Source organism: Acidaminococcus nyctereutis (genome assembly GCF_052216985.1).
GTDB lineage: Bacteria > Bacillota > Negativicutes > Acidaminococcales > Acidaminococcaceae > Acidaminococcus > Acidaminococcus fermentans_A.
On record NZ_JBQOUY010000003.1, the window covers coordinates 1 to 57,354 of the forward strand.

Consider the following 57,354-nt stretch of genomic DNA (forward strand, 5'->3'; position numbering starts at 1 on the left):
GTTTTACGGAAGGAATGAACAATAAGATTAAGGTGTTAAAGAGAGTAGCATTTGGTTTTCGCAACTTTGAACGATTCCGTTCTCGGATTTTACTGCTTTCGATGGTGAAATTAAAATAAAAACAGACGTGAGCAAAAATCGCTCACGTCCGTGTGTGGTAGATGAATTGGAGCTTACCCCAACATTTGACAAAGAACCTAAATTAATTAGTACGGTGTATAATTTGTGAAGTAAAGTTAGAAAAGACTAATTTATCACACCTTTTCCATCTCCGCAGGAGGAAACACGGCAACTCCTGCTGGTTGGGAAGGAAAGGGGAAAACCACAAGGAGGCTTTACCTATGGATAAAAAAATGATGCTGGCCCTGGCTATGGCCTTGGGTGTCAGCGGGACGGCCCTGGCAGCCAACCCCTTCTCCGACTTGCCCGCCGGCCACTGGGCCTATGGCGCTGTGGCCAAGCTGGCGGCTGCCGGCGTGGTTGACGGGTATCCGGACGGCACCTTCAAAGGGGACAAGACCATGACCCGTTATGAAATGGCCCAGATCGTGGCCAAGGCCCTGGCCAAAGGCGCCATCGGCGCTGATGACAAACTGGTCAGCGAATTTGCTGATGAACTGGATAAACTTGGCGTTAGAGTAACCAAACTTGAAAAGAACGCGGACAATGTCCAGATCACTGGGGAAGTCCAGATGAGCTACCGGAACGATTCCGGCTCCGCCACCGGCAAGGGCAGCGAATCCGATCTGCGGACCCGCCTGTGGTTCACCGGGGAAGTGAACGACAATTGGCATTATTTGGCCATGCTGGAAAATCACCAGTATTTCGGCGGCCGGAATGAATCCGGGGACAGCGACACGGATTTCCAGAGAGCGTTCCTGGACGGCCGGATCGGCAGCGTGGAACTGAAGGCCGGCCGGTATGACGAATTCCTGGCGGATGGGAACATCTATGACAGCCAGGTGGACGGGGTGAAGGCCAAGGTGAACCTGGGCCATGCTTCCTACCTCCAGGCAGCCTACGGGAAAATGGCCGATGTATCCGGATTCGGCTATATGAGCGATGAGGAAAAAATCTCCGTGGCCGACAAATTCTGGACTGCAGAACTGGGCGGGGATACGGGCAATTTGCATCTGGCGGCCACCTACACCCGGGCGGACAATATGACCTTCCTGGATGGAGCGGACAATGAAATCTGGACTGCCGGAGCCGGATACCAGGCCGGGAAGCTGGGCCTTAACGCCATGTACCTGCGGGGCAGCAATGATTACGAAAAAGACCGCAGCTGGGACAAGGACGGCTGGGTGGCCGGCCTGACCTATGGCGGGGCTGAAAGTGACAAGCCGGGCAGCTGGGGTCTTCTGGCCACTTATTACGACCAGAGTGCTTCCACGGTGATCGCCCACACCATGGACGGCAACTGGGACACCTTCGTTCCCGGTGAAAGCGGGGTCACCAACGGGTTCAAAGGCTGGAAAGTGGGCGGCAACCTGACCCTGGCCAAAAACATGGTGGCCGAAGTGGACTACTACGACCTGAAAGGCAAGGAAGGGGACCAGAACGGCAAACACGCTCGGACCCTCTGGAGCCAGCTGGTGGTGACGTTTTAAAACTAGGCTGTTGTATGACAACAGCCTGTCATACGTCATAGGTCATAGGTCATATGTCATACGCCGATTGAAGCCAGCTTTGCTGGCGAAGAACACAAGAAAATCGATTGAATTCTATATTAGGTTTTGGAATTTTAAAGTCAATTTGGCAAAATTGATTTCCAAAAGCGTATGACGTATGACGTCTGACCTATGACGAAGGGGTTGTTGCACTTACACGTGCAACAACCCCTTTTAATTTTACTGAAGCGCTTTATCTCCATGTATTGCATTGGGTCATCTGGTCCACCAGGGAGGTTCCGCTGCCGGCCATGAGATCCACCTTGCTGACCACCACCTGCATGATCCGGTTCTTCACCACCCCGTCAGAGGTCTCCATGCCGTAGGAGGCCAGGGAATGGATCATGTAGGGGGTCCCGTTGGAGTTCCCCAGGACCATCATCACATGGTAGGGGGTGAACAGCAGGGAACCCGGGGCGGCCGTCTTGATATAGGCCAGTTTCTGGTCGTGGGTCATGCCCCGGAAACTTTTCCCCGGGAAGGACTGGGCCTGTTCGTCCCCGTTCCGGGGCAGCTGGATGCCCATGGTCTTATATACGTCCTGGACGAAGGAAGAGCAGTCCACGCTGTTGTGCATGCCGCCCCATCCATAGGGGGCTCCCAGGTGTTTGAAGGCCATCTGGATGGTGTTGTTGGCGGTGTAGGGCAGGTATCCCTGGTGCAGGTCTGCCCCATAGGCGGCTTTCACCGGGACAATCTGGAGATAACCCTGATGGTCCCTGGTGGGCAGCAGCAGATTCCCGTTCCGGGTGGGGATGGCGGTGCCCATCTGGTACAGCTGAGGCTGGCTGCCGGCCTGGAGGGTCAGCACACGGCCGGTGACCACGGCGGGAGAAGCCGGATTGGCGTAGGTCTGCCAGGTCTTGGCATCGGTGATGGCTACCTTGTTCCGGGGGACCCAGCCCCGGTAATGGGGGGTCCGGACGAAGATGAAGTTCCCCTGGGGATTGGTGTGGTATACCCGCACCGGGGTGGACGGATCCACCGCCGTTTCCTGCCAGTTGTCGAACTGGGTGTCGGACGCAGAATCGAAGGCCCGCTGGAGGGTGGGGAAGGACCGGAGATCTACCCGATCCACCACCACTCCATATTTCACTGTGTTGGTGGGGCGGATGTTGGCCTTGGCATCCTGGACCAACTGGGACGCGAAGGAATGGCTCAGGGGAGCCCCCTGGACGTACTGATCCTCATCCATGGCGAAGGCGTCCACATAGCTAGTGAGCTGGGTGCCGGAAATGGAATTCCCCAGGTCCTGGATGGAATCCCCGAAGATGGCTTTGTCCATCTGGGCGTTCATGGCACGGATCCGTTCCGGGGTGGCCAGGACGGTGCTGCCCGCCGGAGCAGTCCAGGCGGAAGGCTTGGTGAGCGCAGCTGGTGTACCGGGCATGGCCGCGGCGGCCAGAGCCATGGAAGCGGATAGGCACAGGGCACTGGTCAAAAGGGATATACGATGAAAAGCATGCAGCAAAACGATGACCTCCTTTACATAGCGTCCCTATTATAGCATAGGGGGAGAGTGTGTGAAAATTTTTCCTTCGCCCGCTGCTTACTGAACGTTGACAGCCCTTATTATGGTATAATGAGCCTTATGGATCCCAACAGAAAGGACGCAAACTGCAATGGGAAAATATGTGATCGCCCGGCCTGTGGTCAGTGAGCTGGTGGTGGAAAAGTCCCGCTTCCTGTGTACGCTGGCCCGGGTGGAAACAGAAGGAGAGGCCCAGGAATTTGTCCGGGCCATGAAGAAAAAATATTGGGACGCCACCCACAACTGCTCGGCCTACATCGTGGGGCCGGATAACCGGGTAGAACGGTCCAACGATGATGGGGAACCCAGCGGCACGGCAGGGTCTCCCATGCTGGAAGTGCTCCGCCGGAAGGAACTGTATAATACGGCAGCAGTAGTAACCCGGTATTTTGGGGGCATAAAGCTGGGCGCCGGAGGACTGACCCGGACCTACGGGAAATGTGTGGCTCAGGCAGTGGACGAAGCGGGTCTGGCAGAAAGAGTGCCCATGGGGGATTATTCTTTCGTCTGGTCCTTGGAGGATGTGGGACGGGTGCTGAACCAGCTGTACCAGCAGTCCCTGTTCGCTGTGGGAGATGTGGAATACGCCAACCGGGCCAAAATCCACCTGGTGATGCCCCAGAGCCGGAAAGAGGAAGCAGGAGCCTGGCTCACGGAAACTCTCAGCCGGCCGGTGACTTTGGAAGAAGAGAAAACTTTCTTTGAAGAATGTCCTGCAGAGCCTGTTCAACCTTGATTTTCCCCTCTCGATACAGTACACTAATACTATTGTACATCATGAGATGATGGGGAAAGACTATCTTAGAAAGCAGGCATGATCGATGCTGAAAAAAACTTGTGCTGTCCTGATGAGCTGTCTGGTCCTGGGGGCCGCCACAGTTCCTGTCTGGGCGGCGGATGCCAGCGTATCCATAAAAACGATTACCCGTACGGAAAACAAGGTGACGGTGGAATGTCCTCAGGTCAGCGGAGGCAGCCGGTCGGCGGATGATAGGATCAACCGGGCTCTGAGCAGCCAGGTGGCTTCCTTTGTCAGTGAAGCGTCCACCCTGGGCGGAGGCAAAGTCCATTACGATGTCCACAAATCTGATGCTGAACTGATCAGCTTCACTTTGGTGATGACTCCCAATATGGGGGTAGAGGAAAGCCTCGGCATGACCTTCGACCGGAAAACCGGGGAACTGCGCCCGCTCAGCTACTACTATACCCAAGACCAGCTGGCGGGACTGGCCCAGAACGGGCTCCAGTATCTGTATGACGTTGATCCGGCCAAGCTCCAGACCCTTCCAGATACCTATTATGTAGATAAAGACGGCAGCCTGATCGGGGTGTACCACGCAGGGGCCGTACTGGATAAAAGCGAAGGAGAAATCGAAATCAACCTGTCCGCTGCGGGTATGGATGCAGACGGCAATGTGACCGAAGCTCCTATCGACCACAGCAGTGCTGCACCGGAGGAAAACGCTTCCGGCCAGGAAACGGCTGTCAGCGAAACGGTCAAATCGGCAGGATCTGCTGCCGGAGCTGGAGAAAGCACCGGTCAGGGCCTGGCCCGGATCCGGGCCCGTCTGGCGGCTAAAGAAAAGGCCCAGGCGGAAGCTAAAGCCCAGGCTGATGCCAAGGCCAAAGCTAAGGCAGAAAAAGCTGCAAAAGCCAAAGCGGAGGAACAGGCCCGGATGGAAGCCCAGGCCAAAGCCGATGCCCAGGCCAGAGCGGAAGCCAGAGCTAAGGCCCGGGAAGAAGCCAGAGCCAAAGCTGAGGAAGCAGCCCGGAAAGAAGCTGCCAAAGCGGCCAAAGTCGAGGCCGCTGAGAAAAATAGAACAGCGGAAGCCGCGGCAAGCAGCCTGACGGCGGCCAAAGGAATCACCAAACCGGCAGAACAGACTCCTGCCCGTCCTCTGACCGTAAAGGAAAAAGTGGCGGCCATCCAGGCCCAGGAAGCCAAAGAAGAGGCGGCCCGGGAAGAAGCCCGGATGAAGGAACTAGTGGCCATCAAAGAAGCCGCTGAAAAACGGGCGGCCGAGGAAAAGGCCCGCCGGGAAGCGGAAGAACGGGCAGCAGAAGAAGCCCGCCGGGAAGCGGAAGCAGCGGCGGAAGCCGAACGGCAGGCCGAAGCACAGCGGCAGGCGGAAGCGGCCAGAGCCGCAGCGGCAGCCCTGGATACGGATGTCAGCGGAGCTGGGGTGATCACCGGCAGCGAAGTACGGATGCGGTCCAGTGCCGGTCTGGAGGGAAGTGTCATCGGAGCCTTTGAAAGGGGAGAATCGGTGGAAGTCCTGGGCAGCACCCGGGCGGACGGCATGACATGGTATAAGGTGACCCGCAGTGACGGATCTACCGGATATGTGGCTGCCGATTACTGCAGCCTGGGCAGCGGTGACTCTCCCAGCAGCACTGTGGGCACCATTACCGGCACTGATGTACGGATGCGGGCTAGTTACAGTACGGACAGTGATGTGCTGGGATATTTCGACAACGGGGAAACGGTGACCATCCTGGACGATGTGACCAGCGGAGGCCAGCGGTGGCTGAAGGTCCAGCGGAGCGACGGTTCCGTAGGCTGGGTTTCTGCGGATTTCTGTGCCCAAAGCTGACCCCAGTGAAATCATCTTTTTGACTGGAAGGTCAGAGATGTTCGTGATACAATGACTACATCAAAGGAGAAGGAGGCAGACCGTGATGAAAAAGATGGGACGGATCATTGCCGCACTCTGCTGTCTGCTGGGTCTGACATTCCCCATGGAACGAAAAGCGGATGCTGCTGCAGCTGGGACCATCATCGGTACCGAAGTGCGGATGCGGAAGGGCGCTGGGACGGATACGGAGATCTTAGGGTATTTTGAAGATGGAGAAAAGGTAGAAGTCCTGAAAAGCAACGTCAATGAAGGCCGGAAATGGTATGAAGTGAGCCGGAAAGATGGATCCCTGGGATGGGTGGCCGGAGAATACTGCCGGGTGCCGGAAGGATCCCTGATCCCTTCCGAGACACGTCTCCAGGACCGGAAGGGCAAGATCACCGGGACGGAAGTCCGGATGCGCAGCGACCCCAGTCAGAATGGAGATGTGCTGGATTACTTCGCCAAGGGTGAAATCGTGACCATCCTGGATGCGGCCGATGGAGGAGGCCTCCATTGGACCAAGGTAGAACGGGAAAACGGGGATATCGGCTGGGTTGCTTCTGATTACTGCCAGGAACTTTAATTTTCTGGCCAAAGCTTCCCCAGATGTGATAAAATAATAGAAATGACTACTAGGAGGTTTGTAGCGATATGAAAAAAATCTGGCAAACGCTTTCTGCCGCTGCTTTCAGTGCAGCTCTCATGCTGCCTGTTTTCCATCAGGCGGAAGCAGGGACCTTTACTTTTACGCCATCCAAGCCCGCAGAGACCACTACGCAACAGCAAACTCCTGCTGCAATGCCTCAGGTGAAATCCCTGAAATTGGCCGTGGTGCCTCTGATGATCGGGGAAAAAGTGGAAGACAACGAAGGGATGAAACCCATCGTGTTCAGCAATGAAATCGCCAAGGCATTCCAATATCCGGAATATGATATGGTGGATTCCGATGTGGTCCGGAAAGTAGCCCTGCAGGAACAGGACAATCTGTTCACCAAGGCCGGACTGGAAAAAGTAGCCCAGGCCAGCGGGGCCGATGTGGTCATCGTCATGGCGGTGGACAAATTCGATGTGACGGAAGACAACTTCCGCCGGGAACCCATGACCATCCTGGATTACCGGGGCCGTTTTGCCACGGTGAACATGCTGAACCATAAGTTTAAAGTGGATCACTGGAGTTACGGCCGTGAAATGGAATCGGGTGCCATCAATCCCCGGTCCGACTGGCCCCACCACGAATTCGGCCTGTTCTGCCGGAGAGAATTGAAGAAGGTCATTAAGAATAACAAATAAAGGCGGCTGCTGCATGGGCAGCAGCCCGTCATACGTCATAGGTCATATGTCATACGACGATGGAAGCCAGCTTTGCTGGCTTTGAATGGACGAAAGCAGTTGAATGCTGTAAAAGGTTTTGAAATTTCAAGATCAATTTAGAAAATTGATTTCCAAAAGCGTATGACGTATGACGTCTGACCTATGACAAAAGGGCTGTTGCTCATGCAACAGCCCTTATTTTCATAAGGAAGGAATCACAGCAATGGATTGGGCGGAAATCAAGAAGGCAGGCCTTGCCTGCTACAATATCAGGCATCTGAAGGAACGGAAGCGCTATTGGATCTATCTCCTCCGCTGCCGGACCCATCGGAAGCAGATGGAACGGCTCCAGAAGTTCTTCCATGAGGATCCTTTGCGCCGAGAGGTGCTCCAAGGCATGCCCTGCCTGTTGGAACAAGCGACTCGGGCGTTCTTTTACAAAGGAGCGGGCTGGGAAGAACGGACAAAGCTGATCCAGGATCATATCGCTATCCTCCAGCAGAAGCTGACACCGGAGTTCCTCCGGGAAATCTATGTCCGGCATGGACGGGTGAACTTGTGGACCGATTCTTTCCAGGAAAAACCCCTGACCCTGGATCTGCTCTTCCATCCCGGTCAACGGAAGGAAGGCTGCCTGTCCCTGGTCCTCCACTGGGGAGAATTGGATTTTTACCAGATCATGTTCTGGCTGGGGCCGGATCCGGGAACGGGAGGACCCTGCTTCTGGGTGGGGGCCCTCCAGGGGACCCGCCTGGGGAATGAGGCGGTGAAGGCCATGACCAAGCAGTTCTTCGGCTACCGGACCAAGAATCTGATCTTCTACGGGCTGCGGACGCTGGCAGACCTGATGGGCTGTGAAGCCATCTATGCAGTGACCAATGCAGGCTATTATGCCATGAACCATGTGCGGATGGACCGGAAGCTGAAGACCAATTTCGGAGATTTCTGGGGGGAATGCGGGGGCGAGCCTTGTACCGATCCCCGGTTCTATCGGATTCCTCTGGAAGAAAAACGGCGGGATCTGTCAGAATTCAAGCCTTCCAAGCGGGCCAATCACCGGCGCCGGTATGAACTGATGGATAAGATGCGGGCGGAAATGGCAGGAAAGCTGGGGCCTTTCGTCGTACCCTGATTTATGATACAATAAAACCGATAGTTTCTGAAAATTACCCTGACGGAGGTGTCTGGATTGAAGAAGAAAATCATCAGCCTGTTTTTGACAGCCTTGCTTTGCCTCACCTGCCTGATACCCGCTTTTGCTGAGGAGATGGCAGCCACCAATACGGTAGCTGGCAAATTGGAAATCGCAGAAAATTTCCTGTATGGTGCTGTGCAGACCGGATCCCTGGTATCCCGGGTGGACAAAATGGAAATGGATATGGAGGGGCGGAAAAGTTCTGGTTCTGTCATGAGCCGGGTGGACAAACTGTACAACCAGCTGGAAGGAGCTCCGGCTGGCGGGAAGCTTTCCATGGCTACCCTGATGAACGTCATTGAATGGCAGTTCTCCGACCGGATGTCCACTGATGCGGCCAAGAGCCGGCTGGGCCATCTGGAAACCCAGATCTTCGGTACGGAATACGCCAAGGATTCCTTCAGCAGCCGTCTGGACCGTCTCACCAAGGCGGCTTTCCCCAATGGCAGCCTGACTTCCAGTACGGTGGTGCTGCCTAAGGATTCCCTGCTCAAAGTGAAGTTCATGGAAGATATCAGCAGCAAGACCAACCAGCAGGGAGACACCATCGATTTCGTAGTGGATGACAATGTGTATGTAGGAGATGTGCTGGTCCTGCCCAAGGGAGCCAAGGGCTATGGTCAGATCAAGAAAATCGTGCAGCCCCGGATCTTCGGACGGGATGCCCGGATCGACCTGGACTTCTCCCATGTGGTGGCTGTCAACGGGGGCGCCGTCCCTGTGATGGTGGGCGATTTGGCCAAACAGCAGGCTAAGACCGCTGCCGGTGCCGCCGGTGCGTCCATCGGGGGCATGATCCTCTTTGGGCCGGTAGGCGTTGTAGGAGGCGCTTTCGTGAAAGGTTCATCGGTGACCATCCCGGCTGGGACCAATACTTATGTGCAGGTAGCGGAAGACACCAGTGTGGACGGGGTGATCCTGGCCGGCAGTTCGGCCATCGGGCAGCAGCTGGATGGCAGCAGCGCTCAGGGAGGTCCTTCTGCCACGCAGCCTGCTTCAGCTGTGACCAAGGAGCCTGCGGCTGAACCAGCTGCAGAAACGGTGCCTGCCCAGGAAGCCCCCAAAGAAACGCCCAGTACGGTGCAGCCCCCGAAATCCACCGGGGTAGCCCTGGATGAAACGGGAGAACAGCCGGCGGAAGAGAAGGCACCCGCCCAGGAACCCGCTGCAAAAGACAATGGGGATGAGAAAGCGGACGCCGAGACCGAAGCGGCGCTGGCTGAAGACCAGAAACGGGATGAAGAAGCCAAGAAACTGGTACGCAGGAACAGCAGCCAGCCTATGCTGGATGAAGATGACGGCAGTGCCTATAACGCGTCGACCCTTTGAATCGGCTGGAAGCACCGGCCCCTCTCTTTCACACAAAGTTGCGGAAGAGAGGGGCCTTTTGTGTTATAATATTGAAGAGTGTACCTGCTTTCCGGGCAGAAAGTTGCCCGCGCTGCAGATGATTTGGTGTTGCAGAAACTATCCATTGGAGGACAGAATCCTATGAACAAGAAGGCATTGGCCTTGGGAATTACATTGGCCCTGTCGCTGCCCGGGATGGCCAGCGCGGCCGTGGACTTTGACGGGGGAAAACTGAGCAGCAAGGACGGTCCGGCCTATCAGCCCCAGATCCAGAGCTTGGATGAAGTGGAATCCTATGCCCATCAGCATGAAGGAAGGCGGCGGCTCCAGGATCAACCGGATGCCCAAACGGAAGCCATTACCCGGGCCAGCCGGGAAACATCTAAGGAACAGAAAAAACGCCAGGAAAAGGGGGAGATACTTCCCAGCGAATCCACCCTGCCCATTACTATTTATGGGGATCAGGTACAGTACAATTCGGAAACCGGGGATTTTGAAGCCAAGGGGAATGTACGGCTGTATCAAGGCAGCCAGAAACTCTATACGGCCCAGGCTCAGGGCAATTCCAAGACCGGGGATGTCTATCTCCTGACCGGGGGCCGGATCGTGGATGAGACCAGCACGGGCACCAGCGTGACCGACGGCCAATGGGGCCATTACAATTTCCTGGATAAGACCGGCACGGTGAAGAATATCTCCGGACACAACGGCAAGGACCTGTACAAGGCGGATATCGGGGAAATCTACCCGGACCGGGTGGAACTGACCAGCGGCGGCACCACCACCCGGTGTCCTGCGGTGAAGCATCCTCCCTGTGTGGAAATCAAGGCGGATAAAGTGGTGATCTATCCCAAGGACAAGATCATCGCCTACAACGTGAAAGTGTTCGTCAAAGGCAAACACATCTATTCCCGGGACCGGTGGATCAACCGGATGGACGATAATGGCAGCCGACAGAGCCTGTTGCCCCATATCGGCTATGATACGGACCACGGCGTGAAGCTGCGCTATAACCTGGATATCCCCCTGAGCAGCAAGAATACCCTGGATGCGGAACTGAAGTATTATTCCAAGATCGGCTGGCGGCCTCTCTTTACAGACCGGCAGGATGAAAAGAACTTCTATGTGCAGATCCAGGACGGCCATACGGAAGACTCTGACAACAACTGGATCCGGAAGGAACGGGATGTGAAGTTCGTTTACAAAGCCCACAAGTTCGACGACCGGATCCCGGTGAACTATTCCGCCTACATCAGCCACGGTCTGTGGAAGGACAACTGGAAGCGGAGCTGGCATACGGAATATGGAGTGTATCTGAACCATGATCCCATCCGGCTGACCCAGGAAAAACGGCCTCTGTACCTGAACCTGGGTATGGGCCATAAGTGGGTGAAGGAAAGCATCACCGACGAAACCAAGAAGACCATGCTCTATTCTGCTACCTTGCGGAAAAGCTTTGACGGGGGCTGGAACACCTGGCTGGGCTATTACTATGAAAAAGAACACAGTTCGGTGTTCTCCTATGCGGACCCGGATATGTCCAAGGAAGTCCAATGGGGGCTGGGCAAGAAGCTGGGACCCAATGATTGGGTGAATTTCGTCATGCGGTACGACCAGGGCAAGAGCAGTGTCTATGAATACATCTACCGGTGGTACCACGATTTCTGCTGCTTCCGTCTGGGCTTGGAATATCGGGATAAGAAATACAACAATGATCATGAATGGAGTGTGACATATGACCTCTATCGGTGGTAAGGCACAGGAAATCATCGGTGCCCGGCTCTTGGAACATGAGAAACTGGTCCACCGGGTCATGGGCAGTAAACGGCTGCTGAAAGCTGTGGAGGAGGCTGCAGGCCTTATTTCCCTGACACTGGCTTCCGGGGGCAAGGTGATGTTCTGCGGCAATGGGGGTTCGGCGGCCGACGCCCAGCACTGGGCAGCGGAAATCGTAGGCCGCTTCCAGAAAGAACGGCCGGGGATGGCCGCTCTGGCTCTCACTACGGATACTTCCATCCTGACGGCCATCGGCAACGATTACGGCTACGACCGGATCTTTGCCCGGCAGGTGGAAGGCCTGGGGCAGGAAGGGGATGTACTGGTGGGGATCTCTACCTCTGGGAACAGCGGCAATGTGCTGGCAGCCATTGAAACGGCTCGGGCCAAAGGCATCCGGGTCATCGGTTTTACGGCCAAAGGCGGCGGCAAGATGGCGGATCTCTGTGACGTACTGCTGGACGTGCCGTCGGTGAATACGGCCCGGGCCCAGGAAATCCATGAAATCATGGGACATATCATTTGTGAGCTGGTGGAAGACTATGCGTAATACCCAAAGTATCCAATTCCTGACGGAAGACATCCAGAAACTGCGGATCGCAGTGATCGGGGATGTGATGCTGGACCGGTATGTGTACGGGGAAGTGAAACGGATTTCTCCGGAAGCACCGGTGCCCGTGAACCGGGTGCGCCGGATGGAAAGCGTCCTGGGAGGCGCCGGCAACGTGGCAGCTAACTTGGCAGGATTGGGCGTAAAAGTGTATGTGGCCGGGGTCACTGGGCTGGATGCGCACCGGGATGCTCTGGAAAAGAAAATGGCGGCAGCAGGCATCGATTCCAGCGGGCTTTTGCCCATGCCGGGCCGCAGCACCATTACTAAGATGCGGATCATCGGTGCCCGGCAGCAGATGCTCCGGCTGGATTTCGAAGAGCCGGGGGATCTGGAACCGGAAGAAGAACGGCAGCTGCTGGACTGGCTGCAGAAACGGCTCCAGGGAGGCCTGGATGGCATTGCCCTCAGTGACTATGCCAAGGGGGTCTGCTCGGACCATTTCTGCCAGACGGTGATCGACCTGGCCCATAGTGCCCAGGTGCCGGTACTGGTGGATCCTAAAGGGGCGGACTGGCGGAAGTATGCCGGCTGCGATTTCATCACCCCCAATGTGAAGGAAATGTGCGAAGCCGGGGGCAAAGTGGTCCCTAATGAAACGGAACCGCTGGTGGAACTGGCGGCCAAGGCCCGTGATACCTTCCAGATCAAGAACGTGGTGGTGACCCGTTCGGAAAAAGGGGTGTCCCTGATCAATCGGAAAGAAGTGATCACCGAAGCGGCTACGGCCCGGGATGTGTTCGATGTATCCGGAGCTGGGGATACGGTAGCGGCTGTGCTGCTGGCAGCCGTAGCGGGAGGCCTTTCTCTGGGAGAAGCCTTGAAGCTGTCCAACAAGGCAGCGGGGATCGTGGTTTCCAAAGTGGGGACCTACCCGGTGCACCGGGAGGAACTGCTCCGGGAGGTGTTGGCCAGTGAGGAACGGGAAGGCCGGGATTACCGGCCCCTGAACTGGGACGAAGTGACCAGCCTGGCCCGGACCTGGCAGGCTGCAGGAGAAAAGATCGTCTTTACCAACGGCTGCTTCGACATCCTCCATACGGGCCATGTCACCTATCTGGAACAGGCGTCCCGGCTGGGACAGCACCTGATCGTGGGCGTCAACACCGATGCTTCGGTAAAACGGCTGAAAGGGGAGACCCGTCCCCTGAACCAGGAAAATGACCGGGCACGGCTCCTGGCGGCTTTAGCCTGTGTGGATGCCGTGGTCCTCTTCGGGGAGGATACGCCCACGGAGTTGATCCGGCGGATCCGCCCGGATATCCTGGTAAAAGGCGGGGACTATAAACCGGAAGAAGTGGCCGGACGGGAGTATGCCGGACGGGTGGAGATCCTGCCGTTCAAGGAAGGGTATTCCACTACCGGAGTGATCCAGAAAATCGCTGAACTGGTCAAGGAGGGCAAATTATGATCATTGTAACCGGAGGTGCCGGTTTTATTGGCAGCAATATCGTCAAGGGTCTGAATGAACAGGGCCGGGATGACATCCTGGTGGTGGACAATCTGACTAATATGGTGAAGTTCAAGAACATCCAGGGTCTGAAGGTCATGGATTATCTGGATAAGGTGGACTTCATCCAGCGGGTCCGGGACGGGAAGTTCGACCACGAACCCATTGAAGTGATCTTCCATGAAGGGGCCTGCTCCGATACCATGGAATACAATGGCAAATACATGATGGAAAATAACTTCGAATATACCAAGACCCTCATGCACTTTGCCCTGGACCGGCGGATCCAGTTCCTGTATGCTTCCTCTGCTTCCACTTACGGCAGCGGGAAGAACGGCTTCCGGGAAGAGCCGGCCTGTGAAGAAGCCCTGAACGTATACGCCTTCTCCAAGCTGTTCTTCGACAATTATGCCCGCCGATATTTTGACAAGGCGGAGAGCCAGATCGCCGGGTTCCGGTATTTCAATGTGTTCGGCCCCCAGGAGAACCACAAGGGGAAAATGGCTTCCATGGTGCGCCAGATGTTCCTCCAGTGGCAGGCAGAACACAAGGTGAAGCTGTTCGGAACGTACGACGGTTATGGGCCGGGAGAACAGACCCGGGACTTCATCTATGTGAAAGATGTGGTGAAGGTCCTGTTCGATTTCTGGCAGCATCCGGAACGGAAAGGGGTCTTTAATCTGGGGACCGGCCATGCCCATACTTTCAACGACATGGCCAAAGCCGTACTGGAATTCTTTGGCAGCGGCGAATTGGTCTATGTGCCTTTCCCGGAAGTGCTGAAAGGAAAATACCAGAGCTATACCCAAGCGGATACGACGAAGCTGCTGGCGGCCGGGTATACGGGCGGTTTCACGGATTTCAGCCAGGCGGTGAAGGAATACTGCCAGGTACTCCAGGATTCTGACGGCTATTACAAGGCATGAAGACAGGGGAAAAAGCGGTGTTCCTGGACCGGGACGGGGTCCTGGACATCGATAAAGGCTATATTTACCGTCCGGACCAGGTGGAATGGGTGGCCGGGGCCAGAGAGGCCGTGGCCGCCCTGGTCCGCCGGGGCTACCAGGTGTATGTGGTGACCAATCAGAGCGGCATCGCCCGGGGCTACTACACCCAAAAGGACATGGAGCATCTCCATGCCTATATGGCGGAAGAAATCAGGAAAGCCGGCGGCCAGATCGACGGCTTCTATTTCTGTCCCCATCATCCCACCAAAGGGGTGATCCCGGAACTGACCGTGGCCTGCTGCTGCCGGAAGCCCAAACCGGGGATGATCCTGCAGGCTATGGAAGAGCATGGGCTGGACCGGGAAGGATCCTTCCTGATTGGGGACAAGGAAAGTGACGTGGAGGCGGCCCTGGCGGCGGGGATACCGGGCTACCGGTTCAACGGGACGGATCTGCTGGCATTTGTCCGGCAGGTGTTGGCCAGGCAGGAGGGGAGAAAGTGATCTACCAGAACATCCTGATCATCAAAATGAGTTCCCTGGGGGATGTGATCCATGCCCTGCCCTTTGCGGCGGCTCTCCGGGAAACCTTCCCAGACAGCCGGATCAGCTGGCTGGTCCATCCCCAGTTCAGCGCCTTCGTGCCGGAACCGCCCATCATCGACGAAGTGCTGTATTTCGACAAGAAGGCCTTCGGGAAAATGGGCTGGGGCGAAAAATGGCGGACGCTCCGGGAAACTCGAGCCATGCTACGGTCTAAGAAGTTCGACCTGGTGATCGATCTCCAGGGCCTGTTCAAAAGTGCGGTGATGGCCTGGCTTACTGGCTGTCCCAACCGGATCGGCTACTGTGAGATGCGGGAAGGGAGCCGGCTTGTTTCCCGGCCTATCGTGGGGACCCATGCCCATGACCATGTGATCGAACGGTATCTGGATGTGGCCCGGTATCTGGGAGCAAAGGCAGAGAAGATCACCTATCCCATGCCAGCTCTCACCGAAGAGAGAAAGAGCATCCGCCAGCGGCTCCAGGAAGCCGGGATGACGGAGGGAGGGATCCTGCCCTATGCAGTGCTGGTGCCCGGGGCCAGGTGGGAAACCAAGCGGTGGCCTTTGGAACACTATGCAGCCTTGGCCCGGAAGTTCCTCCAGGACGGGACATGGGTGGTGCTGGCCGGGGGACCGGAAGATGCGCCCCTGGGAGAAAAAATACGGGAAATGGTGGGGCAGGAACCCCGTCTGCTGGACTGGATCGGTCGGACCAGTCTCCGGGAACTGGGCGCCCTGATCAAAGGAGCCCGGTGCTATGTCAGCGGGGATACAGGGCCTCTCCACATTGCTACGGCGCTCCAGAAGCCCCTGGTGACCATCTACGGACCTACCCGGCCGGACCGGACGGGCCCCTATGGCAATCCCCGGGCCACGGTGCTGGTGAGCCCAGTACCGTGTGCCGGCTGCCTGAAAAAGCACTGCGGCCACTGGAACTGTATGGGAGCAGTGACTCCGGATCAGGTCTATCAGCTGTGCAAAGAGAAGGAGGGGAGAGACTGTGACTGAACTGGCAGGGAAAAAGATCATCGTGACATTCCTGATGCACCTGGGGGATCTGGTGCTCACCACACCCTTCCTCCATGCGCTGCGGAAGGCGGCTCCTGGAGCGGAGATCACCTATCTGGTGGATGAGAAACTGAAGGAAATCGTGGAATACAACCCCAATATCGACCATGTGTGGACCATCGATAAAAAAGGGAAGGACAACAACCTCCGGGCCCTGTGGGCCATGAGCCGGAGGATCACTGACGCCCATTTCGATGTGCTGATCAATCTGCATCCCAATGAACGGTGTTCCTTCATCGATGCCATGGCGGTGGTGCCGGTCAAAGTGGGGGCGTCCCATTTTCTCTTCCGGGGATTCTTCCATCCCTGGCTGAAGCTGAACCGGAAAATCCATGCAGCGGATATGTACCTGGATGTGCTGAAGCGGATCGGTGTGGAACACCCCCAGCACAACGGATTGGAAGTGTTTCCGGGGCCGGAGCACAAGGCGAAGGCAGAAGCCTTTTGGACAGCCCAGAATCTCCAGCCGGGAGAGAAAGTAGTGGGATTCAATATCGGCAGTGCCGTGGTGACCAAACGGTGGGCCCCGGAACGGTTTGCCCAGGTGGCGGATACCCTGGCGAAAGAAGGCTGCCGGACGGTATTCTTCGGGGGCCCCATGGATGAGGAGATGGTCCAGGAAGCGGTTTCCTTCATGAAGAGTAAACCCATGGTGGCTACGGGAAAGTTTTCTCTGGGAGAATTGGCAGCAGCCATGAGCCGGTGCAGCCTGATCATCACCAATGACAGTGGCCCCATGCACGTGGCTATCAGCCAGAAGGTGCCCATTGTAGCCATGTATGGACCCAGCCATCCGGAGCTGTATGGACCCTATACCAGACTGGCCTCCATCGTTCGGGCGGATCCTCCCTGCGACGGCTGCCGCAAGGGCATGAAGCACCATTGCGACGACATGCGCTGTATGCGGGACCTGACTGTGGAGCAGGTGCTGAAGGCAGCCCATCGCTGGCTCAGCAGAAAAAAGTAGATATTTTTTCAAAAAAGGGGTTGCCAAATTCGGAAGAATCTTGTATACTAACATAGTCGACGGTTGATGAAGCCAAAGACATGATGGTCCGCTAGCTCAGCTGGTAGAGCACCTGACTCTTAATCAGGGTGTCCAGAGTTCGATCCTCTGGCGGATCACCATTTTTTTTGGCCGGATGGTCAAGCGGTTAAGACACCGCCCTTTCACGGCGGTATCGGGGGTTCGATTCCCCCTCCGGTCACCAACTTATGGGCGCTTAGCTCAGCTGGGAGAGCGTCTGCCTTACAAGCAGAATGTCAGCAGTTCGATCCTGTTAGCGCCCACCACAAAAGAAGACGATACACGCGTAACGCTGTATCGTCTTTTTATTGTGTCTGAATGGGAGCGGGGGAGGAGCCTGGACCTCCAGGAGACTGGGACGGGCTGACCAGGCGGGATTGCACCGCAACCCTGGGTCAGCCCCTACGGTGCGGGTGACGATGGACGGGGGGAACCCATAGGACCGTGGGATGGGCTGACCAGGCGGGATTGTTCCGCAACCCTGGGTCAGCCCCTACGGTGCGGGTGACGATGGCCGGGGGAACCCATAGGACTGTGGGATGGGCTGACCAGGCGGGATTGCTCCGCAGCCCTGGGTCAGCCCCTACGGTGCGGGTGACGATGGACGGGAGGAACCCATAGGACCGTGAGATGGGCTGACCAGGCGGGATTGCACCGCAACCCTGGGTCAGCCCCTACGGTGCGGGTGACGATGGACGGGAGGAACCCATAGGACCGTGAGATGGGCTGACCAGGCGGGATCGTTTCACGACCCTTGGTGCGCACCCTACAAAGATCGACGAACCATCGGTATAAATCCGTAGGGGCGGCTCAAAACTTTTGCGAAGCAAAATGTTGCCAGAGCCGCCCGCTTCCTGGAGAGACGAGAAAATTATCCGACTATTGCAATAATTATTCCCTGTGATATAATGAACAAAACGACAATGTACGAACAAATATTCACATCAGGAGGGACTCATGATTCTCAACAACCTCAATTACCCTCAACGAAAAAATATCCGGCTGCAATCGGCCGTCTACGAACAAAATGGCATAGTCTTCGTAACTTTATGCTCTGCCCGGAAGGCACTGATTTTTGGCTTCATTGAAAATGGCTTTCTGCATCCCACACCTGTTGGAAATTCCGTGCTGGAGGCCATCGAAAACATGAAGGACAGCAGACCGGGAATTACCATCACGGACGCGGTCCTGATGCCCAATCATCTGCATATGCTGATTCAACGGGAACGGACTGCCAGGGGGAAAATCATCACCCTGGGCAGGTTTGTTGGATTGTTGAAGGAAACGGTCAGCAGGCAATGGGGAAAAGGGATCTGGCAGAGGGGATACTACGATCATCTCATCCGCACTCCCAGGGATTTGGCTGAGGTGCGGGAATACATGGCCAACAATCCCAGAAAATGGACATTGGACAGGGAATACAGGGCAAAGGAGTAAGACCCTCCAGGAGGTGGGAACGGAGGAGCCTGGACCTCCAGGAGACTGGGACGGGCTGACCAGGCGGGATTGCACCGCAACCCTGGGTCAGCCCCTACGGTGCGGGTGACGATGGACGGGAGGAACCCATAGGACCGTGAGATGGGCTGACCAGGCGGGATTGCTCTGCAACCCTGGGTCAGCCCCTACGGTGCGGGTGACGATGGACGGGAGGAACCCATAGGACCGTGGGATGGGCTGACCAGGCGGGATTGCTCTGCAACCCTGGGTCAGCCCCTACGGTGCGGGTGACGATGGACGGGGGGAACCCATAGGACCGTGGGATGGGCTGACCAGGCGGGATTGCTCTGCAACCCTGGGTCAGCCCCTACGGTGCGGGTGACGATGGACGGGGGGAACCCATAGGACCGTGGGACGGGTGCACCGGGCGGGATCGTTTCACGACCCTTGGTGCGCACCCTACAAAGATCGACGAACCATCGGTATAAATCCGTAGGGGCGGCTCAAAACTTTTGCGAAGCAAAATGTTGCCAGAGCCGCCCGCTTCCCGATTTTGGGGTGAAAGCAGGGATTTTCCTTTCCGCCTCGAATATACTCATCAATCCCTGTTCATCTTTGGGAAAGGAGGGTTCTTATGGCAATGCAACTGTTTTTTGTAGGGGTTGTGCTGCTGATCATTGAGGGATTCATCCCCGGTTTCGGGATCTTTGGCATCAGCGGCATCCTGTGTCTTCTGGGTTCCCTGTATTTCTTCCTGGGAGCTACGGCTCAGGCAGCGGCCCTGGTGGGCGGTCTGCTGTTGGTACTGGTGCTGCTGGGATGGTGGCTGATCCGTCAGGGATCGGGAAGCTGGCTGGGACGCCAAGTGACCCTCCATCTCCGTTCCACGGCAGCCCGAGGCTATACGGGCAATGCGGAACGGAAAGACCTATTGGGGAAAACCGGCGTGGCCCAGACGGTACTCCGCCCTTCCGGCCGGGCCCTGATCGATGGAAAACTGGTGGATGTGATCACCGAAGGCGAATTCTATGAACCGGGGACAGCTGTCCGGGTGGTAGCTGTGACTGGCGGTCGGACCGTAGTCCGAAAGGAGGAAAAAATATGATTGCGATTTTAGGCAGCACGGTATTCCTGGTGGCCATCCTGGTCATCATCATCCTGTTCCTCCATTTCGTCCCCCTGGGCCTGTGGATCTCTGCCATGGCTGCTGGGGTCAATGTCCATATCTTTACCCTGGTGGGGATGCGGCTGCGCCGGGTCGTCCCTTCCAAGATCATCCTGCCCCTGGTGAAAGCCAATAAGGCCGGACTGGATGTGAACGTGGATCAGCTGGAAGCCCATTATCTGGCCGGCGGCGACGTGGACCGGGTGGTGGACGCCTTGATCGCGGCGGAACGGGCGACCATCCCCCTGACCTTTGAACGGGCGGCGGCCATCGATCTGGCAGGTCGTGATGTGTTGGAAGCAGTCCAGATGAGCGTCAACCCCAAAGTCATCGAGACCCCGCTGATTTCGGCCGTGGCCAAGAACGGCATCGAACTGAAGGTACGGGCTCGGGTCACGGTGCGGGCCAATATCGACCGGCTGGTGGGGGGCGCCGGGGAGAGCACCATCATCGCCCGGGTAGGGGAAGGTATCGTCACCACCGTAGGCTCTTCGGAAGAACACACGGATGTATTGGAAAACCCAGATCACATTTCCCGGACCGTCCTGAGCAAGGGCCTGGATGCGGGCTCCGCTTTCGAGATCCTGTCCATCGACATCGCTGATGTGGATGTAGGGCGGAACATCGGGGCCCAGCTGATGACGGATCAGGCGGAAGCGGACAAGAACATCGCCCAGGCCAAAGCGGAAGAACGGCGGGCTATGGCTGTGGCCAAGGAACAGGAGATGCGGGCTTATACCCAGGAAATGCAGGCTAAGGTGGTAGAAGCCCAGGCCCAGGTGCCGGAAGCCCTGGCCCAGGCCCTGCGGGAAGGCCATCTGGGGGCCATGGATTATTACCAGCTGAAGAACCTGATGGCCGATACGAAAATGCGGGAAAGCTTGGTGACGCCCCAGCAGGATGAGCTGCCGGCTACCCGGAAACCGGAAAAATAACGGGAGGCCATCATGAGAAGTGATCTGCTGCTGTTCCTGGTATGGATTTTGTTCCTATTGGGGACCCAGATGCTGAAAAAGAAAAAGCGACCGCAGAAAAGGGTCCCTCCTCCGGCTTCTCGAAAGGATCCTGGTCCCTTTGTCTGTGAGGAGGCCCAGGCTCCGGCTGTAAAAGAACTGCCCCTCCAGCCGTCTGTGAAGCCAGTGCGCAGTGATCTGGTGGAAGAAATCCGGGATTTGAAGCCCACCGTAGCACCTCAAGTGGCGGAAATCCAGAAAAGACGACCGGACCCGGTCCGGTATCCGGCCCTGTCCGGGGGCCTGCGCCAGGGGATGCTCTGGTCCCTGGTGCTGGGAGAACCCCGGAGCCGCCGGAGCTGGGCCCAGGAACAAAGAAATCGCAGGAACTGTGGAATCTGAAATGAACGGCTGCGGGATGTAGTTGTTCCTGCGGAACAGAATTAGTATAATAGATACAGTATTTTGTGAGGGGGAGCTGATACAATGATAGAAACAACAACGCGGGCGGAACAGGCTGTAGCCCTGAAACATGCTGCCGGAGTGCATAATAACTGTGCCCAGGCGGTGATCCTGGCTTATCAAGACAGATTGGGAAAATCCACGGAAGAACTCCGGGCCCTGGGAGCCGCTTTCGGTTCCGGCATGGGCGGTATGGAAGCCACCTGTGGAGCGTTGACCGGGGCGGCAGTGGTGCTGGGCTTCCTGGACAAAAGCGGTCGGGAGCCCAAACTGGTGATGAACGATATTCTCCAGGAGTTTCGGGAAAAAGCTGGAGCCACTCTGTGCAAAGAATTGAAGGGCGTGGAAACCGGCAAGATGCTCTGTTCCTGTGATGACTGCGTGAGGTTGGCCGTCCTGGGCCTGGAAAAACACCTGGGCTGAGAAGGTTTAGGGGATAGATGTTGATAAAGAGGGGAGTTATCCACGTTTTCGTGGATAACTCCCCTCTTTATCAACGGATTGGGTCCCCATCTTTCTTTTTGTTCCAAGATACGATATAATTTAAGTTTGTGAGTCTGCACGGAACTGTTTTTTCCGGCTGCGGATCTTTCCAGAACTGTACTTTTTGGAGGAATGAACGATGAGAACTGAAGAAGAACTGCGCGGCGTGACCGAACTGGGCAGTGGCCATACGGTGTACCAGAACACCTATGCCCCGGAAGTGCTGGAATCCTTCCCCAACAAACATGAGGAAGCCCCCTACATGGTGAAGCTGAACTGCCCGGAATTCACCAGCCTCTGCCCCAAAACCGGCCAGCCGGATTTCGGCCGGATCGTGATCAGCTACATCCCGGACCACAAGCTGGTGGAAAGCAAATCCCTGAAACTCTACCTGTTTTCTTTCCGAAACAACGGGGATTTCCACGAAGACTGCGTGAACATCATCAAAAATGACCTGGTGAAGCTGCTCCAGCCCAAATACCTGGAAGTGGCCGGCTATTTCAATCCTCGGGGCGGCATCAGCATCCTTCCCTTCGCGGTATATTACCAGCCGGACTACAAAGACATGGCCCAGCGGAGAATGGAGGCCTTTGTCCATGAATAAGAAAGCCCTGGTCCTGTCCAGCGGCGGGGTGGATTCCACCACCTGCGTCTCTGTGGCAGTGGAAGGATTCGGCAAGGAAAACGTTTCCACCGTTTCCATTTTTTACGGCCAGAAACACCGGAAGGAACTGGAATGTGCCCGGAAGGTGGCGGAGTATTACGGACTGGCCCATTACGAACTGGACTTGTCCAAGATTTTCCAGTATTCCAACTGCTCCCTGCTGGACCATTCCACGGAAGAAATCGTCCACGAAAGCTATGAACAGCAGATTGCGGAAAATGGGGAAGGGAAGGTATCCACTTACGTGCCCTTCCGGAACGGCCTGATGCTGTCCGCGGTGGCCAGCTTGGCCATGAGCATCTATGAAAAGGACGATGTGTCTATTTTCATCGGCGCCCATGCGGACGATGCGGCGGGAAACGCCTATGCGGACTGCAGTGAAGCCTTCATCGAGGCCATGGGAAAGGCCATTTCCCTGGGCACCTACAACCAGTGCCATATTGTGGCGCCCTTTGCCAGCTGCAGCAAGGCCGGCGTGGTGAAACGGGGGCTGGAGCTCCATACTCCCTATGAACTGACCTGGAGCTGTTATGAAGGCGGGGACAAACCCTGCGGCACCTGTGGTACCTGCATCGACCGGGCCCGGGCCTTTGCCGCCAACGGGGTGAAAGACCCGGCACTGGAGGACTGAATATGTATACGGTAACCAAACGGATCGAAGTCAGCGGGGCCCACTGCCTCCAGCTGCCTTATGAAAGCAAATGCACCCGTCTCCACGGCCACAACTGGATCATCGATGTGACCTGCCGGCGGGAAGAACTGGATGAAAGCGGGATGGTGGTGGATTTCACCCACATCAAGGATGTGGTGATGAAACTGGACCATGCCTTTATCAACGATATTGTGAAAACCAATCCCACGGCGGAAAACATTGCCAAATGGATCCATGACCAGATCCCCTTCTGCACCCGGGTTTCCGTCCAAGAATCGGAAGGGAACGTGGCCATTTATGAAGACTGAAACATTTCCTGTGGTGGAACTGTTCGATTCCATCGAAGGAGAAGGAAAGCGGACCGGAGCCATGGCGGTGTTCGTCCGTTTTGCCGGTTGCAACCTGCGGTGCAGCTATTGTGACACCGGCTATGCCCTGGAAACGTCCGATGCCCGGGAACACCTGACGGAGGAAGTGCTGCTGGTACGGATCCGCCGCTATCCCTGGAAAAAGGTGACCCTTACTGGGGGAGAACCGTTACTCCAGCCCCTGGACAGCCTGTGCAGGACCCTTTCCCGGGAAGGATACGAAGTGAACATCGAGACCAACGGAGCGGTGCCCCTGCTGGAAGAACGGCCCAAAGGCCTTTTCTACACCATGGATGTGAAATCCCCTTCTTCTGGGATGCGGGGACGGATGCGGCTGGAAAATCTCACCCGGCTCACCGGGGAGGATGTGGTGAAATTCGTGGTGGGCAGCCGGGAGGACCTGGAGGATATGGACCGGGTACTCCGGGAATACACCCTCCGGAGCCAGGTGTACGTATCCCCGGTGTACGGAGCCCTCGAACCCAGGGAACTGGTGGAATTCGTCCGGGAACACAAACTGGCCCAGGTCCGCGTCCAGGTCCAGCTCCACAAGATCATCTGGGATCCGGAGATGAGAGGGGTGTAAAAAAGGGGTGTTGCACGTTGTGTGCAACACCCCTGTCACTGGTCAATTGTCACTTGTCACTGGACGAAGGAAGGCAGCCGGGCTACGGCTGCCTTCCATTGTATGATGCTGGCTCGGACGCACCCTTGGCTTTGTCCTTGCTTCTCCAGAAAAACGCTAGACAAGCAACAGATTAAAAGAAAAGCATAGTCCTATTTTTATTCGAAAGAACCCGTTAGCCACGGGTTCTTTCCATAGGCAAGTGACAAGTGACGGGGGTGTGAATTTTTTCACACCCCCTTTTTTCATACCCTGAACCGGGTGGTGCTTCCCTGATTGGTGGGGATGATTTCCAGCTGGGCGGAGATCCTTTCTTTCAGTTCGGCCACGTGGGAGATGATCCCCACCAGCCGTCCTCCTTTCTGGAGTTCCAGCAGGGCGCTGATGGCGCTGTCCAGGGTTTCCGGGTCAAGGGAACCGAACCCTTCGTCCACCAGGATGGTATCCAGGTGCAGGCCTCCGGCGTAGGATTCCAGCACATCGGACAGCCCCAGGGCCAGGGAGAGGGAGGTGAAGAAGATCTCCCCGCCGGACAGGGTGGTCACCGCCCGGGCCTGGCCGGTGAAGGCGTCCATGATTTCCAGGCCCAGCCCCTGTTCCTTCCGGGCATCCACGATGTCCTGGCTCCGGTACAGGCTGTAGCGGCCCTGGCTGATCTTGCCCAGCCGCAGGTTGGCGGTCTGGAGCACATCGTCCAGGACGGCCTGGAGCACAAAGGAGGAGAAGGTCAGTTTCCGGCTGTTGTCCCCTTTGGCGGTGGAGGCCAGGAGACCGATGGGTCCGTAGGCTTCCTGGAGCCGGTCCAGTTCCTTTTCCAGTTTTTCCAGCTGCTTCAGGGCCGCTTCTTCCCGGCGGAGGGCTTCCTGGAGGGCACCGGTCCGGGTGGCCAGGGTGTGGGCGGTGCTGCCGGTCTGCCGGACGGCTTCCTGGAGGGGAGCCAGGTCCGGCGGGGTCTTGTCCTTCAGCTGGTCGGCTAGGATCTTCAGTTCCCCCTGGAGACTGTCCGCCTGCTGCCGGTACCGGTCCACCTGTTCCTGCCACAGAGGCTTGCTGGCCAGGGCCTTGTGGGCCGCCACGAAGGTGTGCTGGTCCGGGAAGGGAGACTGGTCCAGGGCGGTCTTGTAGGCCTCCCGGTCTGCTTCAAAGGCCTGCTGGGCGCCAGCCAGGTTCTCTTCGGCGGTTTTGCAGGAGCCGGCGGCCTGGTCCGCTTCCTTCTGGGCTTTTTCCAGGGCCTTCTGCTTCCGGTTCAGCCGGGCGATTTCCTCTTCCATGGCCCGGGTCTTCCGGGCCAGTTCCTCCTGGGCCTTCCGGGTCTGGGTGGCAGGCTGGGGATGGTCCGGGGAACCGCACACCGGGCAGGGCTCACCGGGAACCAGGGTCTGGGCCAGCCGCACCGTTTCCCCGGAAACGGCGGTCATCCGGGCCAGCTGTTCCCGGACCCGGGCCATTTGTTCCTGGAGGGCGTGGGTGTTGGTTTCCGTGGCGGAGGCCAGTTGCTGCCGGAGCCGCTCCTGGGCGGACTGGAGGTCTTCCCGGGCTTTCTGGAGCAGGGCCTGGGCGGTATCCAGCTGGGCCTTGGCTTTCCGGGTCCGGTCGTAAATGGGATGGAGCTTCAGGGCTTCGTCCAGCCACCGGATCTTCTGCTGCAGGTCCCGGATGGTGTCCGCCTGGGCGGCCAGGGCCTCTTTCCGTTTCTGGCCTTCCTGCCAGCGCTGGACGGTGTAAGCCAGCTGCTGTCCCTGCTGGAAGGCTTCCAGGGCGGCAGAAGCGGCTTTCTGGGCCTGGGCGGCCTGGGCTTCCAGGTCTTTGGCCTGCTGCTGTTCTTCCTGGATCCGCTGTTTCAGGGCGGCAGGGCTGTCGGTGCCGGCACTTTCCAGGAGCAACTGGTATTTCTGCCGGCATTCCTCGTGCTGCTTTTTCAGGACTTTGGCCCGGGCATCCAGGGCGTCTTCCAGGGCACTGTACTGGCCGGTCTTGAACAGGGTTTCCAGGATGGTCTTCCGCTCTTTGGAATCGGCCACCAGGAATCGGCGGAATTCTCCCTGGGGCAGCACCATCAGCTGCCGGAACTGCCGGGCTTGGAAGCCCAGGAGCTGTTCCACTGCCCGGGTCACGGCGCTGTTGGAGGTGCCCAGGACTTTCCGTTCGCCCTCCGGCAGGAGCTCCACCAGGGAGGCCCCCGCCGGCACCGTCCGGGTCCCTTCGCCCCGCTGTTTGTTCAACACCTGTTCCGGGGTCCGGGTCACTTCATAGGTCCGGTCCTGGTTCCGGAAGGTGAACCGGACTTCCGTCTTCCGATCCGGGGTGGCGTAGTCGCTGCGCAGGGAACGGTTGTCCCGGAGATCCCCACTGGCGGTGCCGTACAGGGCAAAGGTAATGGCATCCAGGATGGTGGTCTTGCCGCTGCCGGTGGGGCCGGTGATCAGGAAGAACCGGTTCTCCCCCAGCCGGGTGAAATCAATGGTTTCCTCTCCGGCGTAGGGGCCGAAGGCGTTCATCACAAGTTCCAGGGGACGCATCAGGCATTCCTCCCTTCCTGGCTCACTTCGTCGGCGATCTGGTGGAACAGGGCTTTTTCCCCTTCCGTCAGGTCCCGGCCCTGGACTTCTCGGAAAAAGGCCTGGAATAGGTCGTCGGTGGAAAGACCCTTTCGCTGGGCGGTGGCGGTTTCTTCCTTTTCCAGGGGCTGGAGCCGTTCATAGCCCAGCTGGAGGATCTGGGGGTACACCTGTTCCAGCCGGTGCTTGGCATCCAGGATGGGCACGCTGTCCGTCAGCTGGATCTGGAGATAGTCCTGGAGATGGTCGGTACGGGGGTGTTCTAGAAGGTCCCGGAATTCCCCCTTCAGCACCGCCAGTTCGTGAGGGGCGGTCAGGGGGACGGTTTCCACGGAAACATCCCCTTTGGCGTCCAGGTCCACAATGTGGACGGCCTTTTTCTGGCTGGCTTCCGCAAAGGAATATTTCAGCAGGGAGCCGCAGTACCGGATCCGGGGACTGTTGTTCTGGCAGACATGGAGATGGCCCAGGGCGGTGTAGTGGAAGTCTTTGAAGCAGTCCATACTCACGGTAGTGGCCCCACCGGCAGCCAGGGGCCGTTCGCTGTCCGGAGTGGTCCGGGCGCCGGTGAGGAATACATGGGCCAGGGCCACTTTCCGGGCCCGGGAGGGGATCTGCCGGAGGATGGTCTCCACCTGCCACTGGAGAGCCGCTTCGTGGGTGGGCTTCTTTTCTCTGCTGAGCTCTGTGGCGGTCAGGGGTTCGCAGTAGGGCAGGGGGGCAAAGTATACCGGGCCGTCGGCATCTTCCAGCACCACCGGATGGGTGGCCGGGTCCACCGGTCCCGTAATGTACAGCTGCCGGGCGGCAAACAGGGCCTGGCCGAAGTTCAGCCGGTCCGGGTTGTCGTGGTTCCCGGCAATGAGCAGGGCGGGGATCTTCAGATCCAGCACCAGACGGCGGAGGGTCTCATCCAGCAGGTTCACCGCTTCCGTGGGGGGGACGGCCCGGTCATAGATATCTCCAGCCACCAGCAGAGCATCCACCCGGTATTCCCGGGCCAGGTCCAGGATCTGGTCCAGGGCCGCTCGCTGGTCCTCCAGCAGATGGAGACCATGGAAGATCCGGCCCAGATGCCAGTCAGAAGTATGTAAGAATCGCACAGCAATGCCTCGCTTTCGTTAAAGTCGTTGTTATCATCATAACACGAAGGGGAGTGCAGAGTGAAGAGTGAAGAACACGGGATCGTAGGGTGCGCACCAAGGGTCGTGAAACGATCCCGCCCGGTGCGCCCGCATCCGGCATCATACAATGAAAGGCCGCAGGCCCGGCGGCCCTCCTTCGACCAGTGACCGGGCTGTGAAAAAATGATTCTTTATTTTTTCACAGCCCCTTCTCTCTTCCATCATGTATAATAACAAGATATGGATGCAGGAGGAATTGCTATGCGGAAATTATTAGGAATCCTGATTTTCTGCCTGCTGATGGTGCTGCCGGTGCCTCAGAGCCAGGCGGCCATGATCAGCCAGAAACAGGAAGTGGAAATGGGGCAGCAGGTGGCCCGGCAACTGGAGAACCAGTACGGCCTGGTCCAGGATGACGAGATCCAGGAGCGGGTGGATCGGATCGGGAAGAAACTGCTCCAGAACGGTACCCGGCCGGACCTGGCCTACACCTTCAAGGTGCTGAACACCCCGGATGTGAATGCCCTGGCCTGCCCCGGCGGCTTCATCTATGTGTACAAGGGGCTCCTGGACTACATGACCAGTGACGATGAGCTGGCGGCGGTACTGGGCCACGAAATCGGCCATATCGAAAAACGCCACACGGTCCACCAGATGGAACAGCAGATGGCCCTGTCCCTCCTGACCCTTCTGGCGGGAGTGGCCTCCGGGGACCCGGGGGCCGGGATGGTGCTGGCTTCCACTGCCAGCCAGGCCCTGATGGCCGGCTACAGCCGGAAGGATGAACGGGAGGCGGATCAGGAGGGCTTCCGGCTCTCTACCTTGGCTGGGTACAATCCCTATGGATCCTATGTGACCATGGCCAAGCTGGAAGATATGAGCAAAGACATGGGGAACCCGGGGTATGGGCTCTTCGCCTCCCATCCGGAACCGGAAGTACGGATGGCCAAGACCCTGAAATGGACGGAACCCCTGGCCATCCCGGAAAAAGTCACGGTGAAGCAGGACGGCACCGCCGTTGTGAGCCTGGGCAGCTGGTCGTTCCCCGTTACGGAGACCGCCGGCTACGACAAACCGGAATACCGGGCCCGGCTCATGGCCGGGGCCCTGTATCTGGCCTGGAAACGGGGGAATCTGGATGAATCCCATTTCATGACCATTGACGGGGACCGGTGGAGCGATATTTATTACGAAGATATCCGGGTGCTCCGGGTCTATCCCCAGGACAATCAGGTTACCGGGAATACCGGGGAACTCGCGTTGCAGATTGCCGGCCGGCTCCAGGAATGGGCGAAGATCGCCCGGCAGCAGCCGGTGCCCAAAGGGATCCAGGCAGCCATACCGGCGACTGGAAAGAAAGGAACCAACCATGACAACCATTGAAACGCTGGAACGGGAACCCTATCTGTGGGATTATCTCCGGACTGTACAAAAGCCCATCGTCCTCTATGGCATGGGTAACGGAGCAGACGCCATCCTGGACCGCTGCGCCGCAGGGGGGATCCTGGTAGCTGGAGTCTTTGCCAGCGATGAATTCGTCCGGGGACAGCAGTTCCGGGGATACAAAGTGAAGACCTACAAGGAAATGAAAGCGGAATTGGGATCCTTTGTGATCCTCATCGCCTTTGCCAGCGAACGGCCGGAAATCCTCCGGCGGTTCTTCCATCTGGCCCGGGAACAGGAAACCTATGCCCCCCATCTGCCCCTGTTCGGGGATACCCAGGTGGTGACTCCCGGCTGGATCCGGGAAAATCGGGGCGTGCTGGAACGGGTGTATGAGAAGCTGGCGGACGATGCCAGCCGGCAGGTGATGGAGGACATCCTCCGGTACAAGCTCACCGGGAAGCTGGAATACTTGGCCCGGACCACGGATCGACGGCAGGATCTGGAAACCCTGTTCTCCTTTGGAGAAGAGGAAAGCTACGGGGATCTGGGGGCTTACAATGGGGATACCCTCCGGGAATTCCTGGAGCTGACCGGGGGCCATTATGACCACCTGTACGGGGTGGAACCGGACCCGAAGAACTTCGCCAAGCTCCAGAAATTCGTGGAAGAAGAACAGCTGGGCCGCTGCACCCTGGTTCCTGAAGGCATCTGGGCCCAGTCAGCGACGCTGCCTTTTGCGGCCCGGGGCGGCCGGATGTCCTCCTTGGAACGGGGGAGCAAAAAAGAGGTGAAGGTCACCTGCCTGGACGACCTGGTGGGGGACCGGCCCCTGACCTGCGTGAAAATGGACGTGGAAGGGGTGGAAAAGGAAGCCCTGGCTGGAGGGGCCCGGGTGATCCGCCGCTGCCGGCCCAAAATGCTGTTGGCGGGCTACCACCACGATGACGATCTGTGGGAAATCCCCCTGGAGGTGTGGAACCTGGTGCCGGAATACAAAATCTATCTCCGCCGCCATCCCTATGTTCCCTGCTGGGAGATTAATTTTTTCGTGACTTTGTAAAAAATCCTTTCCATGTTACAAAACAAAATGAACGGCAGAAAAAAACGGGGCAAAATGCCCCGTTTCGTTGCTCCTGGGGCCGGGATATGTTAGAATGAAACAATAGACCAACCCGTGATCTCAGAAACGTTCACAGGAATCAGGAAGGAAAGAAGGAAAGCAGAGATGAAAATGTGGAAGAAAGGGGTTCTCCTGATGGCGGCACTGGCTGTAGGACTGACAGCAGGCTGTGGGAGCACCCAGAAGACCGGGGGAAAGAAGAACGTAAAAGTAGGTGTGGTCCAGCTGGTGGAACACCAGGCCCTGGATGCGGCCAACAAGGGGTTCGTGGACGGACTGGCCGCTGGCGGGTTCAAGGAAGGGGAGAATCTGGCCCTGGACCGGCAGAATGCCCAGGCGGATCAGTCCAATCTCCAGACCATTGCTCAACGGTTCGCCAACAATAAGGAAGATCTGATCTGTGCCATCGCCACGCCGGCGGCCCAGACCGTGGCCAATGTGACGCGAGACATCCCCATTGTGGGGACGGCCATCACGGATTACAAGGAAGCCAAGCTGGTGAAGGATCCGGAGAAACCGGGGACCAATGTGACGGGGACTACAGATATGAATCCCATCGACAAACAGCTGGATCTGCTGCTAAAGATCGTGCCCAAGGCCAAGACCATCGGTATCCTGTACAATTCCAGCGAAATCAACTCCCAGATCCAGGTTAAGAAGATGAAAGAGCTGGCGGAAGCCAAGGGGCTCACCGTACGGGAAGCGACGGTTTCCAGTGTGAATGATATCCAGCAGTCCGCCCAGAGCCTAGTAGGCCAGGTAGATGCCATCTATGTACCTACGGACAATGTGATCGCTTCCGCTATGCCGGTGCTGGCCAAGATCACTAATCCGGCCAAGGTCCCGGTAATCTGCGGAGAAGAAGGAGTGGTCAAGAGCGGAGCCCTAGCCACTATCGGCATCGATTACTACAAACTGGGATACCAGACTGGCCTGATGGCAGCCAAGATCCTGAAAGGGGAAGCCAAACCCCAGACTATGGCTATCGAAAAACAGAAGGATATGAAAGTGACCGTGAACGAAACTACGGCCAAGACCTTGGGGATCACGCTTCCGGAAGATGTCCTGAAGGGTGCTGCCATTGTGAAATAAGAGCAGGAGGGGAAGAATCATGAAGAAAAGTGTAAAAGTGGTGGCCGCTCTGGCCATGATCGCCATGCTGCTGGGCGCTGCCGGCTGTGGCGGGGATAGCAAGAAACAGGCTTCGAAAAACAAGACATATAATGTAGGGATCCTGCAGCTGGTGGAACATCCGGCTCTGGATGCGGCCAACAAGGGGTTTGTGGACGGCCTGAAATCCAAGGGCTTCGAAGAAGGGAAGAACCTGAAGTTCGACAAACAGAACGCCCAGGGCGATCAGTCCAATCTCCAGACCATCGCCCAGCGGTTCGTCAGCAACAAGGTGGACCTGGTGTGTACCATCGCTACGCCAGCGGCCCAGACCATGGCCAATGCCACTAAGGAGATCCCAATCGTAGGCACGGCCATCACGGATTATAAAGTAGCCAAGCTGGTGAAGGACAACAGCCAGCCGGGGACCAACGTGACCGGGACCACGGATATGAATCCAGTGGAAGCCCAGATCGAGCTCCTGGTGAAGATCATGCCCAAGGCTAAGACAGTGGGCTTCATCTACAATTCCAGTGAAGTGAACTCCCAGCTCCAGATCGATCTGGCCAAGAAGGCTGCGGCCGCCCGGGGCCTGAAGACGGTAGAAGCGACGGTTTCCAGTGTGAACGATATCCAGCAGGCAGCCCAGAGCCTGGTGGGCAAAGTGGATGCAGTCTACGTACCTACGGACAATGTGCTGGCTTCTGCTATGCCCAACCTGATCAAGATCACCGATGAAGCCAAGATCCCTGTATTCTGCGGGGAAGCCGGGATGACCAAGGCCGGCGGCGTGGCCACCCTGGGCATCGATTACTACAAACTGGGCTTCCAGACCGGGGAAATGGCTGCAGATATCCTGTCCGGTAAAGCCAAGCCCCAGAATATGGCTATCCAGGCCCAGAAGACCTTCACTGTTACGCTGAATGAGGCACAAATCAAGAAATTGGGCCTGACGATCCCGGATGATATCCTGAAAGAAGCCAAAGGAGCCAAATAATCCATGTTCGATCTTTTATTGCCGACTATTTCCCAGGGCCTTTTATGGTCTCTCCTGGCTCTGGGCGTCTATATCACGTTTCGGGTGCTGGATATTGCAGATCTGACCGTAGAAGGCTCTTTCCCTTTGGGAGCTTCCGTCGCTGTGACCTTGCTGGTAAAGGATGTGAACCCGGTGGCTGCTATTTTGGCGGCTGCTCTGGCAGGCGGTGTGGCCGGTGTGGTTACGGGCCTGCTCCACACGAAACTGCGGATCCCCGCCCTCCTGGCAGGGATCCTGACCATGATCGCCCTGTATTCTGTGAACCTGCGGATCATGGGGAAGGCCAATATTTCCCTCTTGGGAAAAGAAACGGCCTTTACCATGGTGGAAAGCACCCTGGGGGTGGCTTATTCCCAGGCCGTGCTGCTGGTGGGCCTGATTTCCTGTATCCTGTTCTCTGTTTTGATGTACTGGTTCTTCGGTACGGAAATCGGGGCCGCTATCCGGGCTACCGGCTATAATCCCCAGATGATCCGAGCCCAGGGAGTGGATACCAATGTCATGCTGCTCATCGGCCTGTTCTTCAGTAATGCCCTGGTGGCTGTAGCCGGGTCCCTGGTGGCCCAGAGCAACGGCTTTGCCGATGTGGGCATGGGGGTGGGGACCATCGTCATCGGTCTGGCTTCTGTGATCATCGGGGAAGTGCTTTTCGGCACCCGGAGCTTCAAGAATTCTTTGATTTCCGTGATCCTGGGGTCCATCGTCTACCGCCTGGTGATTGCCATCGTCCTGCAGATGGGGATGCCGCCCAATGACCTGAAATTGTTTACGGCGGTGCTGGTAGCCATTGCCCTGAGCCTGCCCATGGTCAAAGGGAAGTTCCAAAGCAGAAAGGCGGGAATTTGATGCTGGATATCAAACATTTATCCAAAACGTTCTTCCCGGGGACGGTCAACGAAAAGAAAGCCCTGACCGATGTGAACCTGCATATGGAACCAGGAGATTTCATCACCATCATCGGGGGCAACGGGGCTGGGAAATCTACCCTGCTGAACTCCATTGCCGGGGTATTCCCCATCGATGGAGGGCAGATCCTCATCGACGGAGTGGATGTGAGCAAGATGCCGGAACACAAACGGGCCCGGTACATCGGCAGGGTGTTCCAGGATCCCATGATGGGCACGGCGGCCGGGATGATGATCGAGGAGAACCTGGCCATTGCCTCTCGCCGGGGCAAGACGCCGGGGCTTTCCTGGGCTTTGAAAGACAGCGACCGGGCAAAATTCCGGGAAATGCTGAAGGAACTGGACCTGGGACTGGAAGATCGGCTCACCAGCCGGGTGGGACTCCTGTCCGGAGGACAGAGGCAGGCCCTGACCCTTTTGATGGCGGCCATGAACAAGCCTCGGATCCTGCTCCTGGACGAACATACTGCAGCGCTGGATCCCAAGACGGCGGAAAAGGTACTGAACATGACAAAAAAAGTCATCGAACGGGACCATTTGACATCTCTCATGATAACGCATAATATGAGAGACGCGCTGCGGTTCGGCAACCGGCTGATCATGATGAACGCCGGCCGGATCGTGGTGGATGTGGATGCAGAAGAAAAGGCCAAGCTGACCATACCGGATCTGCTGGCCCTGTTTGAAAAAGCGTCCGGCTCTGCACTGGACAATGACCGTATGATGCTCAGCTGAGACTTGAGCCAAATCGAGGGGGAATAACTGATTATGAAAAAAGTTCCATTCGTCACCAAAGAACAGATTGAAAAACTGGCTGAAACCTATCCGACACCTTTTTACGTCTATGATGAAAAGGGCATCCGGGATACGGTGCGCAGCATCAACAAAGCCTTTGCCTGGAACAAGGGCTTCCGGGAATATTTTGCCGTGAAGGCCACACCCCTGCCGGGCATCCTGAAGATCATGAAGGAAGAAGGCTGCGGCACTGACTGCTCTTCCTATCCGGAACTGCTGCTGTCCGATGTGTGTGGCTTCAAGGGCCATGACATCATGTTCTCTTCCAACGATACTCCTGTGAAAGACATGCAGGAAGCGTACAAGCTGGGGGCTATCATCAACCTGGACGATTTCACCATGATCGATTTCTTGGAACAGGTGGCGGCCATTCCGGAAACCATCTGCTGCCGGTTCAATCCCGGGGGACTGTTTGCCCTGGGCAACGACATCATGGACAACCCGGGGGATTCCAAGTATGGTATGACCCGGGACCAGCTCCGGGATGCCTTCAAGATCCTGAAAGCCAAGGGTGTGAAGCATTTTGGTATCCATGCCTTCCTGGCCAGCAACACCGTGACCAACGAATACTATCCGGAACTGGCCCGTCAGCTGTTCCAGCTGGCTGTGGACATGAAGAAGGAAACCGGTGTGGCGGTGGACTTCATCAACTTGTCCGGCGGGGTGGGGATCCCCTACCGTCCGGAACAGACCCCCAACGACATTGCTGTTATCGGGGAAGGGGTCCGGAAGGTCTATGAAGAAGTCCTGGTACCGGGCGGCATGGGGAATGTGGCCCTGTTTACGGAAATGGGTCGTTTCGTCACTGGTCCTTATGGGGCCCTGGTCACCAAGGTCCTCCATTTCAAACACATCTACAAGGAATATGTGGGAGTGGATGCCTGCGCTGCCAACCTGATGCGTCCGGCCATGTATGGAGCCTATCATCACATTACGGTGCTGGGGAAGGAAAACGAACCCTGCGACCATACCTATGATGTAACCGGCGGGCTCTGCGAAAACAACGACAAATTCGCCATTGACCGGAAGCTGCCGAAAATCGACAAAGGGGATTACCTCTTCATCCATGATGCCGGGGCTCACGGTTCCTCCATGGGCTACAATTACAATGCAAAGCTATGGTGTGCCGAACTGCTGCTGAAGGAAGACGGCAGCGTGGAACTGCTGCGCCGGGCAGAGACCGAAAAGGATTACTTCGCCACGCTAGACTTCACCGGCCTGTTCAAGGACCTGTAAGATGGAGGGGCAGGAAAGGGAGAAGACCCTCCAGGGGATGCTCCATGTTCCCAACCTGAAACTGAAGCTGGCTTTTGAAGGGATCCTGGTGGGAATCGCTACTGGCTTGTGCATTACGGTACTGCGGCTTTGTCTGGGCTTTGTGGCCCGGAACCGGGCAAAGATGGTGGATTTCCTCCAGAATGTGCCTCCCGCCTATACCCTGCTGTGGGTGGGTGCCCTGCTTCTGGTGGCCATGGTGATCGCGGCCCTGGTCCGCTGGGCTCCTATTGCTGGGGGCAGCGGCATCCCCCAGGTCCGGGGCATTGTGCTGGGGCTGGAGAAAAGCACCCACTGGGCCCGGGTCATCCTGGTAAAACTGCTGGATACTTCCCTGGGCATCGGTGCCGGCCTTTCCATGGGCCGGGAAGGACCTTCGGTCCAGATCGGGGCCATGACCGGACAGGGAGTGGGGGACGCCCTGAACAACACCAATCTGGAAAAACGGGCCCTGATCAGCAGCGGCGCCGGAGCCGGGCTGGCGGCGGCTTTCAACGCGCCCATGGCCGGGGTGATGTTTACCATGGAAGCCATCCACAAGAACCTGTCCGCCATTGTCATGGCGCCCACCCTGATGGCCTGCATGACCACCACGGTGCTAGTCCACTGGGTCTTCGGGGTGGAAACGGTGCTGACCATTCCCAAGATGCCCATCCTGCCGGTGGACCTGCTGCCCCAGGTGATCGTCCTGGGACTGGTGTCCGGGCTCATCGGAGTGGCCTTCAATAAGGGCTCTCTGAATATCGGACGGTTCTACAGCCTGCCGGTGTTCCGGAAACCCTGGATGAAGATTGCCTTTCCCCTGTTGCTGACCATTCCCCTCACCTACCTGCTGCCCCAGATCCTGGGGGCCGGGGACAACATCATCGAAGCCATGGTGGATTTGGAAGGGACCCTGGGGATGGTGCTGGTGATCCTTCTGGGGAAATTCTTCTTCACCATCTTCAGTACAGGGTCCGGAGCCCCCGGGGGCAGTCTGCAGCCCATGCTGGTGTTGGGATCCCTGGTGGGGAGCCTGTACGGGAACTTGCTGGTGCAGCTGGGGCTGCTGCCAGAAGCCTATCGGCTGAACATGGTGGTGTTCGGCATGGCTGGACTGTTTGCCGGTTCCGTCCGGGCACCGGTGACTGCCATCCTGCTGCTGTTGGAGATGACCGGACGGTTCTACCATCTGGTGCCGCTGGGCATCGTGACATTGTTCGCCTATGCGGCCGGTGAAATCGTCCATGATACGCCGATTTTTGACGCTATGCTGGAACGATCCCTGAAGGACAACCCCAAGGTGAAGAACATCCTGGAAGCACCGGAAGAACAGATGCTGGTGGAAATCGCCGTGGAAGGGGGTTCCCGGGTAGAAGGGAAGACCCTCCAGGAAATCCGCCTGCCGGGGCGGGCCTTGGTGGTCTGCGTCCGCAGGGGGGATCAGGATATGATCCCCCAGGCAGATACGGTGCTGCTGGGAGGAGACTATGTGTATCTCATTCCCAATCACGCCCGTCTCCATCAGCTGAATGAGCTGTTCAAGACGAAGAGTACGGAATAAGAGGGGTTGCTGCCTGTGTGCAGCAACCCCTTTGTCATAGGTCAGACGTCATACGCTTTTGGAAATCAATTTTTCCAAATTGATTTTGAAATTTCAAGATCTCTTGCAGGATCCAACTGATTTTTATTTGCGTTCAGTGCCAGCAAAGCTGGCTTCCTTCGGCGTATGACGTATGACCTATGACGTATGACGGGGTGTTGCTGTGCAACACCCCCCTTTTTCATGGTATAATAAAATTTAGAGTATACAGGAGGTGGTACCCATGGAAGAAGACGGTCTGTTTGCAGCCCAGGTGGAAGAACCGCTGGCGGCCCGGCTGCGGCCGCGGACACTGGACGAATTTGTGGGTCAGGAACAGCTCCTGGGGCCCGGGAAGATCTTACGGAATTTGATCGAAGAGGACCGGATTTCTTCTATGATCTTTTGGGGTCCTCCTGGGGTGGGGAAAACCACCCTGGCGCAGATCATCGCCCATACGACCCGGGCCAATTTCATTACCTTCTCTGCCGTGACCAGCAGCATCAAAGATATCCGGACGGTGATGCAGCGGGCAGATGACAATCGGCGTTTCGGTGCTCGCACCATTGTTTTCGTAGACGAAATCCACCGGTTCAACCGAGCCCAGCAGGATGCCTTCCTGCCTTTTGTGGAAAAAGGAGCCATCATCCTGATCGGGGCCACTACGGAGAATCCTTCTTTTGAAGTGAATGGGGCTCTGCTCAGCCGCTGCAAGGTCTTTGTGCTGAAGGCATTGACCCAGGAAGACATCGAGGGCATCCTCCGGAGAGCCCTTACGGATCCTCGGGGATTCGGGAAAGATAAGGTCCTGCTGGAAGAGGGCAGCCTGGCCTTCCTGGCCAGACTGTCCAATGGAGATGCCCGATCCGCCCTGGCTACCTTGGAAATGGTGGTACTCAATGGGGAGAAGCAGGCTGACGGGATCCATGTAAGCCGAGAACTGATCGAACAGTGTACCGGGAAAAAGTCTTTGCTGTATGATAAAACAGGAGAAGAGCATTACAATTTGATTTCTGCCCTTCACAAATCCATGCGGAATTCCGATCCGGATGCAGCCGTCTATTGGCTGGCCCGGATGCTGGAAGCAGGGGAAGATCCTCTCTACATTGCCCGCCGGGTGGTCCGGTTTGCCAGTGAGGATGTAGGAATCGCTGATTCCCGAGGCTTAGAGATCGCAGTGGCAGCCTATCAGGCCTGCCACTTCATCGGGATGCCGGAATGTTCTGTGAACCTGACCCATGCGGTGATCTATCTTTCCATGGCTCCCAAATCCAATGCCATGGAACTGGCTTATAACGAAGCAAAAGCCGATGCTCTCCAGCACTTGAATGAACCGGTACCTTTGCAGATCCGGAATGCGCCCACCCGTCTCATGGGAGAATTGGGCTATGGGAAGGGGTATCAGTATGCCCATGACACCCAAGAAAAAATGGCAGCCATGCAGTGCCTGCCTGATGGGCTGAAAGACCGCTCCTATTACCATCCTACGGAACAGGGCCTGGAGGCTCGGTACAAAGAACGGCTGCGTCAGATCAAAGAGTGGAAAAAGGCCCATGGGCAATAAATGCAATAGAAAGAGCACAGATTTGTCAAGATTTTGTTACATAGGTCCCATATGATAGAAATGGAATGAAAGAAGGAATAGGAATGATTCTCGGAATCGGTGTGGATATCCTGGAAGTAGGGCGGATGGAACGGGCTCTGAAACAGGAAGGGTTCAAGGAAAAGGCCTTCACCCAGGATGAAATCGCTTACTGTGAAAGCAAGGGCGCTCACAGCAGTGAATCCTATGCGGCTCGGTTTGCGGCCAAAGAAGCCCTGGGCAAGGCCTTGGGGACAGGGCTTCGGCCGGGACAGCTCCAGCAGGTGGAAGTGCTGGCGGACGAAAAGACAGGGGCTCCTTATCTCCATGTGATGGGTCAGCTGCGGGTGGCTGCGTTGAACCGTCAGGTGGAGCGGCTCCATGTGAGTCTGAGCCATACGGCAGAAAATGCCATAGCCCAAGTGATACTGGAGGGATAAGATGAAACTGATTGCAAGTGCAGCTATGAAAAAAGTAGACGCCAAGGCGATTGGCGAAATGGGGATCCCAGAAGCTGTCCTGATCGAGAACGCAGGCCGTGCAGTGGCCGATGCAGCAGGAGAACTGCTGGGAGATCTCCAGGAGAAACGGATCGTCTTCCTTATCGGCAAGGGGAACAATGGGGGAGATGGCCTGGCCGCCGCCCGCTTCCTGCTGAAACGGGGGGCTCTGGTCACATTGGTCCTAGCGGAGGCTCCAGAAGCCTTCGGCTCGGGTGCTGCTCTCCAATACAAAATCTGCCAAAGTTTCCCATTTACCATCCTGCGTTGGGAAAAAGACCAGAATGATGTGCTCCAGGCTTGTGCCCAGGCCGATCTTTTCGTGGATGCGCTCCTGGGTACGAGTTTCCATGGGAAAGTGCGGGAACCGATCCGGTCCCTGCTGGAAACCCTCCAGATGGTCCCGGTTCCCGTCCTGGCAGTGGATATCCCCAGCGGGGTGGAGGCTGATCATGGCGGTACGGATCTGGCACTCCATGCCCGGGCCACGGTGACCATGATCGCTCCCAAGCCGGGACTGTACCTGTATCCTGGAGCCGGATATACGGGAAAGATCATCCTGGCGGATTTGAATACTCCGCCTTCTTTGGTACTGGAGGCAGAAAGCGATGTGGAACTCCTGACAGAAGACCTCATCCGCCATGAACTGCCTCAACGGCCGGCGAATGCCCACAAGGGGATGAACGGAAGGGTCGGGATCCTGGCCGGTAGCCTGGGCTATGCCGGTGCTGCTGAGCTCTGCTCTAAAGCGGCGGTCCGGGCTGGGGCTGGTTTGGTGACACTGTATACCCAGAGAGATGTCCTCCAGCCATTGATCATCAAATCCACCGAAGTGATGGTACGGCCTGTGACGGAGGCCAGTTTGCAAGCCTTTCGAGACTTTGATGTAGTGGCGGCAGGTCCGGGGATGGGAAAAGCGCCGGAAACGGTCCAGTATCTCCGGAAACTGCTGCCCCAGCTGCAGCAACCCATCGTATTGGATGCTGACGGACTCAATGATCTGGCAGGCGAAGATGACCTGCTGGCTTCCTTGAAACAGAAAATCTTGACTCCCCATCCTGGGGAAATGGCACGGCTCCTAGGTGTGGATATCAGCCAGATCCTTCGAGAACCAGTCCGCAGCGCCCGGGAAGGGGCAAAACGGTGGCAGGCAGTGGTGGTCCTGAAATGTACCCCTACAGTGATCGCTTTGCCGGATGGCCAGGCATTCCTCAATACTACGGGCAATGAAGGGATGGCTACCGGAGGTTGTGGCGATGTACTGACCGGGACTATCGCAGCCCTCCTGGGACAGGGACTGCAGTTGGGACAGGCGGCCTGCTGCGGGGTCTATCTCCATGGGATGGCAGGAGATATGGCGTCCGAAGCTGGAAAAATCGGTCTGGCAGCGGGAGATTTGGTAGACAGGCTCCCAGCTGCCCTGAAAAAAGTCAAGAAGGGATGAAGACCATGGACCGGACCATAGCGGCCGGCATAATTTGCATGAACCTGGTGAAAGTGTTACAATGGCCGGGTAGTCTGGGAAACAGGAGAGAACCTGCTGCTTCCCTAGAGGAGGTTCCAACGTGATCAAAAAACTGCTGTTACTTTTTTTCTGTCTGACGGCATGCCTGGGAATGGGCAGTGCGCAGGCAGCAGCCAAAATCCAGGATGTGGTATACGGTGTCAATCCCAATGGCCGGCTGCGGATCGTCCTGGACACCAACCAGGCAACGAGATATAAGACGGAAATGATGGATCGAGAACTGCGGGTCACCGTCTATGGGAACCTGAAGTCTTCCATCCCACTTGTGACGACCCCGAAAAAGGCCACGTACGTTTCCAAGGTCTATCTGGAACGGAAAATCAATGCTACAGTGGTCCATGTGATGATGAAGAAGCCGCTCCAAAAGGGGATGTTCAATGTATTCAGCCTGAAGGCGGACAGGGTAGCCAAACGGCCTACCCGGGTGGTAGTGGATGTGATCGCGGCACCGCCTCAGAAGACCTTTACTCCCAAGCGGCCCAGTCGGCCCGCCAGTTCCCCCTGGCAGTCCACCCGGCCGAAACCCAGCTTCGGAAATACGTATTCGGTGGTGGGAGGCCTCAAAGGCAAACGGATCACCCTGGATCCTGGCCATGGGGGCACGGACCCGGGGACCCATGGGCTGGTCACGGGCACTTATGAGAAGGATATCACGCTGCCCATTTCCAAAAAGGTGAAAGCCCTGCTGGAAAAGAAAGGGGCCATCGTCTATATGACCCGGACCACCGACGTGGATGTGTACGGACCGGATGCCACTGATGCAGAAGAGCTCCAGGCCCGGGTGGATGTGGCGGAGAACAGCCATTCGGACATGTTCATCAGCATCCATATCAACGCCAGCGAAAACACCAGCGTAGGCGGTTTCTCGACGTATTACCATCCCAAGACAAAATATGATATCCAGGTGGCCCAGTGCATCCAGGATCAGCTGATGAAAACAGCCGATGTGGATGACTTGGGAGTCCGGTATGCCAATTTCTATGTGAACAAACGGAGTACCATGCCCGGGGCTTTGGTGGAATGTCTGTTCCTGACCAACAAACGGGAGGAAAAACTCCTGATTTCCGACTGGTTCCAGAATAAGGTGGCTAAGGCCATTGCAGACGGGATCGAGGACTTCTACAATCAGCATCAAGGAGGTTGAGCCCATGGACAAAAGACTGACCCGCTGGATAGCGGTGATGCTGCTGGGAGGCATGACCTTTTTGGGAGGCTGTGGGACCCAGAACACGACAGTAAATCCCGAATCCCCTAAAGCTTCTGTAGGAGCGGATACTAAAACGGGCAAGAAAGAGGCCCAGGCTTCTGATCGGACTCTGTACCGGGTGGGGAAAAATGGAAAGCTCCAAGCCCAGACGGTGAAGCTTTCCGGCAGCCAGGACAAACTGCCCCTGCTGGTGCTGAAGGAGCTGGTGGAAAAGCGGCCCCAGGGCGACACCACCTTTCCGAAAGGGACGAAGGTGAACAAGGTCACTGTCAAGGACAAAGTAGCCACAGTGGACTTCAGCCGGGAGTTCCAGGCCCGGCGGGGGGACCATGATACCTTGCTGATGCTGTACGCAGTGGTGGACACTCTCACCGAGTTCCCAGAGATCCAGAAAGTGAAATTTACCGTGAAAGGCAAGCCGGTAACGGTGCTGGGCGGCCAGGATCTAGGGGACCCGTTGAAACGGGACGGGAAGTATATACAATAAAGAAAGCGGGGCTGTTGCATATGCAACAGCCCCGTCATACGTCATACGCCGATGGAAGCCAGCTTTGCTGGCTCTGAATGTAAGAAAATCAGTTGATTGATGGAAGTGGTTTTGAAGCTTCAAAATCAATTTGTGAAAATTGATTTCCATAAACGTATGACGTATGACCTATGACGAAGGGGGTGTTGCACGTTTTGTGCAACATCCCCCTTGTTACTCTTCTTTCAACTTGGCAACTGCCTCATCATACCGGGCCACTACTTCCGGCTCTGGTTCGCTGTCCATCAGGCTAACGATGACGATGGCCAGGCAGGAAAAGATGAAGCCAGGGATGATTTCATAGATACCGGTGAAGGAGAAGAAGTTCTTCCAGATCAGGACGGTGGACCCTCCCACCACGATGCCCGCAAAGGCTCCGTCCGTGGTCATCCGGCGCCAGAACAGGGAGAACAGGACAAGCGGCCCGAAGGCGGCCCCGAAGCCGGCCCAGGCGTAGGACACGATGTTCAGGATCATGCTGTCGGGGTTCATGGCCAGCACCAGGGAAAGGGCGGACACCACGATGATCATCATCCGGCTCATGCGCACCAGTTCCCCTGCTGTGGCTTTCGGATTGATCAAAATCTTGTAGAAGTCCGTGGTAAAGGAAGAAGCGGCTACCAGCAGCTGGCTGTCCGAAGTGCTCATGATGGCTCCCAGGATCCCGGAAGTGATGATCCCGGCAAAGAAAGGATGGTAGAATTTTCCGCTCATCTGGATGAATACGGTTTCTGCCGCCCCGCCTTTCAATACGTCTCCCAAGTAGACCCGGCCCGTCAGTCCTACTAGCACGGCCATGGCCAGAGAGATGATGACCCAGGTCACAGCGATATGGGTGGCCTGCCGGATGCTCTTAGGATCCCGGATGGCCATGAAACGGACCAGGATATGAGGCTGGCCGAAATAGCCCAGGCCCCAGGCCAAGAGAGAGATGATGGCCGTAAGGCTCAGGACGCTGCCGTCAGCGCCTCTTACCATATCGAAATAATAGGGGCTGATGGAATTCAGCCGTGCGATCGTAGCATCTACGCCTCCGATATAGTACATGGCTGTGACGGGAACGATCAGGATGGAAAAGAACATCAGGAATCCCTGGAACAGATCCGTCCAGCATACGGCAGCGAAGCCTCCCATGAGCGTGTAGAAAACAACGATGCCTGCGGTGAGGAATAAGGAGTAGCGGTAATCCAGGCCGAAAGCCGTGTTGAACAGTTTGCCTCCGGCTACGAAACTGGAGGAAGTGTAGATCAGGAAGAATATGAAAATAAAGAAGGCAGAGGCAATCCGCAGCTTCCGGTGCTTGTCATAGAACCGGTTGTCGAAGTATTCCGGCAGGGTGATGGCATTTCCCATGACGGAAGTGAAAATCCGCAGCCGTTTGGCTACCAGGACCCAGTTGACCCAGGTCCCGATGATCAGCCCCAGGGCGATCCAGAAGGCGCTGATGCCAGCCATGTAGGCATAGCCAGGAAGCCCCATGAGCATCCATCCGCTCATATCAGAAGCCTCTGCACTCATGGAAGTGACCCAGGGGCCCAGCGCCCGTCCCCCCAGGGCGTAGCCTTCCATGTCCTCGTCTTTTTTATAGGTGATCAGTCCGATTCCGATCAGCACTGCGAAATACAGTACCAGAGCCACTACGGTGCTCAATGCGATGTGCATAGACAACATCCTTTCCTGTTATGAATAACCTTCATTATATAATAGAAAGTTCTATGGCGCAATAAAATCTAGGATCTGTGTTTTTTCTTCCATATCACCCTTGCCTTTTAGCTGTCTTTAATATAAAATAAACAAGAATAGGCAAGACAATACAATTTTTTGCTGACAGATACTACATAACGAATCCGAAAGAGGGCTTGCTCCTTCGCCGCGCTGATGGTGCTGGCTTGCACAGGGGCAACCCTCTCTTATTGTGGAGAGAGTCCATGACACCTGTAAAGATTACCATCCATAGTGAAACCGTAGGGGCCGGTGATGCTGCGCCTGCTACGCTGGTGGCTTTCGGGCAACTGACGGAAAAGGACGGAACCGTCTATGTCCGGTACGATGAATCCGAAGTGACCGGCATGGAAGGGACCCGCACCACCCTGAAATGGACGGAGGACACCCTGACGGTAATCCGGCATGGCCGTTATGAACATCGGCAGCAGTATGAACGGGGCCGGAACAGTTCGTTTCAGTACAGGACCCCGTATTTTACTGTTCCCATGACGGTCTTTACCCGGGAATTGGCCATTAGCCGCCGGGACAGGGGTTGGCAGGTCCGGGTGTTTTATGACCTGGAAATGGACAGCCAGCCCAATGGAAGCATTCGTTTGCAAATCGAGATCGAGGAGGAAGAAAAGCGTGGACATGAAGAAAGTACTGGCGGAGGCTGTTGCCGACGCCGTCCGGAAGGCCATTGAGGCAGGGAAACTGTCCCAGGGGGAAATGGCTCCGGTGGTCCTGACCGTACCGCCCCAGAAAGCCTTTGGCGATTATGCCACCAATTTTGCTCTGCAGGCGGCTCGGAATTTCCGCTGTGCCCCCCGGGTGATCGCCGGTGCGGTGCAGGAATACCTGGACTGCCCCAGCGTGGACAAAGTGGAAATCGCAGGTCCCGGATTTTTGAACTTCTACTTGAAGGAAGACTGGCTGGGTGAATCTCTCCGGGCCATCCTGGACAAAGGGGAAAACTACGGGAACTTGCCGGCCAAAAACGGAGAAAAGATCCAGATCGAATACGTAAGCGCCAATCCTACCGGTCCTCTCCATGTGGGCCATGGGCGGGGAGCGGCTGTGGGCAGTGCCCTGGCCAATCTGATGAAGGCTGCTGGGTATGATGTGACCCGGGAATACTACATCAACGACGCCGGGAACCAGATGCACAACCTGGCTCTTTCTGTAAACGCCCGGTATCTGGAACTTTTCGATATCCCCTGCGAATTCCCGGAAAATGGATACCATGGGGAAGACATCAAAGTGACTGCCCGGCGGATCAAAGACAAGTACGGGGACAAGTTCATCCACATGGCGGAAGCAGAGCGGCTGGAACAGTTCCAGACCCTGGCCAAGGAAGAAAAACTGGCGGCCCTGAAGGAAGACCTGGAAGCCTTCAACTGTGAGTTCGATGTGTGGTTCAGCGAACAGAGCCTCCATGATGCAGACAAGATCCACAAAGTGGTGGACGAGCTCCAGGAAAAAGGCTATGTGTATGAGAAAGACGGAGCCAAGTGGTTCAAATCTACGGTTTTCGGAGACGATAAAGACCGGGTGGTGATCCGGGACAATGGGGTATCCACCTATTTTGCTGCGGACATCGCTTACCACCAGAACAAGTTCCAGCGGGGATTCGACCGGGTGATCAACCTGTGGGGGGCTGACCATCACGGGTACATTCCCCGGGTGAAGGCAGCTATGGAGGCTCTGGGCTATGATCCCAGCCGGTTGGAAGTGCTGATCCTCCAGATGGTGGCCCTGTACCGGAACGGGGAACTGGTGAAGATGAGCAAACGGACCGGCAAGAGCGTGACCTTGAATGAGCTGATCGAAGAAGTCGGGACCGATGCAGCCCGGTTCTTCTTCATCATGCGGAGCATGGACAGCCAGCTGGACTTCGATCTGACCCTGGCCACGGAACATTCCAATGACAATCCGGTGTACTATGTCCAGTATGCCCATGCCCGGATCTGCAGCATCCTGCGGCAGATGGAAGAAGAAAAGATCGTCCTCCGGAAGGACTGTGATCTCTCCGTTTTGAAAGAACCCATCGAGACGGACCTGATCAAGAAACTGAATGATTATGAAGAACTGATCGATACGGCAGCTGCGGAACGGGCACCCCACAAGATCGCTCACTATGTGTACGATTTGGCCGGGTTGTTCCATTCGTTCTATAACCAGTGCCGGGTACTGGGCGTAGATCCTGCGGTGCAGCAGGCCCGTCTGGCGTTGATTACAGCTGTGGGCAATACCCTGCGCCACGGTTTGAAGATCCTGGGTGTCAGTGCACCGGACCATATGTAAAGTCGGCGAAAGCCAAAAAGGGAGGAAGAAAATGACCAAGTATATTTTTGTAACGGGCGGCGTGGTATCGTCTTTAGGCAAAGGGATTACGGCAGCTTCTCTGGGGCGTCTGCTCAAGAGCCGGGGCTACAAAGTCACTATCCAGAAATTCGATCCCTATATCAATATCGATCCCGGTACCATGAGCCCGTACCAGCACGGGGAAGTCTTCGTCACCGATGACGGTGCTGAAACGGACCTGGATCTGGGCCATTACGAACGGTTCATTGATATCAATCTGACCCGGAACTCCAATGTGACGGCTGGCCGGATCTACCAGTCCGTGATCAACAAGGAACGGCGGGGCGACTATCTGGGCCGTACGGTACAGGTCATTCCTCATATCACCAATGAGATCAAGGAACGGGTCTATCGGGTAGGCCGGGAAGAAAATGCAGATTTCGTCATCACGGAAATCGGCGGTACCGTTGGGGATATCGAATCTGAACCCTTTATGGAAGCCATCCGGCAGGTGAAGAAGGATGTGGGCCGGAACGATGTGCTCTACATCCACGTGACCCTGGTGCCCTACATCGCTGCGGCCGGGGAACTGAAGACCAAACCTACCCAGCACAGCGTGAAGGAACTGCGCAGCATCGGCATCACCCCGGATATCCTGGTGTGTCGGAGCGAAAAAGAAATCAGCAAAGAAATGCGGGAAAAGATCTCCATGTTCTGTGATGTGGATGCAGATGCTGTGTTCCAGTCCATCACGGCTCCCAGCATCTACGAAGTCCCCATGCTGCTGGAAGACCAGGGGATGGATAAAGTCGTCCTGCGGAAACTCGACATGGAAGACCGGCCCAAGGATATGGCTGCCTGGCATGCCATGGTAAAGAAGATCCTGGCACCCCATGCCAAGAAATCCACCATTGCTGTGGTAGGCAAATACGTGGAACTGCCGGATGCTTATATCAGTATCGTAGAGGCTCTGAAGCATGCCAGCTACTTCCATGATGCCGATGTGGATATCGAATATATCAATGCGGTGGAGCTGGAAGACCCGAAGGCAGATTTTGCCCAGATCTTCCAGGGCGTGGATGGCATCCTGGTGCCCGGCGGTTTCGGCGACCGGGGCATCGAAGGGATGATCCGGGCTGCCCAGTATGCCCGGGAAAACAAGATCCCCTTCTTCGGTATCTGCCTGGGGATGCAGTGCCTGGTCATCGAATATGCCCGGGATGTGTGTGGCATGGCCAAGGCCAACTCTACGGAATTCGATGAAAACACGCCGTATCCCGTGATCTACCTGATGCCGGAACAGATGAGCGTGGAAATCAAGGGCGGCACCATGCGGCTGGGGGCATATCCCTGCAAACTGTATCCGGGCACCCTGGCAGAAAAGGCCTATGGCACGGAGATGATCAGCGAACGGCACCGTCATCGGTATGAAGTGAACAATGAACTGCGGGATGACCTGTTCAGCCACGGCCTGGTCTTGGGAGGCACCTTGCCTAACGGGAAACTGGTGGAAATGGTAGAACTGCCTACGGATGTCCATCCCTGGTACCTGGGTGTCCAGTTCCATCCGGAATTGAAATCCCGTCCCACCAATCCCCATCCTTTGTTCAAGGCTTTCATCGCAGCTGCGTTGAACTACCATAACCATTGATTTCTGCTGCAATAGCAGGTACAATGATAGGGCAATGAAAATTGCCGAACGAATTGGGAGGCGTATGGAATGAATAGAGAATTATCCATGGAATTTGTCCGAGTAACGGAAGCTGCAGCGATTGCCAGTGCCCGCGGCGTAGGCCGGGGAGATAAGAATGGCATTGATCAGCTGGCTGTGGATGCCATGCGGAAAATGTTTGATACCGTCCATATCAATGGCACGGTAGTCATCGGCGAAGGGGAAATGGATGAAGCCCCGATGCTGTATATCGGGGAAGAAGTAGGTGCCGGCGGTCCTGATGTGGATATCGCCGTGGATCCGGTGGAAGGGACCAACCTGGTGGCCAAAGGGCAGAACGGCGCCATTGCCGTCATCGCCATTGCCCCGAAGGGATGCCTGCTCCATGCTCCGGATATGTATATGGATAAGATTGCCGTAGGTCCTCGGGCCAAAGGCTGCATCAACATCGATGATCCTGTGAGTGTGAACCTGGAACGGGTGGCCAAGGCACTGCACCGGAATGTGAACGATCTGACGGTGGTGGCCCTGGATCGGCCCCGGCACCGGAAAATCATTGAAGAAGTCCGTTCCGTGGGGGCGCGGATCCGCCTGATCAGTGACGGAGATGTGGATCCCATCATCGATGCCGGTATCGAAGGCACCGGTGTCCACATGTACATCGGCCGGGGCGGTGCTCCGGAAGGGGTCCTGGCTGCCTGCGGGCTGAAATGCTTGGGCGGTGATATGCAGGCCCGTCTGGTCCCGGAAAATGAAGACCAGGTGGAACGCTGCCGGAAGATGGGCATCGAAGACACCAAGAAGATCCTGACCATCGATGACCTGGTGAAGGGCGATGACTGCATGTTCACCGCAACGGCCATCACCAACTGCGATATGCTGCGGGGCGTCAATTATTTCGGCAATGGGGCCCGTACCCATACCATTTCCATGCGGTATGCTACGGGAACGGTCCGCTTCATCGATGCGGTCCATACGTTCGACCGGAACGATATCAATATCAAACTGTAATTGACAGGGGGCTGTTGCACAGGCAACAGCCCCGTCACTGGTCACTGGTCACTGGACGAAGGAAGGCAGCCGGGCTGCGGCTGCCTTTCATTGTATGATGCTGGCTCGGACGCGCCTTTGGCTTGTCCTTGCTTCTCTGGAAAAAACCTGGATAAGCAACGGATTAAAGAAAAGCATAGTCCTATTTTTATTCGAAAGAACCCGTCAGCCACGGGTTCTTTCCAGCGGCCAGAGACCAGTGACAAGAGACCAGTGACCGGGGGTGTGAATTTTTTCACACCCCCTTTCCCTGTTCCTGTAAAGAGAGAATTTTATGACAACTACACTGACGAAACTGCTTATAGAGGAAAAGAATGTACGGGAAGCCGCAGAGCTCTGGAAGAGGGAAAGCGGACCTGTACAGCTGACCGGTCTCACAGGTTCTGTGAAAGCCGGCTTTTTGTGTGCTCTCCAAGAAACGGTCCAGGCGGCCCAACCTCTGGTGATCCTGACGGTGAACCGGGAAAGCATCCGGCCCCAGCGCCGGGAACTGGCCTACTTCTATCCGGATCTGGCCATGCGGGAATTGTACCCGGCCAGTCTGATCCATGGACAAGTGGATACTCGGAATGAACAGGTGGTGGCGGAACGGGCCGCTGCCTTGGAGATGATCTGCCGTAAAGAAAAGGGGATCATCTTCGTGACAGCAGAAGCAGCTATCCAGAAACTGCCGGCACCGGAAACCCTGGTCCGGGAAAATATCAAGCTGGCCGCCGGGCAGGAATTGGAGCAGGCCTTGGTGGTGGAAAAATTGGTAAAGGCTGGTTATGAACGGACAGATCAGGTGGATACCATCGGGCAGCTGGCTGTGCGGGGGGATATCCTGGATGTATTCCCCATCAACGCCAAGGAACCGGTACGGATCGAATGGTTCGACAATACCATCGATGTCATCAAACGCTTCGATCTGGATACCCAGCGGAGCATTGGTTCTATTCCTCAGGTGGGGATCATGCCCCTTGCTGTGGAAGGACAGGAGGAGACGTCCTCTATTTTCCAGTACTTGACAGTGGATCAGCTGGCCGTGCTGGATGAACCGTCTGGATTCTTTGAGGAGTGCCGGAAGAGCTGGGGGGACAATCGGGAATTTGCTGATCAGCTGTTGGACCAGGAAACCATGATCGCCCAGGCAGGAGAATGCCACTTGGCAACTGTCAGCGACTTGGGACACCCCTATTTTCCCCAGGCCCCTAAGCTCCATGTCCAAGTACGGTCCATGGCTCCCTACAACAAGAATACGGAGCTGCTCCAGAAGGATCTGAAGGGATGGCTGGAGCAGGGAATCCATCCCTTGATCATGATGGGGACCAGGGACAAAGCCGCCGGTTTGGCAGAAAGCCTGAAGGGAAGCGGCGTTGCTGTCTCTTTTTCCGGAGAACTGAAGGGCATACCGGAACAAGGCGGGACAGTCTTTGCCGGCAGCTTGACCAGCGGGTTTTATTTCTGGGATGAGAAGTGGCTGCTGCTTACAGAAAGCGACATCTTCGGGATGCAGAAGAAGCGGCGGCTGACAAAGACCAAGGGCAAGGGACCTTCTCTGAACTATTTCTCCGACATCAAGGTGGGGGACTATGTGGTCCATGATACCCAGGGCATCGGCCGGTATATGGGCGTAGAGACCATTGAAGTGAATGGGGTCCACCGGGATTATCTCCAGCTCCAGTATGCCAAGGGGGACAAGCTCCATGTGCCGGTAGAGCAGGTGGGTCTGCTGCATAAATATGTGGGCAATGAGGGGACACCCCCAAAACTGTCCAATATGGGTCGGAAAGACTGGCAGAAGGCTACCCGGAAAGCCCAGAAGGCCATTACCATCCTGGCTACGGAACTGCTCCGGCTCTATGCCCAGCGGAAGATCACCCCGGGCCATGCTTTCGCCCCGGATACCCACTGGCAGAAAGAGTTCGAGGACAGTTTCCCCTTTGAAGAGACGCCGGACCAGCTGAAAGCCATTGCCGAGATCAAGGCAGATATGGAGAAACCTGTGCCTATGGAACGTCTCCTGTGCGGGGATGTAGGGTACGGCAAGACGGAAGTGGCCATCCGGGCGGCTTTCAAGGCCGTCATGGACGGCAAACAGGTGGCCGTCTTAGCTCCTACCACCGTCCTGGCTCAGCAGCACCTGCTGACCTTTTCCCAGCGGATGGGATCCTTCGGGGTGCGGGTGGAGATGCTCAGCCGGTTCCGGACTCCCAAACAGCAGCGGGAAATCATGGAACGGGTGGCGGAAGGAAAAATCGATGTGCTCATCGGGACCCATCGGATCCTGAATCCCGATGTGGAGTTCCATGATCTGGGGCTCCTCATCATCGACGAAGAACAGCGGTTCGGAGTGGCTCAAAAAGAAAAGATCAAACAGCGCAGTGCGGGAATCGATGTGCTGACCCTTTCTGCTACGCCCATTCCCCGGACGCTGCATCTGGCACTGGTGAAGGGACGGGACATGAGCATCATCGAATCCCCTCCGGAAGACCGGCTGCCAGTGGAGACCTACGTGGCCGAATACGATGACGGGATGGTCCGGGAAGCGCTGGAACGGGAAATCCGCCGGGGCGGACGGATCTATTATGTCCATAACCGGATCGAAGGATTGAGCCGGATCGCTGCCCATCTCCGGGAACTGGTCCCTGGGATCACCATCGGACTGGCCCATGGGAGGATGGGGGAAGACGAACTGGAAGATGTGATGCTGGGGTTCTACCAGGGTGATTTTGATGTGCTTCTGTGCACGACCATCATAGAAAATGGATTGGATGTACCGCTGGCCAATACCATCATCATCGACGGAGCGGAAAATTTCGGCCTGTCCCAGCTGTACCAGATGCGGGGCCGGGTGGGTCGGTCTTCCCGGCTGGCTTATGCGTATTTCCTCTACAAGAAGGATCGGGTCCTCAGTGAAGTGGCCCAGAAGCGGCTCCAGGCTATCCGGGACTTTACAGAGCTGGGGGCCGGCTTCAAGATCGCCATGCGGGACCTGGAAATCCGGGGGGCCGGGAACCTCTTGGGAGCGGAACAGCATGGCCAGATCGCCGGGGTGGGCTTCGATCTCTACTGCCGGCTGCTGGAAAAGACCATCAACACCCTCCAGAACGGCGGGAACCCGGATGAACCCATTCCGCCGGATCCAGTGATCGAAATGAAACTGGATGCCTACATTCCGGACGATTACATCGACAATCCCCGGTATAAACTGGAACTGTACCATCGCCTGGGTGATATGAAATATGAAGAGCGGGATGACCTGATGGACGAAATCATCGACCGTTTCGGGACGCCTCCGGAACAGGTGGTGAACTTATGGCGGGTGGCTGCCCTCCGGGATCTGTGCCGGAAACTGCGGATCACTGGGGTCGCGGTGCGGCCGGGAGAAGTGCGGATCACCTTTGATCCCCACAGCAAAGCCAATCCGGATGTGCTCCAGGCCCTGATCCGGGAATATGTGCCCCGGGCCGTCCTGAAGATGGGTCCCCAGCCTCAATTCGTCCTCAAGACCCGAGGCATGAAGGAAGAACCTCTCCAGTGGCTGGAAAAGCATCTTCCCTCCATGCTATAATCACTAAGAGTGAAGAGTGAAGAGTGAAGAGTGAAGGGAGGCGGCAGGGATGGCAGACCGATTCATGAAAGGGACATTGGTCCTGACGGCAGCGGGGCTCCTGGTAAAGATCTTGGGATCGGTGAACCGGATCCTCCTTTCTCGGCTATTGGGGGGGGAAGGCATCGGGCTGTACCAGATCGCTTATCCTCTGTATCTCTTGCTGGTGGCCCTGTCGTCCGCCGGAATCCCAGCGGCCATGTCCATCCTGATTTCCCGGCGGGCCGCTGTAGGGGACCGGCAGGGTGCCAAGGGGATCCTGGGGATCTCGGCTGGCCTGATGGCGCTGGCAGGAATCTTTTTTGCCGGGCTGGCCTGGGTCCTGGTCCCTTGGCTCATCGATGGGGGAATTGTCAAAGACGGACGGGCTCGGCTTGCTATGCTGGCCTTGGTCCCGGCCATCGGACTGTCCATTCCCGTAGCCTGTTTCCGAGGCTATTTCCAGGGTTTCCAGGAAATGACCCCTACGGCAGTCTCCCAGATCCTGGAACAGTTCACCCGGGTGGTCACGATGGTCCTTTTGGCCTGGGTCCTGCTGCCGAAAGGGCTGGCTTGGGGGGCTGCCGGTGCCGCCTTCGGGGCCGTCCCTGGAGCTGTGGTGAGCCTGGTTCTCCTCTTGTGGTTCTTCCATCAGCAGCAGAAACGCTGGCGGAGGGAACCGCTTTCCCCTGTGGAGGAAGGACAGCCGTCTCTCCGGGCAACCGCCTGGCAGCTGATTTCTTTGGCCCTGCCGGTGACTTGTGCGAACCTGATGGTACCGGTGGTCAGCGGCATCGAGATGATCCTGGTACCGGAACGGCTGCTGGCTGCTGGGTTTACGGTGGTCGCTTCTACCAGGGCCCTGGGGTATCTGTCCGGTATGGCTATGCCTTTGGTGAACATGGGGACCATCCCCACCAATTCTTTGGCCGCTTCCGTGGTGCCGGCAGTGGCAGAAGCCAAAGCCTTGGGCCGGAGAGACCTGATGGAGGGCAAGACACGCCGGGCCTTCCGCTTCTTCCTGCTGCTGAACGTGCCGGCTGCTGTGGGAGTGGGGCTCCTGGGGACACCCATTTCCCAGGTGCTCTACGGCACCGTCCATGCAGGAATGGTGATCACCGCCCTGGCCCCGGCCATTTTCTTCCTGGGACTCCATCAGGTGTCCACGGCTATCCTCCAGGGGTTGGGCCATACCCGGGTCCCTATGGTGAATATGCTGCTGAGCCTTTTTGTCAAGGTCGGACTTCTCTGGACCCTTACGGCCGATCCATTTTGGAATATCCAGGGGGCGGCTTGGGCTACTGATGCCAATCTGGCCGCAGCCGGGATGGGGAATCTGCTGTGGATGTATCACAGTGACCGGCTGACCATGCCGGGAAAAAACTGCCTGCGGATCGCTTTGGCAGCAGCTGTCATGGGTCTGGCCATATGGGCTGTAGGTCCGGCGGCAGCCCGGATCAGTACGGGGCCCGTGCTCCCGTTGGCCCTGGAGATCTTCTTAGGCGCTGCAGTCTATGGCTTGTGTCTCCTGGGTACTGGAGAATTGAAATACAGTGAGCTGATAAAAAGGAAATGAGGCATAGTATGAAAACACTCCATGAAAAGGGAATCCATGAACTGGGCGTATTGGATCTGCGTCCGCTGATCGAACTGGTGCGGGTCCTGCGGGAACCCGGGGGCTGCCCCTGGGATCGGGTGCAGACCCATACCAGCATGCGGCGGGAACTGGTGGAAGAAGTCTATGAAATGCTGGAAGCTATCGATGATGGCAATGTGGCCGGCATGCGGGAAGAAATGGGGGATGTGCTCCTCCAAGTGGTATTCCACGCCCGCCTGGCTGAAGAAGAGGGCCTGTTCACCATGCAGGACGTCATCGATGACTTGGTGAAGAAACTGGTCCACCGCCATCCTCATGTCTTCGGGGACACTCAGGTCAGCGGGGCCGGGGAAGTGATGCGGAACTGGGAGGAACTGAAGGCAGAAGAGAAAAAAGAACGGACACATGCCCTGGATGGAATCGCCAAGGGACTGCCAGCCCTGATGCGGGCCTACAAACTCAGCGCTAAAGCCGCAAAAACCGGCTTTGAATGGCCTGATGCCTCTGCCGCATGGGATAAGGTCCAGGAAGAGAAAAAAGAGCTCCAGGAGGCGGCTGCGGCTTCAGATCAAGAACGGACCGAAGAGGAATTGGGAGATCTTTTCTTCGCCTTAGCGGTCTACGCCCGGAAATTGGGACTGGAGCCGGAAACGGCGCTGAACCGGGCCAATAATAAATTCCAGCAGCGGTTCCAGCGCCTGGAAGAACAGGTACGGGCAGCAGGGAAGACGTGGAAAGACCTTTCCCTGGAAGATATGGAAGCTGGATGGAAGGCTGCCAAACAATCTCTCCGACAGCCGTCCGAAAAGTGACAAAATGGCTGGAAGCCCCTGTCCATGCGGTTGTTTTCAAGATTTTTCCAAAAAACACGTGCATTTTTCCTATGTTTGTGCTAATATGACCATAGTCAGGCGCCATACAAAGGGCGCAATACCCAATTAGGAGGACTTTTCTTATGAACAAAAGTGAATTGATCGCTGAAGTTGCGTCCAAAACCGCACTGCCCAAAAAAGATGCTGAAAAGGCTGTGAACGCTTTCATTGATACTGTCAAAGAAGCCGTTGCCAAGAAGGATAAGGTACAACTGATCGGGTTCGGTACTTTTGAAGCTCGTGTCCGCAACGCCCGCAACGGAAAGAATCCTCGCACTGGCGAAACCATTAAGATTGCAGAAGCCAATGTTCCTGCTTTCAAGGCTGGGAAAGCTTTCAAGGATGCCGTAAACAAATAAGAGGCGGATTCAGCAACCTGATGCTCCCGGTATCAGGTTGCTTTTTTATCCCAGGCCTTTTGTCCTCTGGGCCCGGGTATGGAAAGGCGACGAGATGAGTTCCAGAAACAAGCTCAACAAGAGATTCCTGATAGTGATCCTGGTATGCACACTGCCTCTGCTCAAGAATGTGGCGGAACAGGGATTCCAGATCTTCCAGCTCCACCAGGAAAGGGTTCGGACCGAAAAGAAAGTCCAGCAGCTGAAAGCCGAGAATCTGGCATTGGAAAAGGAAAAAGAGAATCTGGGAGATATCCACTATATCGAGAAGGTCGCTCGGGAGGAGCACAATATGGTGGGGAAGAACGAAATCCCTTTGTTCATGGTGAAAAAATAATGGGGCTGTTGCATGCGCAACAGCCCCATTTTGGGCTTCAGCCTTTTCCGAATACCTGTTCCTTCAATCTTTTGCCAGTTTTGGTGACAGCCAAGCCACCGCCGGCAGTTTCCCGGAGGGAGGCAGGGAGAGCATTGCCTACGGCCCGCATGGCTTCGATGCATTCGTCCACTGGGATACAGGAACGGATGCCTGCCAGGGCCATATCCGCCGCAGAGAAGGCAATGACCACGCCGCTGGCGTTCCGTTTGATGCAGGGGATCTCAACCAGGCCAGCCACAGGATCGCACACTAGGCCCAGCTGGTTGGCGATGGCCATGGCACAGGCATCGGCGGCCTGCTGGGGAGTGCCCCCTGCCAGCTCTACCAGAGCTGCCGCCGCCATGCCGGAAGCACTGCCGCATTCTGCCTGGCAGCCTCCCTGGGCTCCGGCGATGCAGGCATTCTGGGCGATGACCATACCGAAGGCCCCTGCAGTGAAGATGGACAGGACTACATCCTTCCGGTCCGCTCCCTTTTCTTCCATCAGGGTCAAGAGACAGCCGGGCAGGATGCCGCAGCTGCCAGCCGTGGGGGTGGCCACGATCCGCCCCATGGAGGCATTGCAGCCGGCTACGGAAAGAGCACGGGCGATAGCATGGCCGATGATGGTGCCGGACAGCCCTCCCTGGGTCCGGGCCGTATAGTCATTCATTTTCCAGCCTTCTCCGCCGGTGAGCCCGGAGGTGGACCGCTGGTCTTTTCTTTTTCCGAATTTCACTGCGTCGATCATCACGTCCAGATCCGTGGACATTTTGTCGAACAGTGCTTTTGGGCTTTGTTCCAGAGATTCTGCTTGGTCCGCCAGGACCAGTTCGCTGATTTTCTTGCCGCTTTTTTCTGCGGCTTCCACCAATTCAGCAATGGATGTATAGGTTAGCATGGGATTCCTCCTCAAATAGCTCGGATCAGGACCACATTGGTCACATACTGGACGGAGCGGATGGCATCGATCACGTCCGCTGGGGGCAGCCCGTCGATTTCGATGGTCATCATAGCGATGCCGCCTTTAACCGGCCGGGACAGCTTGAAGTTGGCGATGTTGATGTCCTTGTGTTTCTGCCACATGATATTGGTGACGGCGGCGATGACTCCCGGACGGTCATAGTGGGGAACCAGGATGGTATTCCGCTCTCCTGTGAAATCCACCTTCATGCCATCCACATAGTCCACCCGGATATTGCCTCCGCCGATGCTGGCGCCCTGGACCGTATGCTGGCTGCCATCGGCACAGGTGACCTGGATCCGGGCTGTATTGGGATGGGTATTGGGGATATCAGTGGGGATATAGGTATACTGGATGCCTTTTTGGTCAGCAATGGAAAAGATGCTGCGGATTTCTTCCGAATAGCTGTGGTAGCCCAGGATCCCGGCCAGAAGGGCTTTATCGGTACCGTGACCTTTGTAGGTCTTGGCAAAGGAACCGGACAGCTCGATCCGGATTTCCTTAGGCTCGCTCTGGAGCAGCTTGTTGGCTACCCGTCCCAGACGGACGGCGCCTGCTGTATGGGAACTGGAGGGACCGATCATGACCGGCCCGATGATATCGAAAATATTCATGTTGGACCTCCTGATAAAAAGGAATATAAAAAACGTTCCATGCTCCTGGGTCCGGATCGGGCTGGAAACTGTGGCTCTGTTGTGGGAGAAGGGAGTTGGAAAGGGAAGGATCAAGACAATTGTTGGATATC

At 56.6% G+C, this 57,354-nt stretch carries 52 protein-coding genes and 3 tRNA genes; 49 read left to right on the forward strand and 6 right to left on the reverse strand.

Annotated features, from left to right (window positions below; all coding sequences use genetic code 11):
- Positions 1 to 119: transposase (locus ACTUHY_RS02485; RefSeq protein ID WP_337928722.1), on the forward strand; the 119-nt coding region annotated here is incomplete at its 5' end.
- A gap of 222 nt (positions 120 to 341) precedes the next feature.
- On the forward strand, positions 342 to 1,610 hold the full coding sequence (locus ACTUHY_RS02490) for an S-layer homology domain-containing protein (protein ID WP_278673475.1): 1,269 nt from the start codon (positions 342 to 344) through the stop codon (positions 1,608 to 1,610).
- Positions 1,611 to 1,863: 253 nt separating this feature from the next.
- On the opposite strand, the gene ACTUHY_RS02495 is transcribed toward ACTUHY_RS02490, so the two are convergent.
- Positions 1,864 to 3,141 carry a C40 family peptidase gene (locus ACTUHY_RS02495; RefSeq protein ID WP_278673474.1) on the reverse strand — a complete coding sequence of 426 codons (1,278 nt, stop codon included), beginning with the start codon at positions 3,139 to 3,141 and terminating at the stop codon, positions 1,864 to 1,866.
- A 151-nt stretch (positions 3,142 to 3,292) separates the two neighbouring features.
- Here ACTUHY_RS02495 and ACTUHY_RS02500 point away from each other — a divergent pair, with 151 nt between their 5' ends.
- The 25 genes from ACTUHY_RS02500 to queE all read left to right on the forward strand — a co-directional run bounded on the left by ACTUHY_RS02500 (position 3,293) and on the right by queE (position 23,867).
- Complete coding sequence (locus ACTUHY_RS02500; RefSeq protein WP_278673473.1) at positions 3,293 to 3,937, forward strand: YigZ family protein; 645 nt, start codon at positions 3,293 to 3,295, stop codon at positions 3,935 to 3,937.
- Positions 3,938 to 4,022: 85 nt separating this feature from the next.
- Positions 4,023 to 5,795: an SH3 domain-containing protein gene (locus ACTUHY_RS02505; protein WP_278673472.1), complete on the forward strand. Its 1,773-nt coding sequence runs from the start codon at positions 4,023 to 4,025 to the stop codon at positions 5,793 to 5,795.
- A gap of 85 nt (positions 5,796 to 5,880) precedes the next feature.
- Complete coding sequence (locus tag ACTUHY_RS02510) at positions 5,881 to 6,402, forward strand: SH3 domain-containing protein (protein ID WP_278673471.1); 522 nt, start codon at positions 5,881 to 5,883, stop codon at positions 6,400 to 6,402.
- Between the two features lie 68 nt (positions 6,403 to 6,470).
- Positions 6,471 to 7,109, forward strand: coding sequence for a hypothetical protein (locus ACTUHY_RS02515; protein WP_442826471.1), 639 nt, complete (start codon positions 6,471 to 6,473; stop codon positions 7,107 to 7,109).
- Between the two features lie 244 nt (positions 7,110 to 7,353).
- Entirely contained in the window at positions 7,354 to 8,262 is a 909-nt protein-coding gene (locus ACTUHY_RS02520; protein ID WP_442826472.1) for a VirK/YbjX family protein, read from the forward strand.
- Between the two features lie 48 nt (positions 8,263 to 8,310).
- Positions 8,311 to 9,654 (forward strand): hypothetical protein, encoded by a 1,344-nt coding sequence (locus ACTUHY_RS02525; RefSeq protein ID WP_442826473.1) that lies wholly within the window; start codon positions 8,311 to 8,313, stop codon positions 9,652 to 9,654.
- Between the two features lie 162 nt (positions 9,655 to 9,816).
- Positions 9,817 to 11,430 (forward strand): OstA-like protein, encoded by a 1,614-nt coding sequence (locus ACTUHY_RS02530; protein ID WP_442826474.1) that lies wholly within the window; start codon positions 9,817 to 9,819, stop codon positions 11,428 to 11,430.
- Positions 11,411 to 12,001: a D-sedoheptulose 7-phosphate isomerase gene (gmhA, locus tag ACTUHY_RS02535; protein ID WP_278673466.1), complete on the forward strand. Its 591-nt coding sequence runs from the start codon at positions 11,411 to 11,413 to the stop codon at positions 11,999 to 12,001. The genes ACTUHY_RS02530 and gmhA overlap by 20 nt, the downstream gene beginning before the upstream one ends.
- A complete protein-coding gene (rfaE1, locus tag ACTUHY_RS02540; RefSeq protein ID WP_278673465.1) occupies positions 11,994 to 13,472 on the forward strand; it encodes a D-glycero-beta-D-manno-heptose-7-phosphate kinase in 1,479 nt (492 codons plus the stop codon). Before gmhA ends, rfaE1 begins: the two co-directional genes overlap by 8 nt.
- Positions 13,469 to 14,437 carry an ADP-glyceromanno-heptose 6-epimerase gene (gene rfaD, locus ACTUHY_RS02545; protein ID WP_278673464.1) on the forward strand — a complete coding sequence of 323 codons (969 nt, stop codon included), beginning with the start codon at positions 13,469 to 13,471 and terminating at the stop codon, positions 14,435 to 14,437. Before rfaE1 ends, rfaD begins: the two co-directional genes overlap by 4 nt.
- Complete coding sequence (locus tag ACTUHY_RS02550) at positions 14,434 to 14,961, forward strand: D-glycero-alpha-D-manno-heptose-1,7-bisphosphate 7-phosphatase (protein WP_278673463.1); 528 nt, start codon at positions 14,434 to 14,436, stop codon at positions 14,959 to 14,961. Before rfaD ends, ACTUHY_RS02550 begins: the two co-directional genes overlap by 4 nt.
- Positions 14,958 to 16,010, forward strand: coding sequence for a lipopolysaccharide heptosyltransferase I (gene waaC, locus ACTUHY_RS02555; RefSeq protein WP_442826475.1), 1,053 nt, complete (start codon positions 14,958 to 14,960; stop codon positions 16,008 to 16,010). Before ACTUHY_RS02550 ends, waaC begins: the two co-directional genes overlap by 4 nt.
- 34 nt (positions 16,011 to 16,044) lie before the next feature.
- Positions 16,045 to 17,037: a glycosyltransferase family 9 protein gene (locus ACTUHY_RS02560; RefSeq protein ID WP_442826576.1), complete on the forward strand. Its 993-nt coding sequence runs from the start codon at positions 16,045 to 16,047 to the stop codon at positions 17,035 to 17,037.
- 85 nt (positions 17,038 to 17,122) lie between these two features.
- Positions 17,123 to 17,198 (forward strand) — tRNA-Lys (locus tag ACTUHY_RS02565).
- A gap of 8 nt (positions 17,199 to 17,206) precedes the next feature.
- Positions 17,207 to 17,281 (forward strand) — tRNA-Glu (locus tag ACTUHY_RS02570).
- 6 nt (positions 17,282 to 17,287) lie between these two features.
- Positions 17,288 to 17,363, forward strand: a tRNA-Val gene (locus ACTUHY_RS02575).
- Between the two features lie 691 nt (positions 17,364 to 18,054).
- Positions 18,055 to 18,534, forward strand: a complete 480-nt coding sequence (locus tag ACTUHY_RS02580) for a transposase (protein WP_442826476.1) — start codon at positions 18,055 to 18,057, stop codon at positions 18,532 to 18,534.
- 634 nt (positions 18,535 to 19,168) lie between these two features.
- Positions 19,169 to 19,639, forward strand: a complete 471-nt coding sequence (locus tag ACTUHY_RS02585; protein WP_442826477.1) for an NfeD family protein — start codon at positions 19,169 to 19,171, stop codon at positions 19,637 to 19,639.
- Positions 19,636 to 20,634, forward strand: a complete 999-nt coding sequence (gene floA, locus ACTUHY_RS02590; RefSeq protein ID WP_278673459.1) for a flotillin-like protein FloA — start codon at positions 19,636 to 19,638, stop codon at positions 20,632 to 20,634. The genes ACTUHY_RS02585 and floA overlap by 4 nt, the downstream gene beginning before the upstream one ends.
- A gap of 12 nt (positions 20,635 to 20,646) precedes the next feature.
- Positions 20,647 to 21,054 carry a hypothetical protein gene (locus tag ACTUHY_RS02595; protein WP_442826478.1) on the forward strand — a complete coding sequence of 136 codons (408 nt, stop codon included), beginning with the start codon at positions 20,647 to 20,649 and terminating at the stop codon, positions 21,052 to 21,054.
- An 84-nt stretch (positions 21,055 to 21,138) separates the two neighbouring features.
- Complete coding sequence (locus ACTUHY_RS02600) at positions 21,139 to 21,537, forward strand: C-GCAxxG-C-C family protein (protein ID WP_278673457.1); 399 nt, start codon at positions 21,139 to 21,141, stop codon at positions 21,535 to 21,537.
- A 199-nt stretch (positions 21,538 to 21,736) separates the two neighbouring features.
- Entirely contained in the window at positions 21,737 to 22,201 is a 465-nt protein-coding gene (queF, locus tag ACTUHY_RS02605) for a preQ(1) synthase (RefSeq protein ID WP_074707333.1), read from the forward strand.
- Positions 22,194 to 22,892, forward strand: coding sequence for a 7-cyano-7-deazaguanine synthase QueC (queC, locus tag ACTUHY_RS02610; protein WP_442826479.1), 699 nt, complete (start codon positions 22,194 to 22,196; stop codon positions 22,890 to 22,892). Before queF ends, queC begins: the two co-directional genes overlap by 8 nt.
- Positions 22,893 to 22,894: 2 nt before the next feature.
- The gene (locus ACTUHY_RS02615; RefSeq protein WP_442826480.1) at positions 22,895 to 23,221 is read left to right on the forward strand and encodes a 6-pyruvoyl trahydropterin synthase family protein; all 327 of its coding nucleotides are present in this window, start codon (positions 22,895 to 22,897) and stop codon (positions 23,219 to 23,221) included.
- The gene (gene queE / locus ACTUHY_RS02620) at positions 23,211 to 23,867 is read left to right on the forward strand and encodes a putative 7-carboxy-7-deazaguanine synthase QueE (RefSeq protein WP_442826481.1); all 657 of its coding nucleotides are present in this window, start codon (positions 23,211 to 23,213) and stop codon (positions 23,865 to 23,867) included. The genes ACTUHY_RS02615 and queE overlap by 11 nt, the downstream gene beginning before the upstream one ends.
- 284 nt (positions 23,868 to 24,151) lie before the next feature.
- Here the strand turns inward: queE and ACTUHY_RS02625 are convergent, their stop codons facing one another.
- Entirely contained in the window at positions 24,152 to 26,425 is a 2,274-nt protein-coding gene (locus ACTUHY_RS02625) for an AAA family ATPase (RefSeq protein ID WP_442826482.1), read from the reverse strand.
- Positions 26,425 to 27,567: an exonuclease SbcCD subunit D gene (locus tag ACTUHY_RS02630; RefSeq protein WP_442826483.1), complete on the reverse strand. Its 1,143-nt coding sequence runs from the start codon at positions 27,565 to 27,567 to the stop codon at positions 26,425 to 26,427. Before ACTUHY_RS02630 ends, ACTUHY_RS02625 begins: the two co-directional genes overlap by 1 nt.
- Before the next feature lie 282 nt (positions 27,568 to 27,849).
- On the opposite strand from ACTUHY_RS02630, the gene ACTUHY_RS02635 reads away from it, so the two are divergent.
- From ACTUHY_RS02635 to ACTUHY_RS02695, 13 genes are all read left to right on the forward strand, one after another.
- On the forward strand, positions 27,850 to 28,971 hold the full coding sequence (locus ACTUHY_RS02635; RefSeq protein WP_442826484.1) for a M48 family metallopeptidase: 1,122 nt from the start codon (positions 27,850 to 27,852) through the stop codon (positions 28,969 to 28,971).
- Positions 28,958 to 30,034: an FkbM family methyltransferase gene (locus tag ACTUHY_RS02640; RefSeq protein WP_442826485.1), complete on the forward strand. Its 1,077-nt coding sequence runs from the start codon at positions 28,958 to 28,960 to the stop codon at positions 30,032 to 30,034. Before ACTUHY_RS02635 ends, ACTUHY_RS02640 begins: the two co-directional genes overlap by 14 nt.
- Positions 30,035 to 30,199: 165 nt before the next feature.
- The gene (locus ACTUHY_RS02645) at positions 30,200 to 31,186 is read left to right on the forward strand and encodes an ABC transporter substrate binding protein (protein ID WP_442826486.1); all 987 of its coding nucleotides are present in this window, start codon (positions 30,200 to 30,202) and stop codon (positions 31,184 to 31,186) included.
- Positions 31,187 to 31,205: 19 nt separating this feature from the next.
- Positions 31,206 to 32,201, forward strand: coding sequence for an ABC transporter substrate binding protein (locus ACTUHY_RS02650; protein ID WP_442826487.1), 996 nt, complete (start codon positions 31,206 to 31,208; stop codon positions 32,199 to 32,201).
- A 3-nt stretch (positions 32,202 to 32,204) separates the two neighbouring features.
- Positions 32,205 to 33,089, forward strand: a complete 885-nt coding sequence (locus ACTUHY_RS02655; protein ID WP_442826488.1) for an ABC transporter permease — start codon at positions 32,205 to 32,207, stop codon at positions 33,087 to 33,089.
- Positions 33,089 to 33,883, forward strand: coding sequence for an ABC transporter ATP-binding protein (locus ACTUHY_RS02660; RefSeq protein ID WP_442826489.1), 795 nt, complete (start codon positions 33,089 to 33,091; stop codon positions 33,881 to 33,883). Before ACTUHY_RS02655 ends, ACTUHY_RS02660 begins: the two co-directional genes overlap by 1 nt.
- Before the next feature lie 33 nt (positions 33,884 to 33,916).
- Positions 33,917 to 35,179 (forward strand): diaminopimelate decarboxylase family protein, encoded by a 1,263-nt coding sequence (locus ACTUHY_RS02665; protein ID WP_442826490.1) that lies wholly within the window; start codon positions 33,917 to 33,919, stop codon positions 35,177 to 35,179.
- A 1-nt stretch (position 35,180) separates the two neighbouring features.
- Positions 35,181 to 36,761 (forward strand): ClC family H(+)/Cl(-) exchange transporter, encoded by a 1,581-nt coding sequence (locus ACTUHY_RS02670; protein WP_442826491.1) that lies wholly within the window; start codon positions 35,181 to 35,183, stop codon positions 36,759 to 36,761.
- Between the two features lie 262 nt (positions 36,762 to 37,023).
- Positions 37,024 to 38,343, forward strand: a complete 1,320-nt coding sequence (locus tag ACTUHY_RS02675) for a replication-associated recombination protein A (protein ID WP_442826492.1) — start codon at positions 37,024 to 37,026, stop codon at positions 38,341 to 38,343.
- Positions 38,344 to 38,426: 83 nt separating this feature from the next.
- Positions 38,427 to 38,801 carry a holo-ACP synthase gene (acpS, locus tag ACTUHY_RS02680; protein WP_278674380.1) on the forward strand — a complete coding sequence of 125 codons (375 nt, stop codon included), beginning with the start codon at positions 38,427 to 38,429 and terminating at the stop codon, positions 38,799 to 38,801.
- A 1-nt stretch (position 38,802) separates the two neighbouring features.
- Positions 38,803 to 40,305 (forward strand): NAD(P)H-hydrate dehydratase, encoded by a 1,503-nt coding sequence (locus tag ACTUHY_RS02685; RefSeq protein WP_442826493.1) that lies wholly within the window; start codon positions 38,803 to 38,805, stop codon positions 40,303 to 40,305.
- Between the two features lie 121 nt (positions 40,306 to 40,426).
- Positions 40,427 to 41,530, forward strand: a complete 1,104-nt coding sequence (locus ACTUHY_RS02690; protein ID WP_442826494.1) for an N-acetylmuramoyl-L-alanine amidase family protein — start codon at positions 40,427 to 40,429, stop codon at positions 41,528 to 41,530.
- Positions 41,531 to 41,534: 4 nt separating this feature from the next.
- Positions 41,535 to 42,080, forward strand: a complete 546-nt coding sequence (locus ACTUHY_RS02695) for a GerMN domain-containing protein (RefSeq protein WP_442826495.1) — start codon at positions 41,535 to 41,537, stop codon at positions 42,078 to 42,080.
- Positions 42,081 to 42,293: 213 nt separating this feature from the next.
- Here ACTUHY_RS02695 and putP read toward each other — a convergent pair whose 3' ends face one another.
- Complete coding sequence (gene putP, locus ACTUHY_RS02700) at positions 42,294 to 43,781, reverse strand: sodium/proline symporter PutP (protein WP_442826496.1); 1,488 nt, start codon at positions 43,779 to 43,781, stop codon at positions 42,294 to 42,296.
- 266 nt (positions 43,782 to 44,047) lie between these two features.
- On the opposite strand from putP, the gene ACTUHY_RS02705 reads away from it, so the two are divergent.
- The 9 genes from ACTUHY_RS02705 (at position 44,048) to ACTUHY_RS02745 (ending at position 55,624) form a co-directional block, all read left to right on the forward strand.
- Positions 44,048 to 44,527: a YwiB family protein gene (locus tag ACTUHY_RS02705; RefSeq protein ID WP_442826497.1), complete on the forward strand. Its 480-nt coding sequence runs from the start codon at positions 44,048 to 44,050 to the stop codon at positions 44,525 to 44,527.
- Positions 44,469 to 46,127 carry an arginine--tRNA ligase gene (gene argS, locus ACTUHY_RS02710; RefSeq protein WP_347567774.1) on the forward strand — a complete coding sequence of 553 codons (1,659 nt, stop codon included), beginning with the start codon at positions 44,469 to 44,471 and terminating at the stop codon, positions 46,125 to 46,127. The genes ACTUHY_RS02705 and argS overlap by 59 nt, the downstream gene beginning before the upstream one ends.
- 31 nt (positions 46,128 to 46,158) lie before the next feature.
- On the forward strand, positions 46,159 to 47,778 hold the full coding sequence (locus tag ACTUHY_RS02715) for a CTP synthase (protein WP_278674372.1): 1,620 nt from the start codon (positions 46,159 to 46,161) through the stop codon (positions 47,776 to 47,778).
- A 69-nt stretch (positions 47,779 to 47,847) separates the two neighbouring features.
- A complete protein-coding gene (gene glpX / locus ACTUHY_RS02720) occupies positions 47,848 to 48,810 on the forward strand; it encodes a class II fructose-bisphosphatase (protein ID WP_278674371.1) in 963 nt (320 codons plus the stop codon).
- A 313-nt stretch (positions 48,811 to 49,123) separates the two neighbouring features.
- The gene (gene mfd / locus ACTUHY_RS02725) at positions 49,124 to 52,402 is read left to right on the forward strand and encodes a transcription-repair coupling factor (RefSeq protein ID WP_442826498.1); all 3,279 of its coding nucleotides are present in this window, start codon (positions 49,124 to 49,126) and stop codon (positions 52,400 to 52,402) included.
- Between the two features lie 49 nt (positions 52,403 to 52,451).
- Positions 52,452 to 53,996, forward strand: coding sequence for a putative polysaccharide biosynthesis protein (locus ACTUHY_RS02730; RefSeq protein ID WP_442826499.1), 1,545 nt, complete (start codon positions 52,452 to 52,454; stop codon positions 53,994 to 53,996).
- 8 nt (positions 53,997 to 54,004) lie between these two features.
- Positions 54,005 to 54,829 (forward strand): nucleoside triphosphate pyrophosphohydrolase, encoded by an 825-nt coding sequence (gene mazG, locus ACTUHY_RS02735; protein WP_442826500.1) that lies wholly within the window; start codon positions 54,005 to 54,007, stop codon positions 54,827 to 54,829.
- 143 nt (positions 54,830 to 54,972) lie between these two features.
- Positions 54,973 to 55,248 (forward strand): HU family DNA-binding protein, encoded by a 276-nt coding sequence (locus ACTUHY_RS02740; protein WP_442826501.1) that lies wholly within the window; start codon positions 54,973 to 54,975, stop codon positions 55,246 to 55,248.
- Positions 55,249 to 55,342: 94 nt separating this feature from the next.
- Positions 55,343 to 55,624 carry an FtsB family cell division protein gene (locus ACTUHY_RS02745; protein ID WP_442826502.1) on the forward strand — a complete coding sequence of 94 codons (282 nt, stop codon included), beginning with the start codon at positions 55,343 to 55,345 and terminating at the stop codon, positions 55,622 to 55,624.
- Positions 55,625 to 55,661: 37 nt separating this feature from the next.
- Here the strand turns inward: ACTUHY_RS02745 and sdaAA are convergent, their stop codons facing one another.
- Positions 55,662 to 56,546, reverse strand: a complete 885-nt coding sequence (gene sdaAA, locus ACTUHY_RS02750; RefSeq protein WP_442826503.1) for an L-serine ammonia-lyase, iron-sulfur-dependent, subunit alpha — start codon at positions 56,544 to 56,546, stop codon at positions 55,662 to 55,664.
- An 11-nt stretch (positions 56,547 to 56,557) separates the two neighbouring features.
- Entirely contained in the window at positions 56,558 to 57,223 is a 666-nt protein-coding gene (gene sdaAB / locus ACTUHY_RS02755) for an L-serine ammonia-lyase, iron-sulfur-dependent subunit beta (protein ID WP_442826504.1), read from the reverse strand.
- Positions 57,224 to 57,354: the final 131 nt, after the last annotated feature.

Excerpts from the sequence above, each read along its gene's own strand:
- rfaD (WP_278673464.1), top strand. The coding sequence starts at position 13,469 with ATGATCATTGTAACCGGAGGTGCCGGTTTTATTGGCAGCAATATCGTC.
- ACTUHY_RS02520 (WP_442826472.1), top strand. The coding sequence starts at position 7,354 with ATGGATTGGGCGGAAATCAAGAAGGCAGGCCTTGCCTGCTACAATATC.
- ACTUHY_RS02490 (WP_278673475.1), top strand. The coding sequence starts at position 342 with ATGGATAAAAAAATGATGCTGGCCCTGGCTATGGCCTTGGGTGTCAGC.
- ACTUHY_RS02515 (WP_442826471.1), top strand. The coding sequence starts at position 6,471 with ATGAAAAAAATCTGGCAAACGCTTTCTGCCGCTGCTTTCAGTGCAGCT.
- ACTUHY_RS02615 (WP_442826480.1), top strand. The coding sequence starts at position 22,895 with ATGTATACGGTAACCAAACGGATCGAAGTCAGCGGGGCCCACTGCCTC.
- ACTUHY_RS02640 (WP_442826485.1), top strand. The coding sequence starts at position 28,958 with ATGACAACCATTGAAACGCTGGAACGGGAACCCTATCTGTGGGATTAT.
- floA (WP_278673459.1), top strand. The coding sequence starts at position 19,636 with ATGATTGCGATTTTAGGCAGCACGGTATTCCTGGTGGCCATCCTGGTC.
- sdaAB (WP_442826504.1), bottom strand. The coding sequence starts at position 57,223 with ATGAATATTTTCGATATCATCGGGCCGGTCATGATCGGTCCCTCCAGT.
- ACTUHY_RS02670 (WP_442826491.1), top strand. The coding sequence starts at position 35,181 with ATGGAGGGGCAGGAAAGGGAGAAGACCCTCCAGGGGATGCTCCATGTT.
- queC (WP_442826479.1), top strand. The coding sequence starts at position 22,194 with ATGAATAAGAAAGCCCTGGTCCTGTCCAGCGGCGGGGTGGATTCCACC.
- putP (WP_442826496.1), bottom strand. The coding sequence starts at position 43,781 with ATGCACATCGCATTGAGCACCGTAGTGGCTCTGGTACTGTATTTCGCA.
- mfd (WP_442826498.1), top strand. The coding sequence starts at position 49,124 with ATGACAACTACACTGACGAAACTGCTTATAGAGGAAAAGAATGTACGG.
- gmhA (WP_278673466.1), top strand. The coding sequence starts at position 11,411 with ATGACCTCTATCGGTGGTAAGGCACAGGAAATCATCGGTGCCCGGCTC.
- ACTUHY_RS02645 (WP_442826486.1), top strand. The coding sequence starts at position 30,200 with ATGAAAATGTGGAAGAAAGGGGTTCTCCTGATGGCGGCACTGGCTGTA.
- ACTUHY_RS02530 (WP_442826474.1), top strand. The coding sequence starts at position 9,817 with ATGAACAAGAAGGCATTGGCCTTGGGAATTACATTGGCCCTGTCGCTG.
- ACTUHY_RS02510 (WP_278673471.1), top strand. The coding sequence starts at position 5,881 with ATGAAAAAGATGGGACGGATCATTGCCGCACTCTGCTGTCTGCTGGGT.
- sdaAA (WP_442826503.1), bottom strand. The coding sequence starts at position 56,546 with ATGCTAACCTATACATCCATTGCTGAATTGGTGGAAGCCGCAGAAAAA.
- rfaE1 (WP_278673465.1), top strand. The coding sequence starts at position 11,994 with ATGCGTAATACCCAAAGTATCCAATTCCTGACGGAAGACATCCAGAAA.
- ACTUHY_RS02625 (WP_442826482.1), bottom strand. The coding sequence starts at position 26,425 with ATGCGTCCCCTGGAACTTGTGATGAACGCCTTCGGCCCCTACGCCGGA.
- ACTUHY_RS02685 (WP_442826493.1), top strand. The coding sequence starts at position 38,803 with ATGAAACTGATTGCAAGTGCAGCTATGAAAAAAGTAGACGCCAAGGCG.
- ACTUHY_RS02660 (WP_442826489.1), top strand. The coding sequence starts at position 33,089 with ATGCTGGATATCAAACATTTATCCAAAACGTTCTTCCCGGGGACGGTC.
- ACTUHY_RS02730 (WP_442826499.1), top strand. The coding sequence starts at position 52,452 with ATGGCAGACCGATTCATGAAAGGGACATTGGTCCTGACGGCAGCGGGG.
- acpS (WP_278674380.1), top strand. The coding sequence starts at position 38,427 with ATGATTCTCGGAATCGGTGTGGATATCCTGGAAGTAGGGCGGATGGAA.
- glpX (WP_278674371.1), top strand. The coding sequence starts at position 47,848 with ATGAATAGAGAATTATCCATGGAATTTGTCCGAGTAACGGAAGCTGCA.
- ACTUHY_RS02655 (WP_442826488.1), top strand. The coding sequence starts at position 32,205 with ATGTTCGATCTTTTATTGCCGACTATTTCCCAGGGCCTTTTATGGTCT.
- ACTUHY_RS02745 (WP_442826502.1), top strand. The coding sequence starts at position 55,343 with ATGAGTTCCAGAAACAAGCTCAACAAGAGATTCCTGATAGTGATCCTG.
- ACTUHY_RS02550 (WP_278673463.1), top strand. The coding sequence starts at position 14,434 with ATGAAGACAGGGGAAAAAGCGGTGTTCCTGGACCGGGACGGGGTCCTG.
- ACTUHY_RS02600 (WP_278673457.1), top strand. The coding sequence starts at position 21,139 with ATGATAGAAACAACAACGCGGGCGGAACAGGCTGTAGCCCTGAAACAT.
- mazG (WP_442826500.1), top strand. The coding sequence starts at position 54,005 with ATGAAAACACTCCATGAAAAGGGAATCCATGAACTGGGCGTATTGGAT.
- ACTUHY_RS02595 (WP_442826478.1), top strand. The coding sequence starts at position 20,647 with ATGAGAAGTGATCTGCTGCTGTTCCTGGTATGGATTTTGTTCCTATTG.
- ACTUHY_RS02740 (WP_442826501.1), top strand. The coding sequence starts at position 54,973 with ATGAACAAAAGTGAATTGATCGCTGAAGTTGCGTCCAAAACCGCACTG.
- ACTUHY_RS02635 (WP_442826484.1), top strand. The coding sequence starts at position 27,850 with ATGCGGAAATTATTAGGAATCCTGATTTTCTGCCTGCTGATGGTGCTG.
- queF (WP_074707333.1), top strand. The coding sequence starts at position 21,737 with ATGAGAACTGAAGAAGAACTGCGCGGCGTGACCGAACTGGGCAGTGGC.
- queE (WP_442826481.1), top strand. The coding sequence starts at position 23,211 with ATGAAGACTGAAACATTTCCTGTGGTGGAACTGTTCGATTCCATCGAA.
- ACTUHY_RS02715 (WP_278674372.1), top strand. The coding sequence starts at position 46,159 with ATGACCAAGTATATTTTTGTAACGGGCGGCGTGGTATCGTCTTTAGGC.
- ACTUHY_RS02580 (WP_442826476.1), top strand. The coding sequence starts at position 18,055 with ATGATTCTCAACAACCTCAATTACCCTCAACGAAAAAATATCCGGCTG.
- ACTUHY_RS02665 (WP_442826490.1), top strand. The coding sequence starts at position 33,917 with ATGAAAAAAGTTCCATTCGTCACCAAAGAACAGATTGAAAAACTGGCT.
- ACTUHY_RS02650 (WP_442826487.1), top strand. The coding sequence starts at position 31,206 with ATGAAGAAAAGTGTAAAAGTGGTGGCCGCTCTGGCCATGATCGCCATG.
- ACTUHY_RS02695 (WP_442826495.1), top strand. The coding sequence starts at position 41,535 with ATGGACAAAAGACTGACCCGCTGGATAGCGGTGATGCTGCTGGGAGGC.
- ACTUHY_RS02705 (WP_442826497.1), top strand. The coding sequence starts at position 44,048 with ATGACACCTGTAAAGATTACCATCCATAGTGAAACCGTAGGGGCCGGT.
- ACTUHY_RS02500 (WP_278673473.1), top strand. The coding sequence starts at position 3,293 with ATGGGAAAATATGTGATCGCCCGGCCTGTGGTCAGTGAGCTGGTGGTG.
- ACTUHY_RS02675 (WP_442826492.1), top strand. The coding sequence starts at position 37,024 with ATGGAAGAAGACGGTCTGTTTGCAGCCCAGGTGGAAGAACCGCTGGCG.
- ACTUHY_RS02560 (WP_442826576.1), top strand. The coding sequence starts at position 16,045 with ATGCACCTGGGGGATCTGGTGCTCACCACACCCTTCCTCCATGCGCTG.
- ACTUHY_RS02505 (WP_278673472.1), top strand. The coding sequence starts at position 4,023 with ATGCTGAAAAAAACTTGTGCTGTCCTGATGAGCTGTCTGGTCCTGGGG.
- ACTUHY_RS02585 (WP_442826477.1), top strand. The coding sequence starts at position 19,169 with ATGGCAATGCAACTGTTTTTTGTAGGGGTTGTGCTGCTGATCATTGAG.